This is a genomic window from Roseicyclus mahoneyensis (assembly GCF_003148775.1).
GTDB lineage: Bacteria > Pseudomonadota > Alphaproteobacteria > Rhodobacterales > Rhodobacteraceae > Roseicyclus > Roseicyclus mahoneyensis.
Map to the genome: position 1 here is coordinate 1 of NZ_QGGW01000008.1, position 56,431 is coordinate 56,431.

Below are 56,431 nucleotides of genomic sequence, written 5' to 3' on the forward strand. Positions count from 1 at the left end.
GAGGTGGAGGAGATCGTGCCGACCGGCAGCCTCGACCCCGACACCATCCACCTGCCCGGCATCTATGTGCATCGCGTGATCCAGGGCGAACACGAGAAACGGATCGAACAGCGCACGGTTCGCCAGAGGGAGGCCCTTTGATGGCTTGGGACCGCAACCAGATGGCCGCCCGTGCCGCGAAGGAACTGCGCGACGGGATGTATGTGGACCTTGGCATCGGCATTCCGACGCTGGTGTCGAACTACATCCCCGACGGTATGACCGTAACGCTGCAATCGGAAAACGGGATGCTGGGCATGGGCCCCTTTCCGATCGAGGGCGAGGAAGATCCCGACCTCATCAACGCCGGCAAGCAGACCATCACCGAATTGCCCCACACCGCCTATTTCGACAGCGCGACCAGCTTTGGCATGATCCGCGGCGGCAAGATCGCCATGGCGATCCTCGGCGCGATGGATCTGGTCGCGGGCGTGGGCCGCGTGGTGGTGGTGATGGATCACGCCAACAAGCATGGCGAGAGCAAGGTTCTGAAATCCTGCACCCTGCCGCTGACGGGCACGGGGGTGGTCGACCTGATCATCACCAACATGGGCGTGCTTGAAGTGGTCGAGGGCGGCCTGAAGCTGCTGGAACTGGCAGATGGCGTGACCGAGGAGCAGTTGCGCGCCGCCACAGAGGCCATTTTGGTTTGAATCTAATATGCCAGTGCGCCCATGGAATGATGGCGCATTGGTCTCATTTTGTGTCCACGAGTTGGGGCAGGTTCTATCTCAAACTGGATTGGGTGGAGGGGGCAACGTCACCCCCCGATCTCATGGCCTGTCGCACTCACTGCCATGGGTATCAGTGCGCGTGGCGACTGTCCGCTTGCGCAAGATTGTTCGGCTGCCGTGCTGCGCCGCCGCAAGGCCGATCTCCGCCCCTTGTGCTCGTGGACCCCGACGTGACGTACCCCGGCCCGGTGCGAAGGTGACAGTGTGGCCGTCGATCTTCGGGAAAAGCGTCAAGCTTGCCAAGAACATCCTTCCTGGTGACATCATCCGCCGCGGTGTTCTGGACCTTGCTCAGGCGGAATGCCGATTCACGAAATCGGACGTCCGGAGTTCGATGACCCCCTTCCATCCGGCAGATTGGCCAGAGGTGAGGCAGGAGTTGGAAGCCATGGGGTGGGCACCTAAATGACCGCCGCAAGCTGATCGAGATCACGCGCACCGGACCCGCGCCGATTGCCGAGGAAGGCGTGGCCCTCATCCGCGATCTCTACGCCATCGATGCCGGGATCCGCGGCAGCGACCCTGCCACCCGCCTGTCTGTCCGGCAGGACCGCTCCGCCCCGATCCTCGCCCGCATCGACGACTGGCTGGCCCACCACCGTGCCCGCGCCTCGGCCAAATCGCCCTTGGGCGAGGCGCTCGCCTACATCGCGCAATACCGCGAGGGCCTTGACCGCTTCCTCACCGATGGCTGCATCGAGATCGACAACAACACCGTCGAACGCACCATCCGCCCCATCGCACTGAACCGAAAGCACGCCCTCTTTGCAGGTCACGACGCCGGTGCCGACAACTGGGCCGTCATTGCCTCGCTCACTGCAATCGTTCAAGGCCACAAGCAGAGCCTGATCGACGACCTGCTCCCGTGGAATCACGCCGTCACGGTGTGATTGGAATACCGCTTACAGATCACCGAAAGACGGTTTCACAACCTGCAGAGCCTGTCTGCCGAAGTTGGGATAGAACGGCCGCGCCTGTCCCGCCTCCTGAAAAAGATGGGTGAAATCCCCTAGCCGGTATCTGAGCCGCGATTGCGCAACATGGTGTTCGAGGTCGAAAGGACGATGCGTCTGATCGACGCCTTCAAGACCGCGGTGTCCTTGTCGGATGGTCTGGCGTACATCGACGCCAGCAAGAGGCAGGTTGAGATCCTCTATCGCAACGGTATCCTCAAACCTCTTGTTCCCAGCACGAGCCGCGGATCCGTCCGTCATGAGGTCTTCGGCAGAGATCATCTGGATGACCTTCTGGAGCGGCTGGGTCGCCTGCCGAAACTTCCGCTTCCCAACCCTCCGGAGCATCACCCGATTGCCTACGCTTGTCAGCATGGGGCAGGGCCTTTCGGCGAGTTGTTCGCTGGTGGTCTTTCGGGAGAGAGCGGCATTTGGCGCCATCCTGAAAAGGTCGGCATCCGGTGCGTCTATGTTGAGGCCAAAACCGTCGTACGGAAGAACGCCCGCGTCTGACCCTCTCTCGCGCCGACAGATCCAAGCCCGCTTCGGCGGGTTTTTTGTTGTCTGGTGCATCGGTTTGCGAAATCCTTGCCCCGATTTCCGCTGGATCTGTGCACTGATTGCCATGTGGCGAAAAATAAGCCACGGTTATTGAATAATTATTCGGAATAGTTCGAGATAACTTTACCCGATCTTCAGGTTGTAGACGTCCAAGCGGTCGTGGGCCGACGTAAAGCCGACTGTCGGCTGTCTACGAGCGCCGCCCTGCTTTTTTTCCAAGATCGGCCCATCGCGACTTTCGCGGTTGTCCGAGCCGCATTCATAGCCCCGACCCGTCGAGGCCAAATCATGCGCTCGACGTCGGCGATACGAGGGCGTGACAAGGGAAAAAGTTCAGCGGGAGACGCCGGGTGCGATTGCTGCCCGCTCGACTGCCGACATCAGGTCTTCGACACGCAAGGGCTTGCTCACGTAATCGTCCATTCCGGCCGCCAGATAGCGTTCCCTGTCGCCTGCCATCGCGTTAGCCGTCAGGGCAACGATCCAGGGACGTCCCGACTGCAGGTCCGCCCGAATGCGTTGCGTGGCGGTGATGCCGTCAAGCTCCGGCATCTCGATATCCATCAAGACTAGGTCGTAGGGCTTGGCGGCACAGGCTGCCACAGCCTCCAGCCCGTTCTCCCTCAGATCGATGTCATAGCCGAGCCGCGCAAGAACCCTGCTTCCGACCTTGCGGTTCATGGCGTTGTCGTCGACCAGCAAGATGCGCAGCGGGAAACGCAGGGCGAAGCTGGCTTCCAAAGGAGTTTGAGCGGGCGCGCGGGGGAGAGCCTTTGCCGCCTCGCCCTCGACCAGCCGCACCAGCGCCGCCAGAAGTTGGCGCGGCTTGATCGGCTTGACGAGAAGTTCCGCCCGCTCCAGCCGCTCCAGCCGCATCCGTTCCTCGGGCGACAGGAGTGCTACAGAACTGTAGAGCAGGATCGGCATGTCGCGCCCGCCCGGCATGGCGCGAAGCGCGTCGGCCAGTTCCAGTCCCGTCATTCCCGGCATCCGCATGTCGAGAATGGCCGCCGTCGGCGCGGGGCCATCTGCGAGCAGGGCGATCGCCTCGGACGGGGTCGCGGCGTCCAGCGCCGTGGCGCCCCAGGACTGGGCATTGCGGTGCAAGATCAGGCGGTTGGTCGCGGAATCGTCGACGAGAAGAAGCCGCGCCCCTGCGGGGAGGCTGCCGGTCGGAGTCGGTGCTGCGGGGGCCGCGACCTCGGCCGCGCGCAGGGTGAAGGCAAAGACCGAGCCTTTGCCGGCTTCGCTTTCGACGCGGATCGCCCCGCCCATCAGTTCCACAAGGCGGCGGCTGATCGCCAGGCCAAGGCCGGTGCCGCCGTAGCGCCGGGTGGTTGAGGCGTCGACCTGGCTGAAGGATTTGAAGAGCCGGTCCATGCGGTCAGCGGGGATGCCCGGGCCGGTGTCGCGGACCGAGATCTGCAAGTCCCACAGGGGCGCGGCAACGTGGCTGCCCGCCACCTTCGCGCCCTCCACGGTCAGCACCACCTCGCCCGCGTCGGTGAACTTGACCGCATTGTTGAGCAGGTTCAGCAAGATCTGGCTCAGCCGCGTCGGATCGACAAGGATGGCAACGGGCAGGGCCGGATCAATCACATAGGCTAGGTCGAGCCCTTTCTCGGCGGCGCGCGACGCGATGAGGTCGAGTGACCCTTCGATGCACTGGCGCAGGTCCGTGGGCGTGGGATCGAGTTCCAGCTTGCCGGCCTCGACCTTGGAGAAGTCGAGGATGTCGTTGATGATCCGCAAAAGCGTCTCGGCGGCCTCGTCGATGGTGCCGCAAAAGTCGCGCTGTTCTGGCGTCAACTCGGTTTCCAGCATCAGCCGCGACATGCCGATGATCCCGTTCAGCGGCGTGCGGATCTCGTGGCTCATGGTGGCAAGAAAGGTGCTCTTTGCCTCGTTGGCGCTTTCGGCGGCATCCTTGGCGACGACCAGAGAGCTTTCCAACTCACGCATGCGGGCAAGGTCGGAGGCGGTGACGGCCAGAAGCCGCTCTGTCTCTTCGACCAGTCGGGTGCGCTCCAGCGCCACGCTCATCGCGGCGGCGATGGAGGACAGGAGCCGGACATCATCCTCGTCAAAGGCATTCTCGCGGTCGAGGTTCTGGATCGAGATCACCCCGCGCGTCTGCCCGTCGCGGGTCAGCGGCACGAAGACGAGCGATTTCGCAGGCTCGCCCTGCCGGACCGGCGGATTGCCGTAGGCGACGCCGGCTGCCTCGACGTCGCTGCCGATCAGCAGCGGCGACCCGGTCGCAAGCACATGGGCGCGGAACCCGACGCGGGGGTAGGGTTCGTCGGGATAACGAATGCCGCGCTCGATCGTATAGGGAAAGCGGAAGGCATCGCTGGCCTCGTCGTAAAGGCCGATGTCCAGCACATGGGCATCGAAGATCTCGTTGATCTTGTCGCCCACCACCTCCGAGATCTGCGCGAGGCTGAGACCCGAGGCCAGAGCGGACTGGATGTCGGCCATGTAGGCCAGTTCGGCGTTGCGGCTTTCGGTCAGGCGCAGCAGGCGCTGCGTCTCGTCGAACAGCCGCGCACTGCGGATCATCACGCCAAGACTGCCGCACAGCGCCTGCAACAGCCGCACATCCACATCCGAGATCGCATAGGGGCGATAGGACTGCACACTGACGACCCCAATGGCTTTCCCATCCACAAGGATCGGAACCCCAAGGTAGCTTTCGGTGACGTCCTCCTCGAACAGGAGGTAGGAGATACCGGCCTGTTCCTCCTTGGTGTTCAGAAGCACCGGCTGACCTGTCGTCAGAACCTGCGAGGTCATCCCGAGGCCGAGGGGGAACGGGTCGACCGTCATGTACCGTGTTTTGAAAAACGAGTAGTGGACGTGGATCATGCGGGTCTCGGGATCCAGCATCAGGATTTCGGTGGCATCGGCCCTCAGGGTATGGCGCACCCGGTCGCCCATCGCGCGGTACACGCCGTCAAGGTCGAGACCGGCGGTCAGAACCCCTTGGATCTCGGACAGGAACTCGATCTCGCTGCGTTGGGCGCTGACGGTCTCGGCCAATCGCGTACTGCGGATGCCCTCGGCGGCCAGCGCCGCGACCAGACGCGCCGCGTCGGTTTCAGCCGGGTCCATGGCTGCGGCGGCGTGGCGGGCGACCGTCAGCACGCCGAGGTGTTCATCCCCGGAGCCGATGGGAAGGCAGATGCCGCCAAGGCCAGGCGCGTCGGCGGTTCCGAAGGGCAGTTCGGCTCCGGCCTCGTTGGTCCGTTCGGCAATCGGCACGGTGGCGGCCCGCGTGACCTCGGCCCCCTCCGGGCCCCCAAGCGGCGGCAGCGGGCGCAGCCGCCCGCCCTCGACAAGATCAACGAACAACCAGCAATCGGGCAACAGACGCCGTGCCGCCTCGGTCACGGGCGCGAACCGTGCCGGGAGTTGCGCAGGCCGCTCGTCATTCTGCGGCGTCGGCGTGTTCATGGCATGCGCTCCTGTGCGGAAGACGGGTCTGCAGGCACCTCCGCGGGGGGCAGGCCTTGCCCCGTCCGTTTGCGGCGGGGAACAAAGCGCACCTCGACATCCTCGGCCTCGCGCTTTGGTCCGACCATCGCGAGGCCGATGAAGATCAGGGCCAGCGCGGTGAGCGTCACGAGGCTGAGCGCCTCGCCCAGCAGCAAGATGCTCCAGCCGATGCCGGCAGCGGTCGAGACATAGGCCGCCTGGCTGCCGAAGACGGCACCCGCCACCGCGATCAGATAGACGAAGCTCACATAGACCGCCGCCGTGCGTAGACCCTCGAACACGATCAGAAACGCGCCCGGTCCCATGGCGGGGGAAAGCACGAAAAATTGCCCACCCAGCACAGCCACCGGAAATGTCAGCGCCGCCGAGATCAGCAACATCAGACCAACGCCCGCTGTAGGGTCCAGCGCCGCAGGGTGCCGCTGGTCCAACAAAACATCCATCAATCCGTACATCACCGGAATGGTCAGTGCGACAAGGATCCAGAGCCAGTCGTTCACGCCCTCGATCCGGTCACGGGCAACCAGCAAGAACAGCACGCCCGCCATGCCCGCCAAAAGCCCCAGAAAGCGCCGGGTCGAGGTTTCTTCGATCCGCATCAGGGCCGCGATCAGGAAGACGGTAAAGGCCTCTAGCGCGAGGATGATGGACAACATGATACCGGTTACCCGCCCAGCCGCTTCCAGCATGATGACGGTGCTCAAGCCCTTCAGCACTGCCCAGGCGAAAAGGAAAGCCAGCAACGTGTGCGTCAGGGGTCCGACCTTGCCGCGCGCAAGTGCGACACAGAAACAGATGAGGCCAGCTACGAGGTTGACCCAAAAGGCAAGGCCGAGCGCCAGTTCGGTCTCGGCATAGAGCAAGATCGAGATCGGCGCCTCCAACCCTGCCATTACTCCCATGAACAGCAAAAGCGCCGTGCCCTTGGCGGTGCGGATGTTGCGCTGCAACTGCCGCTCCCGGTCGTAGACCTGTTCGGCCATGTCGCGGAACACCCGGCCCAGCCGCCCGACCGCGTCCGCGCGCGCCGCCACCTCGGTCAGTCCCAGCCGGTCGGGGTGGAAGGTCGAGGATTCCATCCGTTCCGCCGCCGTGATCAGCCTGTCGACCTGCCGCAGATGGTCAAGCTCGGCCCGGCGCAGGCGTGCTTTCTCGATGCACGACTGCACCCGCGCGCGGAACACCGCAGGCTCGAACTGCTTGGGCAAGAAATCCGATGCGCCAAGCTCGATCGCCTGCGCCACACTGTCCGCGTCGCCATCGAGCCCCGAGATGACCAGAACGGGGATCTCGGCCAGCGCCGGGTCGGCCTGCATGTGCCGCAGCACCGCGAAGCCGTCGATGCCCGGCATCAAGATGTCGAGCAGCACAAGGTCAAGTTCGGCCCCAGCCATCTGCGCCAGAGCCGCCTCGCCCGATGCGGCCTCGGTGGCATCGTGACCCAGATTGCGCAGCGCCAGCACCAGCTTTCTGCGGCTGGACGCGCTGTCATCGACGACAAGAACCCGCGCGCCCATGTCTCTGGCCTATCGGTCGAGTTCGGCTTCGAGCGCCGCGCAGACATCGGGCCAGAGCGCTAGCAGCGCCGCCACCCGCCCGGTCATGTCGCTGGCCGTCTGACCGGAGATAAGGTCGACCTCGATCGCGGCGCACAGATCGGCAAAGCCCAACGCGCCGAGCTCGCGCGCGTTCGACTTGAGGCTGTGCGCCGCGCGCTTGAGAACGACCTCGTCGCCCGTTGCCGCCGCGGCCCTGGCGTCGTCCAGCATCGTTTGACCTTCCTCGAAGAAGCCGCGCACGAGGTCTTCGAGGTCCTCGGGGCTGCCCCCGATAAGCTTCTGAAGAGTGTCGAGAGCCTCGCGACGGATCAGCATGTCAAAGGCTGCCGATGGAGGGTTGCGGCCCTCTGGGCGCTCTGGGCGCCGCCGACCGCGGGCCGGTCATGGCAACGGTCGGGCGACAGGTCGAATCCGACCAGCGCCACCAAATTGGCACGATCCCATCCCCGAAATCGCGGCATCTGCTGCGACCGGAGTTGTGCCTATGTAGGTCGAATGGATGCAGTCCGGGCCACCCATGCATGCAGTGCAATGGCCTCGTGAGAGGTGAAATTCCTTTACCCGCAAGACTCATTACTACCCGCCTGACTCACCACTTGCCTGTGAAGCAATCAAAATTTTTTGGATATCGAAACTTTGATTCCCGGCAGTCCTGAATGCATGCAGCGTTGATGCGCGCTGACCGGCTGTCAATTCTCCATTCGGTCGAACCTGAAGAAACTGGCCGTTCCGAGGTCATGGGGCAGTGGAAGTGCCACACTCGTGAACATGCGTGTCGCGCCCTGCGCCGCGCTTCAAGGCCGCAACCATGCTATCCCGAAGCCGTCGTGAAGACCGAAGAAGGGGGTCGTTGGACAGAAGGTTCTCCCATGCCCATCGGTCTTCTTCCCGCGCTCCGTCCTGCTCGGGTCGCCCGAAAACGGCTGTATCGTCGGTCAAGACCCTGCCTTGCCGCTCCGGTACGTCCGGATCCGTCTCGAAATGGCCTGCAATGGCGGTGCCCATACGCTGTTCAACATGGCCGCCGCGGCCCAAGTTGTATGGCTGCGACGTGGTCGCGGCTTGGGACATGCAAGAACGCGAGCCATTGCTCGCCCGCTCCTCGCAGCGAGATGAAAGGTCGATCGTAGGCCCGGCGCAAAAGCGCCGACTTGAAGCTGTCGGATCATTCGTCCTTGTCGGTGCAGACGATCCTCGTGCCCCAGCCGCGGCAGGCCTCCAACAGCGCGGGCGGCGGGGGGGCGTCGGTGTAGAAGGTGGCGATCTGGGCCAATGACCCGATGCGCGCAGGGGCGCGGCGCTGGAATTTGGACCGATCCGCGACCAGAAAGCTGCGGCGCGACTGGCTCAGGATGGTCTGGCTGACCCCGACCTCCTGAATGTCGTAGTCCAGCATGTCACCATCCCCATCGAGGGCCGAGCAGCTGATCACGGCAAGGTCGAACTTGAACTGTCGGATCGCATGCGTCGTGATCGTGCCCACAAGACCGCCATCGGATCGCCGCAGCAGCCCGCCCACCACGATGATCTCGCAGGCCGGGTTCTCGACGAGGATGTTGGCCACATTCATGTTGTTGGTCAGGACCATGATGTCACGATGTTTCATCAGGGCATGGGCGACCGCCTCGGTGGTGGTGCCGATGTTGAGAAACAGCGAGGACCCGTTCGGGATGTCGCGCACGCAGCGCGCGGCGATGGCGGCCTTTGCGGCGTCATGCAGGCCGCGCCGGTCCTCGTAGCCGATATTGGTGATCGTCGACTGAAGCACCGCACCCCCGTGCACGCGTTCCAGTTTGCCCTGTGCGGCCAGTTCGGAGAGGTCACGCCGCACCGTCTGCAGCGTCACGTTGAAATGATCCGCCAGCGCGTCGACAGAGACCCGCCCATCGCGCCGCGCGATGCTGAGGATTTCGGGCAGGCGCAGGCTTTGCGACATTGGAGGGCTCCGGGCGGCGGAATGATTCGCGCCGCTGGTCGCGTGTATTTTCGTATCGAGGGTATTTCCGCGGGCGTCGGTCAGGCAATACGGAACAAAAAAGAAACATTTAGACCGTTTTGGTTCGATTTATTGTATAGCGAAAATATAACTGTGAAAATTCATTCGTTCTTGTGCGATATGGTTCGGTTTCGCTATTCTGCGTGTAGGAACGGACGCGGATCATAGGGGGCGCGGATGGCACGGCATCACCACGCAAGTGACCCTTGCGACCTGCTGATCATCGGCGGCGGGATAAACGGGTGCGGGATTGCGCGCGATGCTGCCGGGCGGGGCTTGTCCGTGGTGCTGGCCGAGAAGGGCGATCTTGCCGGCGCGACCTCGTCGGCCTCGACCAAGCTGTTCCATGGCGGGCTGCGTTACCTTGAGTATTTCGAATTCCGGCTGGTGCGTGAGGCGCTGATGGAGCGCGAGATCTTGCTGCGCGCCATGCCCCATATCAGCTGGCCCATGCGCTTCGTGCTGCCCTATCACGCCGAGATGCGGTTCGAGAGCGCAACGCCCACCTCAAGGCTCCTGTCCTTGGTCCTGCCGTGGATGAAGGGGCGGCGCCCGGCATGGCTCATCCGGCTGGGCCTGTTTCTCTATGACGGGCTCGGCGGGCGCAAGATCTTGCCCGCGACGCAGACCCTGTCGCTCAAGGGCACGTCCGAGGGGGCGCCGCTGCACGACCGCTTTGCCAAGGCTTTCGAGTATTCCGATTGCTGGGTCGAGGACAGCCGCCTTGTGGTCCTGAACGCCCGCGATGCCGAGGCGCGTGGCGCCACCATCCTGACCCGGAGCGAGGTCATCTCGGCCGAGGCACTGGACGGGCTGTGGCATGTCACAATTGCGCAAGGCGAGGAGCGCAGAACGATCCGCGCGCGCATGCTGGTGAATGCCGCGGGACCGTGGGTCGGCGATGTGATACATGGCAAGCTGCGTCTCAACATCCGCGAAACCGTGCGGCTGGTGCGCGGCAGCCATATCGTGACGCGCAAGCTTTACGATCACGACAAATGCTATTTCTTTCAGGGCAAGGATGGCCGGATCATCTTTGCCATCCCCTATGAGCAGGATTTCACGCTGATCGGCACGACCGATGCCGAACATCATGATCCCGCGCAAGAACCGGTCTGCACCGATGCGGAACGCGATTACCTCTGTGCCTTTGCCAGTCAGTATTTCAAGCGACCTGTCACGCCCGCGGATGTGGTCTGGTCCTATTCCGGCGTCCGCCCGCTCTATGACGACGGCGCAAGCTCGGCCACCGCCGCGACCCGCGATTACACGCTCAAGGTCGACCGGTCGACGGGGGCGCCGGTCCTCAACATCTTTGGCGGCAAGATCACGACCTACCGCCGTCTTACCGAAGCCGCGCTGGACAAGATCGGGGCGCACCTGCCGCTCGCCGCGGGCGCATGGACAGCGGGCGTGCCCTTGCCGGGCGGGGATTTTCCCCATGACAAGGTCGACGCCCTCATCGGGGACCTGATGCACGACTATCCGTTCCTGACCGATGTCTGGGCGCGCCGCCTGATCCGGGCATACGGGACGCAAGCGCGCGAGGTGCTGGGCGATGCCAGCACGGCGGACGGGCTGGGGCGCGATTTCGGCGCGACCTTGACCGAGGCCGAGGTTGTCTGGCTCATGCGCCACGAATATGCCCGCTCGGCCGAGGATATCTTGTGGCGTCGCAGCAAGCTTGGCCTGCGTTTGGACGCGGCCGAGGCGCGCGCGCTGGGGGACTGGATGGCTGGCCATCCGACGCAGGACGCAGCGGATCAGCCCCGAACCGCACGGCGCGCCGGCGGCGGGCTGGTGTGATCTGGACAGGGGCGGCCGCGTAAGCTGAAACCGGGTCACGGACCAATTCGGGGGAGGAGGACGGACATGGGGCATATTCTGGCGCTCGATCAGGGCACGACGTCGAGCCGCGGCATCGTTTTCGACAGCGCAATGCGGATCGTCGGCCTTGCGCAGGAGGAATTTCCGCAACACTATCCTGCCTCCGGCTGGGTGGAGCATGACCCCTCCGACCTCTGGGCCACCGCGGCCGCGACGGCGCGTGCCGCGATTGAGAAGGCGGGCCTGCATGCGTCTGACATCGCGGCCATCGGCATTACCAACCAGCGCGAGACGACCCTGATCTGGGACCGCTCGACCGGCAAGCCGATCCACAACGCCATCGTCTGGCAAGACCGCCGCACCGCCGATTTCTGCGCCAAGCTGCGCGAGGGTGGCCATGAGCCGATGATAACCGCCCGCACAGGGCTTTTGGCCGATCCCTATTTCTCGGCCACCAAGGTGAAATGGCTGCTCGACCACGTGGATGGCGCGCGCGACCGGGCGCGTAAGGGGGAACTGGCTTTTGGCACGGTCGACAGCTGGCTGATCTGGAACCTGACGGGCGGGCGCGCGCATGTGACCGATGCCACCAATGCCGCGCGCACGATGCTTTACGACATCCACAAGGGCCGGTGGAGCCGCACGATCTGCGATCTTTTCGACATTCCCATGGCGTTGTTGCCCGAGGTGCGCGATTGCGCCGCCGAATTCGGGATGACGCGCGCGGATCTGTTCGGGCGCGAAATCCCCATTCTGGGCGTTGCGGGCGATCAGCAGGCGGCGACCATCGGACAGGCCTGTTTCACTCCCGGGATGATGAAATCGACCTATGGCACCGGCTGTTTCGCGGTTCTCAACACCGGGGATGCCGCCGTCGCCTCGACCAACAAGCTACTGACAACCATCGCCTACCAGCTTGACGGCAAGCCGACCTATGCGCTGGAAGGCTCGATCTTCATCGCGGGCGCGGTGGTGCAATGGTTGCGCGACGGGCTCAAGGTCATCCGTGCCGCCCCCGAGACGCAAGGGCTGGCCGATATCGCCGATCCCGCGCAGGACCTGATCCTTGTGCCTGCCTTCGTTGGACTTGGCGCGCCCTATTGGGCGCCCGAGGCGCGCGGGGCCATTTTCGGGATGACCCGCAATTCCGGCCCGGCGGAGTTTGCCCGCGCGGCGCTGCAATCGGTGGGCTACCAGACCCGCGACCTGCTCGAAGCGATGCAGGCCGATTGGGCGCGGGATGGCGCGCAGCCGTCCTTGCGCGTCGATGGAGGAATGGCCGCGAATGATTACGCGATGCAGTTCCTGTCCGACATCATCGGTGCCCCCGTGGACCGGCCCGCTGTGCTGGAGACGACGGCGCTGGGGGCGGCATGGCTGGCGGGCACACGCGCCGGCGTCTGGCCCGACATGGACGGATTTGCCGCCACATGGGCGATGGAACAGCAGTTCACCCCTGCTATGGCCTGCGACACCCGTAACGCACGCTACACGCGCTGGAAGCGGGCGGTGAACGCCGTGCTGAGCGTCTAGGGTCTGTTTCGGGCTCTTGCCACCGGATAGACCAGTCGCCTTCCGGTTCAGGTCGTCTTGTCGGCCTTGCGCCCGCGCTGCAGCAGTTTCACCAAGGGCAGGAAAATCAGGATCAGGGCGATCACGGTGATCGGTCCGGCCACAGGACGGGTGAAGAAGATCGACGGATCGCCTTGCGACAGCAAAAGCGACTGCCGCAGCGTCGGCTCCGCGATCGGACCAAGGACGATGGCCAGAACGGCGGGCGCCAAGGGGTAATCCAGACGGCGGAGCACAAAAGCGGCGATGCCGAAGATCAAGATCAGCCAGATGTCGAACATGTCCCGCGTCGCGGCATAGCCCCCGGCAACGGAGAGCACGAAGATCATCGGCGCAAGGATCGTGAAGGGCATGCGCAGCATCCAGATGAAGACCGGGATGAAGGCAAGGTTGATGATCAGCGCCGCGATGTTCGAGATGTAGAACGATCCGATCAGGCCCCAGACAAACTCCGATTCCTCGATGAACAGGCGCGGGCCGGGCGTGAGGCCCCAGATCACCATGCCGCCGAGCAAGATCGCCGTCGTGGGCGAACCGGGGATGCCCAGCGTCAGCATCGGCAGCATCGATCCGGTCGAGGCGGAGTTGTTCGCAGCCTCAGGCGCGGCCACTCCGTCGGGCGTGCCGCGGCCGTAGTCCTGGGGATTGCGCGACATCATCTTGGCCACGCCATAGGACATCAGCGAGGCGGGTGTCGCGCCTGCCGCCGGCAAGATGCCCACGAAAAACCCGATGCACGATCCGATGGCCGTGCCGCGCCAACCGCGCCGCGTGGCCTCGGCCGCGTCGGCGACCATGCCGCGCGCCGTCATCTTGGGGGGGGTGCTTTCGGCCTCGTCGCGGGATTGTTCGATCGTCCAGAGCATCTCGCCGATGCCATAGACACCGATCGCCAGCACCAGAAAGCCGATGCCCTGCAAGAAGCCGGTGATGTCGAACAGCACGAGACGCGGCGCCCCGGAAATCTGGTCGAATCCGACCGCCCCCAGCACCAGCCCCAGACAGATCGACAAGATCGTCTTGGGAATGTCGTCGCCGCCCAGACCGACGAAGGTGGCAAAGGCCAGCAGCATAAGGGCAAAGATTTCGGGCGGGCCGAAGGACAGGGCGACGCTGGCCAGAACCGGCGCGAAGGCGGTGAAGATCACGTTGGCGACCGTGCCGCCCACGAAGGAGGCCAGCGCCGCTGTGACCAGCGCAAGGCTGGCCCGGCCCTGTCGCGCCAGCGGTCTGCCGTCGAAGGTGGTTGCCACAGCGGTTGAGGCGCCCGGAATGCCCAGCGTGATTGACGAGATCGCCCCGCCATACATCGCGCCATAGTAGATCGCGGCCAGAAAGATGATCGCCCCGCTGGGAGGCACGAGAAAGGTGATCGGCAGCAAGATCGCCACACCATTGACCGACCCAAGGCCCGGCATGGCGCCGATGAACAGGCCGACCGTCACGCCGATCAGGATCAGAAGAAGGTTCAGCGGCTGCAGCGCGACCAGCATGCCGCTGCCCAGCAGGGAGAGGATTTCCACGGTCAAGCCCGCCTTAGTAGATGATTTCGTACAAGATGTCGAAGATCGGGTCGGTGAAGGGCATGCCCGACGGCATGGTGATCTGCATCGCGCCTTCGAAGAAGAAGAAGAACAGCAGCGGGACCGAAACCGCCAGCCCGAGGCTCAAGGCCCAGGAATGGCGGCCAAGAAACTTGAGGTAATAGAGCAAGAAGACCGCGATCGCGCCATACATAGAGATCACATCGATCAGCGCGACAAACACGACCAGCCCGCCGCCGACCAGCCCCACCATGCGCCAACCGTAGCCGTCCAGAAACGGCTCGTCCGACTGCGAGGGGGGGCTGGTCTTGCGCCACCAGTTGAAGGCGATGAAGCCGCAGCACACCAGCATGACCCCGGACAGCCAGAAGGGCCACAGACCGCCGCCGGGACCGCGCCCGCTGACAAATCCGATCGGCAGTTCCGTGCTCTTCACCATCAGGTAGATGGAAAACAGCGCAAGAACTCCGGCCGTCACGATTTCAGCGTAGCGCATTCAGCCGCCCTCCCCCCTGCCGTCCTTCAGATCGTCATCGACGGGTGATCAGCCGTCGAGCTGTGCCAAGAGCGCGCGGTGGGTTTCAACCTGCGTTTCCCAGTACCGGCGCTGCTCCTCGGCATCCATCCACAGGGGCGACATGCTTTCGGATTCGAGATAGGCCTGCCATTCCTCGGTCTCGTAGATCTGGGTGAAGAGCGTCTGATAATAGGCCGCCGCTTCATCGGACATGCCGGGCGCGCCGACGACCGCACGCTGGTTGTAGTACGAGAAATCATGGCCCAGTTCGCGCAGCGTGGGCACGTCGGGAAAGCCCGGCATCCGCTCGTCCGAGAAGGCGAGCAGGGGCACAACATCCCCGGATTCAAAGAAGCCTTTGGCCTCCGAGGGGTTGTTCACGGTCGCCATGACCTGCTGGCCGGCAAGGTCACGCGCCACGGCGCCACCGCCGTCATAGGGAATGTAGGTGACCTCGAGATCATAGGCGCTGGCCATGAAGGCGATCACGATCGAATCTTCCTGGCCCGTGCCCGTGCCGCCCATGACGTATTCGCCGTTCATCGACCGTGCCTGTTCGACGAACTGATCCATGGTGGTGATGCCCGAGTCGCGGTGCACCCACAAGATGAACGGATCGACGCCCATCATCGCGATCGGCGTGAAGGTCTGGATGTCTATGCCGAGGTTTGCTTGCCGCAGCGGCGTCGTGAAGAACGAATTGAGCGTCACGAGGATCGTGTGGTCGGGATCTGAGGTGTTGTTCAGATGCAAAAGCGCCTCGGCACCCGACCCGCCGCCCTGGTTGTTGGGCACAAGCGGGCGGTTCGTCAGGTCGTAGCGTTCCGCCACCGACTGGATGAACCGGGCGATCTGGTCGGCGCCGCCGCCCGGGCCCGCCATGATCACGAAATCGATCGGTCGCCGCGGTTGCCAATCTTGGGCAAGGGCCGCCATCGGTGTGGTTGCAAGAAGTCCCGCGCAGGACATGGTCAGGAAAACGCGTTTGGTGATCGACATGGCAACTCCTCCTCCATCGAAGACACGACCGCGCGACCCGAACTCCCCCCGGGCCGCTGCGGCTTCGTGAGGGTAATTATCTTTCAACAGAGTATGTTCAAGTATTATTTCCTTGCGTGACGAAATTTTATTTCAATGACCCATGACAACAGGGATGTTTGCTTTGTCCACAACGGATTGTGTGTTGCCTCCGAACAGCGTCTCGCGCTCGTGGCTTTGGCCATAGGCACCCATGATCAGCAGGCTCGCGCCAGCCTCGACGGTCTTGTCCAGTAGCGCCAGACCGGGATTGCGGGCCTCGAACCTGTGCACCTCTGCCGTGATGCCTCGAAGCCGGTAGTAATCCACGAGGTCCTCTGGGCTTGCCGTATGATGCTCGCCCCGCCCGGCAGTCAGGACCGTGACCTTTTCGGCGGCGCTGGCCAGATCGAGGGTCAGCGCCACCGTTCGCGCCGCCTCCAGCGATCCGTTCCAGGCGACAGCGACATGGGCCCCGAACTGCGGTCCGACCGCGGCATGGGGCTGGCACATGAGGATCGGACGACCCGTCTGGAAGAGCCCTGATTTCAAGGCATTGGTTCCAAGGTTTCGGTCTCGGTCGGGCTTGGCCACGACGATGAGATCGGCCAGCCGCCCGTTGTGCTTGATGACATCGGCCATGCGCCCGAATTCCTCGATGAACTGGACGCTGGCATGGCTGCCATCGGGCCGGTCGGTCTCGTTCAGGTCAAGAGCGCCCGCCATCTTGTGCAAGGCCTCTCGCAGCGCCGTTTCCTCCTGATTGGCCAACTCGGCCGCCTGCGCGACGATGTTGGCCCGTGCGAAGGACGGCAGCGACAGGCCCTGGGGCATCATGTCCTCGGGGCGCGCGCGGCAATGGGCGACGATGATGTGCGCCCGATGCCTGTGTGCAAGCGATGCCGCATGAGCCAGTACGGTTTCGCCCATGCCATCCCCGCGCACGGGAACGAGTATTCGTGCAAGCATCCCTGTTCCTCCCCTGTGGTGCCGCGCACCCTCCTCCGGGCGCCGGACAACCGTTTCACGTGCAAGGTATAGCGCGAATTTTCTGGGAGCGATGAGGAAAACTTGGCCAAGCTTCGCTGGGGCTCACGGCTTAGGCTGACCACCGCGCTCCGCCGGTCGGCGCGATGGTCCAGTTGACCTTGTTATGCGAAAGGATTTCTGGCTGGGGTGGTAGGATTCGAACCTACGGTACACGGTACCAAAAACCGCTGCCTTACCGCTTGGCTACACCCCAACCGTGCCGCGCTAGTTACGCTGCAAGCCGCGGGGGATCAAGACCCTGAAACGACAATTCTCACGCTTTCTAAACGCGGCTTTTCCAGCGCCCCGAGGTGGCTCAAATCCGGATGGGATCCGCCTTCGCCAGCCGGTCGAAGGCCATCAGGCTGGCGATCAGATCGGGCATGCGGGACAGGGGGATCATGTTCGGCCCGTCGGACGGTGCGTGATCGGGGTCTTCGTGGGTTTCGATGAACACGCCCGCAATGCCCAGCGAAACTGCTGCGCGCGCCATAACCGGGGCAAACTCACGCTGACCGCCGGTGCTGCCGCCCTGACCGCCCGGTTGCTGCACGGCATGTGTTGCGTCCATGATGACGGGATAGCCCGTCTTCATCATCTCGGGCAGCGAGCGCATGTCGGTGACAAGCGTGTTGTACCCGAAACTCGCGCCGCGTTCGGTCAGAAGGATGCGGGTATTGCCGGTGGATTCGATCTTGGCCACCACATTGGGCATGTCCCAAGGGGCAAGGAACTGCCCCTTCTTGACGTTAATCGCAGCCCCGGACTCGCCTGCGGCCAGCAAGAGGTCTGTCTGACGACAGAGAAAAGCGGGGATTTGCAAGATGTCGCAGACCTGCGCCACCGGTGCGCAGTGGTCGGGGGCATGCACATCGGTCAGGACCGGGCAGCCGATCTCGGCCTTGACGGCGGCCAGCACGGCCAACCCCTCGTCCATGCCAAGGCCGCGCTTGCCCGACAGGCTGGTGCGGTTGGCCTTGTCGTAGCTGCCCTTGAACACGTAGCCCGCGCCGACGGCCGCGCAGGCCTCGGCCATGGTGCGCGCGATCATCAGGGCGTGGTCGCGGCTTTCCAGTTGGCAGGGGCCCGCGATCACGGTCAGGGGCAGGTCGTTGCCAAAGCCCACCGGGCCTGCGTCAACGGTTTTCATCATGTGGCCTTCCGCGTCTGTCTGGTCAGGAACTGATCTGCTCGCGCAGGATCGAAACGGTCATCGAGATCATCAGATAGACGCCGGCAAAGACCAGAAACGCAAGCAAGGTGTTCTCGAAGGCGCGCGGATAGGCGGCGCGGTCTGGTTGCACCGGAAAGACGCCCATCGACAGGTACAAGGTCTGGCGGTTGGCCTCCATCCGGGCGGATTCCTGCGCTTGCAGGGCCTGGGCCAGCATCATCTGCCGCGTGTCCAGATCGGCCTGCGCGATCAGCAATTCCGACTGGATGCGTGCCAGCGACGCGTCGCCGGTCTGGGTTTCGGTCAGGCCGCCGCGCAATTGTGCCAAAAGGGTTTCCAGCCGCGCGATGTTGTTCTCGGCGACCTGCACACGGGTCGCATTGGGGCGTGAGGCGGCCATAATCTCGGCCAGCCGCAGGCGTTCTTGCTGGAGTTCAAGCTCGAAGGTCGAGATCTGCTGGAAGATGGTCGAAACCTCGGCCTCGGCCGACAGGACACCGCGCCGTTCCTGCAAGGCCAAAACGCGCGCCTGCGCCTCGGCCACGCGGGTCTCGGCCTCCTCGTAGCTTTCGCGCGCACCCGCCATCTGGTCCTCGCGCAGGCGCTGGCTCATCTGGTCGACGCGTTCTTCGGCGTAGCGGATCAGCGCCTCGGAAAACGCCTGGCTGGTGGCGGGATCGGTCGCCAGCATCTCCATCTTGATCACGCCCTCGGTCGGGTCGTAGCCGATGGTCAACTGGTTGCGGTACGTGCTGTAGACCGCTTCGACCGCGGCGTCCGGCGCCAGTCGCACCAGCGGGTCGATCGATGGGTCCGAGAAATGCGCGCGAAAGTTCAGGTCCTCGTCCAGCCGCAGCATCGCCTCGCGACTTTCAAGGTAGCTTTGCACCACGATGCTTTCTTGCACCGTGGCAAAGCTCGATCCCCCAAGCAGACCTCCAAGGCCTCCGGCCGACCCGGCGCTGCTTTCGGCTTTCTGGATCACGAATTCGGTGTTGGTGGCATAAAGCGGGGTCGCGACGAAATAGAAGTAATAGGCAACCAGCAGCGTCGGAAGCAGGACGAAGATCGACAGGCGCGAGGCGAGCAGCACCAGCCGCTTGCGACGGCGCCGCGCGATGTCGCGCTGGACTTTCATGATCTCGACGGCGCGCTGGTCCGCACTGGGCGGTCGGGGCGGGGCCGGCGGGGCCATCGTGGCGGGCGGCTGCACCGGCTGGGTTGGCACGGGCAGGTTCGCGCCCCGTGCCATCTCGGGGCTGGGGGTGCCGCGCGCATCATCCACGACCAGTTCCAGCATGTTGGATTGCGCGAAGGGATCGACGCCGCGCGCGCGCAACAGGCGGACCGCATCGAAGTCAGATGTCGGGTTCAGCCCGTGCTTTTGCGCCGTCCGCCGGGCCATGCGCAATTGCCGCCCGGTCAGGCCTTCGGCGCGGATGGCGGCCAGTTCCTGCGGTGTGGCGGCTGTGGTGCCGCTGGCTGTTCCTTGCGGCTGGAACTGTGGTTGAAGTTGAGGGCGTTCCTGCGGCTGAACGGTGGCGGCATCTGCGGTGTCCCTGCGGGCGGCCGCAGGTGATCCGGGCAAGGCAAGATCGCCAAACCCATCTTCGGGGGTGGCCGGTTCAGCCAGCAGGTTCTCGGCGGTATAGGTGGGCTGCGCGCGCGCAGGCTGCGCCTGGACCGGCGATCGGGCGGGTGCGGCTTCAGCCGCCGGTTCCGACATGGGCTGCGGTGCGTCGCTGCGCCGGATGCGGAATTTACGCGCCTTGGGTCTGGTAGTCATAAAGCTGCTTCGCCTCTTCGAGCGTGTCGAACTGGTACAATTGGCCGTCGCGCAGGACCGCGGCGCGGTGCGCGAATTTCTCCAGCGTCTGCGCCTGGTGGGACACGATCACCACCGTCGCATTCTTCAAACGTTCTGCAAGGATGCTGCCAGCCTTGCGGTTGAATTCGGCATCCGTGGTCTGCGGCATGCCTTCGTCGATCAGGTAGATGTCGAAATCCAGGGCCAGCAGCAGGGAAAAGTTGAACCTTGCGCGCATGCCTGCCGAGTAGGTGCCCACGGGCATGTCGAAATATTCCTCGATCCCGCAGACCCAGCGGCAGAAGGCTTCGACATAGTCGGGATCAAGGCCATAGAGCTGCGCGATATAGCGGCTGTTCTCGCAGGCGGTCAGCTTGGAGATGATGCCGCCCATGAAACCCAACGGAAACGATATGCGCGCGCCGCGGTAGATATGCCCTTCGTCGGGTTTCTCGAGGCCCGCCATCATCTTGATCAGCGTCGTCTTTCCAGCGCCATTGGGCGCAAGGATGCCCAGCGACTGCCCAAGCTCCACCTTGAAGGAGGCTCGGTCGAGGATCACCTTGCGGCGCTCGCCCGTCCAGAAGGATTTCGAAGCCTCGACGAATTCCAGCATCTTTTGGTCTGCTTTGCCCTTGCCCGAGTCTGCCTGTCGACCGGATGGTCTGTCGCCATCCCTTACTCTACCTTATCATCCCTGACAGGAATATGGGGCGGTATTATGTCCAATGCATCCCGATTGAGCGGGATTGATGACAATTTGCAAGGGCAATGGGCCATGGGACCTGTCCGTTGTCTCTGTCCGCAGGGCGGCTAGCGTTGGATCGATGAACGACCTGCCCGCCCGGATCGCTGCCTGCAGGCTTTGTGCCGACCGTTTTGCCGCCACGGCGACAGCCCATGCGCCGCGGCCGGTCGTCTGGCTGCGACCCGGGGCGCGTATCTTGATCGCCGGGCAGGCGCCAGGTCTGCGGGTGCACAAGGCCGGGCGGCCCTTTGCCGACCCGTCTGGCGACCGCTTGCGTGACTGGATGGGGATCGGGCCCGAGGTCTTTTACGACATCGACCGCATCGCCATCGTGCCGATGGCGTTTTGTTTTCCGGGCTATGACACAAAGGGTAGTGACCTGCCGCCGCCGCCTGTCTGTGGGGCGACATGGCGGGCGCAGGTCATGGACTGGCTGGGGCCCGTGGATCTGAAGCTGCTTGTGGGTGGCGCTGCGCAGGCGTGGCACATGGCGGGCAGCGCCAGCGTGACCGCGCGCGTGCGCGACTGGCGCGACCATGCGCCTGCGGTCTTTCCCTTGCCGCACCCATCGTGGCGCAATACGGGGTGGCTCAAGAAAAACCCGTGGTTCGCAGCCGAGCTTGTGCCGGCGCTCAGGGCCCGCGTGCAGGAGGTGCTGTCCCCATGACCCCGCTCGATCAGGCGCATCAGGCGATGGAGGCCGCGCCCGAAGATGGCGCCCTGCGGTTGCGGTTCTACGACCGGCTTGCCGCGTCGGAACTGGTCTTGCTGCTGGAATCCGAGGCCAAGGGCGATCGTATCCGCCCGGCCGTCTTTCCCGTCGATGGGCAGGAGTTCGTGCTTGTTTTCGACCGCGAGGAGCGTCTGACGGAGTTTTCCGGCGGTCCTGCGCCTTATGCCGCCCTGTCGGGTCGGCGTCTGGCCGAGATGCTGGCGGGGCAGGGGATCGGGCTGGGGGTCAACCTTGGCGTGGCGCCATCGTCGATCCTGATCGAGGCTGGGTCGGTCGACTGGTTGGCCGCGACCTTGGCCGAAGCGCCCGAGGAGGTGGAGGAACGGCCAGAGGAACTGACGGCGCCCATTGGCGTGCCCGAGGCCCTCTTGACGGCCCTCGATGCGCGGCTGGCGGCGGCCGAGGGTCTGGCGCGAATGGCCTATCTGGTAGGCGCTGTCCATGCCGGTGGCAGACGCGGGCACCTGATGGCCTTCATTGATGCGGTGCCCGGCTCCGAGCCTGCGCTGGCCCGCGCCGTGGGGGCGGCGCTGACCTTTTCGGGGATCGAGGCTGGCAGCCTTGATGTGGGGTTTTTCCGAGCTTCCGATCCGATGGCGGCGCGGCTGGCGCGGGTGGGCCTGCGCTTTGACCTGCCCGAGGCCCCGAAGGCCGATCAGGTGCCGGGAGCGGCGCCGGGGATGGACCCGGACCGCCCGCCCCGCCTGCGCTGAAGGTGGGGGGCGCCGCGCGTCAGGCGCCGCTGGCGCCCTCCTTGCGGCGCATTGCCATGTCGGGCGGGCAGGGCGGTCAGATCACCCGCGGTGGCACCCTTTGACGCGGTCGGATGCCTCCGGCGGCCATATTTGGGGGATGAAGATGGAGGGGTCGCGTCCTGCTCAGTAACCCAGTGTCCGGTCGACGAGATGGCGGAACGGCTCGCCCGCCTCGCCGCGGCGGATGTTCTCGACGATGGTGCGCGACGCGCTCTCGGTCCGGGTCGCGGAGGCGATGTGGGGCGTTACGGTGACCTTCTGGTGTGTCCAGTAGGGGTGGCCTTTCGGCAGCGGCTCGACGCGGAAGGTGTCGAGCGTGGCATGGCCGACCTGACCCGAGGCCAGCGCTGCCAGAAGCGCGTCATCGTCGATCAGTGCGCCCCGGCCGGGGTTCAAGATCACCGCGCCGCGCGGCAACAGGCCCAGTGTCTCGGTGTTGAGCGTGTTTTCCGTGGCGGGGGTGTTGGGCAGGAGTAGCACCACGATCTGCGCCTCGGACAGCGCGTCGCACAGGCCCTGCGCGCCATGGTGGCAAGCTACGCCGGGCACCGTCTTGGCGCTGCGCGACCAGCCCAGCGTGCGGAAGTTGAGCCGCGCGAGCATTTCGGCGCAGGCCGTGCCTAGTACACCCAGACCCAGCACCACCACGCTTCTGTCGCGGGCCAGCGGTGGCGGGGAGTCGCCGCGCCAGGTGCCATCTTGCCCCTGGATGTGGGTGTCCATGCCCAGATGGTGGCGCAGCACATGGCCGGTGACCCATTCGACCATGCCTTCGGTCAGACCATCGTCGACCATGCGCGCGAGCGGCACGGTGAGGGTCTGGTTGCCCACGACATCCTCGACCCCGGCCCAGAGGTTCAGCACCGCCTTTAGCCTTGTGTAGGGCGTGAAGTCGCTCAAGCTGCTGTTGGGCGCATAGACGATGTAGTCGACCTCGGCCGGATCGGCCTCGGTCGTCAGGCGCGCATGGCCAAGGCCCGCATCTGCGAGCGCCGCGCGCAGCGGGCCTTCATAAGCGGTCCAGCGCTCGGATTTTGCGGCGAAAAGGATCGTGGTCATTGCGGGTCCTGTCAGGTCTGGTGCGATGCCGCGCATCAGCGCGGGCGGTGGATATGGGCTGATTGCACCAGACCGAAGGCCACCATCAAGACCAGCATCGCAGATCCGCCGTAGCTGACCAATGGCAGGGGCACCCCGACGACGGGCGCAAGACCCATGACCATGGCCATGTTGATTGCGAAATAGAGGAAGAACGCCACCGCGATCCCCATCACCAAGAGCGACGCATAGCGGTCGCGGTGTTGCAGCGCGGTCACGATGCAGAACACGAGGATGAGGACATAGAGCGCCAACAGCGAGGCTGCGCCGACAAAGCCGAATTCTTCGGCGAGGGTGGTGAAGATGAAATCCGTGTGCTTCTCGGGCAGGAAGTTCAGGCGCGATTGCGTGCCTTCCATGAAGCCGCGGCCGGTCCAGCCGCCCGAGCCAAGCGCGATCTGGCTTTGCGTGATGTGATAGCCAGCGCCCAGAGGATCGTTAGTGGGATCCAGGAACGTGTCGATGCGGCGATACTGGTAATCTTGCAGCAATTGCCAAGCCGTCCCGCGCGACGCGAACACGGCGCTGACGGTGCCTACGCCCGCGGCGATCACGGCCACGAAATAGGCCCAGTGAACGCCTGCCACGAACATCACCGCCCCACCCCCCAGCGACAGCAAGATTGCCGTCCCCAGGTCGGGCTGCATCACCGTGAGAAAGGTCGGCACCAAGATCAATGCCAACGGGATTGCGACATAGAGCGGACGGGATTTCTTACCGAGATCCAGCCAATCGTAATAGGCCGCAAGCATCATCACCAGCGTGATCTTCATGAGTTCCGAGGGTTGCAGCCGCATGAACCCGAGGTCGATCCAGCGCTGCGCGCCCATACCGACAGTGCCGAAGAATTCAACATAAAGCAGCAGCAGAAGGGACACTCCATAGGCCAGTGCCGACATGTTGCGCCAGAACCAGATCGGCACCATCGCCACCACGAACATGGCGGCAAGCCCAAGCGCAAAGCGTTTCATCTGCGGTTCGGCCCAGCGAGACAGCTGGCCGCCCGCGATGGAATAGAGCATCAGGAACCCGACGCTCGCCACCGCGATCAGCAGCAAGATCAGCGCCCAGTTCAGATAGAGCACCTTGCGCCAACCCGAGGGCGTGGTCTTCACATTGTATTCGAGAAAACTCATGCTTGGCTCCGGACCGTGCGCCCCGAAGGGACCAGCGGCGAGGGCAGGATCGGAAGCTCGCGGTGCATGCGTTCAATGTCGCGGCGCTGGTTGGACGGATAAAGCTCAGGCGGGGGGATCTCGCCCAGCTGCGCGCGCAGCAATATGTCGCGTGCGATAGGGGCGGCGACCGCCGAGCCTCCACCGCCATGTTCCACGATCACGGCACAGGCATAGCGCGGAGTGTCATAGGGCGCGTAGCCGACATAAAGCGCGTGGTCGCGCCGTTCCCATGGCAGGTCGGCGTTAGAGATCACGCCCGATGCGCGTTCGGCCGCCGAGATGTTGCGCACCTGGCTGGTGCCGGTCTTGCCCGCGACGCCGTAGGCGGACACATCCACGCGGCTGCCATAGGCCGTGCCGCGCCGGTCGTTGTTCACCTGCCACATCCCACGGTGAATGTAGTCGAGATGGGTCGGGTCAAAGCCCATGTCGGGGGCCGGGGCCGGCAACTGGCTGATGCCGTCGATGGAGCGGATGATCGAGGGCTGGACCGCGCGGCCGGTTGCAAGGCGCGCGGTCATCACCGCAAGGTGCAGCGGCGAGGACAGCACGAAGCCCTGCCCGATGGAGGCGTTGATCGTATCGCCCACCACCCATGCCGCGCCCCGGTTCTGCGCTTTCCATTGCATCGTCGGGGCCAGCCCCTCGGCGATGCCCGAGAGCGGCAGGTCGTGGCGCACACCGCAGCCGCACCGCCGTGCCATGGCCGAGATCGCTTCGATACCCACGCGCTGGGCGACGTCGTAGAAATAGACGTCGCAGCTTTGGGAAATGGCTTGCACCAGATCCATGCGTCCGTGCCCGCCGCGCCGCCAGCAATGGAACCGGCGGTCGCCCAGATCCATGTGGCCGGGACAGTTGACGGTATCCCCGGGCGTCACGACGCCTGCCTCAAGCGCGGCCAGCGCCACGATCATCTTGTAGGTCGATCCCGGCGGATAGAGGCCCTGCGTCGCCTTGTTGGCAAGCGGCCGGTAGGGGTCGGCGTTCAGCCCGTTCCAGGCGGCGGTCGAGATGCCGCGCACGAAAAGGTTGGGGTCGAAGGTTGGCGCCGAGGCCAGCGCGAGGATCTCGCCGGTCTGGCAATCCATCACGACCGAGCCCGCGCTTTCGCCCGTTAGCCGCGCCTCGACGTAATTCTGCAGGCCGGCGTCAACGGTCAGCTGCACATCCGATCCGGGGTCGGGGGCGTCGACGTCAAGCTCGCGCATGACCCGGCCACCGGCATTCACCTCGACCCGCTTGGTCCCGGCGCTGCCGCGCAGCGTGTGTTCCAGCCGGGCCTCGACATTGTTCCGGCCAACCTGAAAATCGGGGATCTGCAGGACCGGGTCGGTGTCGCCGGTCTGTTCCAGATAGTAATCAGACACCGGGCCGACATAGCCCACCACATGGCTGAAATCCCCGCCCATCGGGTAGATTCGGCTGAGGCCCACCTCGGGCGTGATGCCGGGCAGGGCAGGGGCATTGACCGCGACCGCGCTCAGTTCCGCCCAGGTCAGCCGGTCGGCGACGGTGACGGGCACGAAAGGAGGGCGGCGGGCGATCTCGGCCCGGGCACGGTCCAGCGCCACCATGTCGAGGTTCACGATCCGGCCCAGTTCCGCCAGCACGGCATCGACATCGCCCGCATCCTCGCGCACCAGCGTGATGCGGTAATTCTGTTCGTTGCCGGCCACAATCACGCCGTTGCGATCGAAGATCAGCCCGCGGGCCGGCGGCAGCAGGCGTATGTTGATCCGGTTTTCCTCGGCCAGCAGGCGGAAATCATCGGCGCGCTCGACCTGAAGGTAGCGCATCCGGGCGGCCAGCACCGCGCTTGTGGCGACGAACAGACCGCCCACGACAAGGCTGCGCCGTCCGATCTGGCGGGCGCTGTCCTCGGTCTCTCGCTGGGTGCGCTTCATGGGTCTACAGCGCCTCGGCTTCGGCTGGCCCGATCTTACGCAGACCGAAGATGAATTTCGAGATACCCACGACCAAAGGGTAAATCGCTGCAGTGACAATACCGTGAGCGAGCGACAGGCCAAGAGGGGCCAGATCGACCATCAGGACCCACATCACGACACGCTCCAATACGATCATGGTCAAGATTGCGCCGGCAAAGGCCGACCATTCCACGAGAAAGGGAAACTCCGTCATGGTCAGCCGACGGTGCCGCAGGCTTTCGGATACCAGCAACACCAACAGCGTCCAAAGACCTGGGGGGCGCTGGAACAGGAAATCCGCCAACAAGAACACAACGAGGATCGACCCGATCGGTACCACCGCAGGCTGTCGCAGCAGCCACGCCAGTGTCAGCGCCAGCAACAGATCGGGGCCCGGCAGGTCCTGATCGTTCAGGCCAAGCGGCAGAAGCTTGTAGGCTATGATGACGGCGCAAAGCCCGAGAAACAGCGCCCGGTAGCCCCAGACATGGCGGGTGGAGGTCAGTGCCGTCATTCCAGCACCTCTTCACGTCTCAGGCCAGCGGCCTGGTCGGGGCGCTGAACCGGCTGCACACCGGGCGGCAACACAAACCCTTCTGGCGGTGGCCATGGCGGGCCGATCAGGCTGCCCGGATCATCGAGCGACGTGCCGGGATGGCTGCGCAGCACGCGCAGAAAGCTGAGCCGGGCCAGATCCGCCGAGAGCCGCGCGCGCAGGCGGCGGTCGGTCGTTTCCACCACCTGACCCACAAGCAGGCCGGGCGGAAAGAGCCCGTCATCGCCCGAGGTCACGATCCGGTCGCCCGCGCTGATATCCTCGGGCGCCTCGATGAATTCGAGGATCGGGGCCTGCGTGTTGTCGCCCATCAACAGCGCCTGTTGCCCCGAGGGTTGGATCGTCACCGGCACGCGGCTGTTCGAATCGGTCAGCATGAGCACACGGGACGTCCGCTCTCCCACGCCTGCAATGCGGCCAACCACGCCCAGCCCGTCCATCGTGGCCCAGCCATCGAGGATGCCATCGCGCGCACCCACGTTGATCAGAACCGAACGCCGAAACGGACTGCCCGCATCGGCCATGACGATGCCGGTCACAAAGGTCAGCTCCGGGTTCAGCTGCACCCGGTTCAGGTCGAGCAGTCGGGCGTTCTCCTGTTCCAGTTGCAGCGCCGCCTCGCGCCAGGCGCGCATTTGCTGCAACTCGCGCCGCAACTGCTGGTTCTGCTCATAAAGCCGCGCATAGCTCTGAAAATCGTCGAGCATCCGCGCAAGCCCCGTAACCGGCGCCAGCGCCCAGTCCATGTTGGGCACCACCGTGTCGACGACGGCCGCCCGCAGCCGCTCGATGCGCGGATTGTCGATCCGCCAGACCAACACCAACGCAAACAGACACAGCACCAGTACCGTGACCAGCAAGCGCCGGACGGGGCGGGAATAGGCGGCGTCTGCACTGTCGCGTGCCATGTCGCTCTTTCATCGAGGCGCGGTGCGAACCCGGGCGGGCGGTGTCAGCTGTCGTAATCTATCGCATGACGCAGGAGTTTTTCATACTCCAGCGCCTTGCCGGTGCCGATGGCGACGCAGTTCAGGCATTCATCCGCCACCGAAATCGCCAGCCCGGTCTGCTCGCGCAGCGCGAGATCCAGATCACCCAGCAGCGCACCGCCGCCGGTCAGCATCACGCCCCGGTCGACGATATCCGCCGCCAGATCGGGCGGTGTCGCCTCAAGCGCGCCCATCACCGCCTCGCAGATCGCCTGCACGGGTTCGGCCAAGGCCTCGGCCACCTGCGCTTGCGTGATCTCGGTTTCCTTGGGCACGCCGTTCAGCAGGTCGCGGCCCCGGATGCGCATGGACGCGCCGCGCCCGTCATCGGGCATGCGCGCTGTCCCGATCGAGGTCTTGATCCGTTCGGCCGTCGCTTCACCGATCAACAGGTTCTGGTGGCGGCGCAGATAGCTGATGATGGCCTCGTCCATCCGGTCGCCGCCGACGCGGACAGACCGCGCATAGACGATGTCGGCCAAGGACAGCACGGCAACCTCGGTCGTGCCGCCGCCGATGTCGACCACCATGGAGCCTGTGGGGTCGGTGATCGGCATCCCCGCCCCGATGGCCGCCGCGATGGGTTCCGCGATCAGCCCCGCCTTGCGCGCGCCCGCCCCCAGCACCGATTGCCGGATCGCGCGTTTTTCAACGGGCGTCGCGCCATAGGGGACGCAGACGATGATCTTGGGCTTGGTGAATGTGGTGCGCTTGTGGACCTTGCGGATGAAATGCTTGATCATCTCTTCAGCGACGTCGAAGTCGGCGATGACCCCGTCGCGCATCGGCCGGATCGCCTGGATGCTGCCGGGCGTGCGGCCCAACATGAGCTTTGCATCCTCGCCAAATGCCAGCGCCTTCTTCACCCCGTCTTTGACCTGATAGGCCACGACGGAGGGTTCATTCAAGATCACGCCGCGTCCCTTGACGTAGACCAGCGTGTTGGCCGTGCCGAGGTCGATCGCCATATCCGACGAAAACAGATTGCCCCACAAAGCCATAGACCGTTGCCCCTTCAAATAGTCCAAAGGGCATGACCCGTGTCCCCGACAGGAGACTCGGCCACGCCCCGACTGATCTCATATAGGCGCTGACGCTTGGGGGCGTAAAGGCCCCCCGCCGCCGATGTTCAGCGCTATTCCGCCGGAGGAGGAAGCGGAAATGTCGAGATTTCCGGTCGAGGAAACTCCAGTTTTCCCAAGGGAAAACTGCAGTTTTTCGGCCCTCCGCGTCAGCCTGCGTCCTTGTAGGACACTTCCTTGGCGTCCGATCCCAGCTTTTCGCGCCGCACAATCAGGCGGTTGAGCGCGTTCACATAGGCCTTAACGCTCGCCACCACCGTATCGGTATCCGCCGACTGACCCGTGGCGATGCGCCCGTCCTCCTCGACCCGCACCGTCACGGTCGCTTGCGCGTCCATGCCTTCGGTCACCGCGCTGACCTGAAACAGCTGCAACACCGCCTCGTTTGGATAAAGCGCCTTGACCGCGTTGAAGGCCGCATCGACGGGCCCGTCGCCCTGGGCCGTCGCCTGCCGGTCCTTCTCGCCGACGCGCAGAGTGATGTCGGCCGATTGCGGCGCCTCGGTCCCGCAGATCACGCGCAGGAACTTCAGTTCCAGATGGTCGGCCTGGCCTGCGGCGGCGGCATCGGTCACCAGCGCGATCACGTCATCGTCGAAAACTTCCTTCTTGCGGTCGGCCAGCGCCTTGAACCGCACGAACAGGTCGTTCAGCTGGTTGTCGACCATGTCGAAGCCCAGCTCCCTGAGCTTCGCCCGCAGCGCGGCCCGGCCTGAATGCTTGCCAAGCGGCAGTGAGGTGCCCGACAGGCCCACGTCCTCGGGGCGCATGATCTCGAACGTGTCCGCGCTTTTCAGCATCCCGTCCTGATGGATGCCGGACTCATGCGCAAAGGCGTTCTTGCCAACGATGGCCTTGTTGGGCTGCACCGCGAAGCCTGACACGGTCGAGACCCGGCGCGAGATGTGCATGATCTTGGTCGTGTCGATGCCGGTCGTGTAGGGCATGATGTCATGGCGGACCTTCATCGCCATCACGACCTCTTCCAGCGCGGTGTTGCCCGCGCGCTCGCCCAGCCCGTTGATCGTGCATTCGATCTGCCGCGCGCCGCCAGCGACAGCGGCCAAGGCATTGGCCGTCGCCATGCCCAGATCGTTGTGGCAATGCGTGGCAAAGATCACGTCCTCCGCCCCGGGCACGTCCGCGATCAGGCGACGGATAAGGTCGGCCGATTCCACCGGCGCGGTATAGCCCACGGTATCGGGCACGTTGATCGTCGTGGCGCCCGCCTTGATGGCGATTTCCACCACGCGCCTGAGGTAATCCCACTCCGTCCGGGTCGCGTCCATCGGCGACCATTGAACATTGTCGCACAGGTTGCGGGCATGGGTGACCGTCTCGTGAATGCGTTCGGCCATCTGGTCCATGGTCAGGTTCGGAATCGCGCGGTGCTGCGGGCTGGTGCCGATAAAAGTATGGATACGCGGGGATTTGGCGTGGCGGACGGCCTCCCAGCAGCGGTCGATGTCTTTGAGGTTCGCGCGGGCGAGGCCACAGATCGTGGCGCGCTTGGCCAGTTTGGCAATCTCGGACACGGCGGCGAAATCGCCTTCGGAGGCGATGGGAAACCCCGCCTCGATAATGTCGACGCCCATGTCGTCAAGCAGCGCCGCGATCTCCAGCTTTTCCTCGTGGCTCATGGTCGCGCCGGGCGATTGCTCGCCGTCGCGCAGCGTCGTGTCGAAAATCAGGACGCGGTTCTTTTCGGTGGTCATGTCGTGTTTCCTTAGCGGTGTTTTGGCTGTCTCATCCGGCGCTGTCCCTCCCCTGAGCGGTCGCGCCGAAAGGCACGCTCAGAGGCGGCTAAGGAGCAGAAGGCCAAGCAGGGCGGTGCTGCGCGCAAAGGGCGCGGCACGGGTATCGATATGGGCCTGCATGGTCATGGCATTGAAATTACCCATCCGGAGACATTTGAAAACCCCCAATCGGGTCAAGGGGATTGACCGATCGCCACCGCGCCATAGCTGATCGGTCATGGAACATGCACTCGTCATCGGCGCCTCGGGCGGCATTGGCCGCGCCGTAGCTCAAGAACTGCGCGCGCGCGGCGCGACCGTCACCACCTTGTCGCGCGCGGCGGACGGGCTTGATGTGACCGATGCCGCCAGTGTCGCGCAGGCAATGGGCAGGCTGGAGGGGCCGTTCCAGACCGTCTTCATCTCGGTCGGCATACTGGCCCCCGAGGGCGCCAGCCCCGAAAAGCAGCTCTCCGCCATCGACCCCGCGAGCATGGCGCGCGTCTTTGCCGTCAACACCATCGGCGTGGCGCAGGTTCTGTCAAACCTGCCACGTCTGTTGCCGAAAAAGGGGCGGTCCGTTACTGGTGTGCTGACCGCCAAGGTCGGATCCATCGGCGACAACAAGATCGGAGGCTGGCATTCCTACCGCGCCTCCAAGGCCGCGCTGAACCAGATCGTGCATGGTGCGGGCATCGAACTGGCCCGTTCCCACCGCGACGCGGTGATCGCGGCGCTCCACCCCGGCACGGTCGATACGTCCTTCACCGAAGGCTACAACCCCGGCTACGGCAAGACCGCGCCGGATGAGGCCGCGCGCAACCTTTGCGACGTGATGGCACGTCTGACGACCGCACAATCGGGCGGGTTCTACGACTATTCCGGCGCGGAGCTGCCGTGGTGAGCCGCCTCGTTCTGGTGCTGGGCGACCAGCTGACCGAAAGCCTGTCCGCTCTGCGCGAGGCCGACCGAGACCGTGACATCGTGGTGATGGCCGAGGTCATGGGCGAGGCCGCTTACGTCCCCCACCACCCCAAGAAGATCGCCTTCCTGTTTGCCGCCATGCGCAAGTTCGCCGCCCGGCTGGAAAGCCAAGGCTGGAGCGTCCGCTACACCCGCCTCGACGACCCGGACAACACTCAGACCATCCCCGGCGAGCTGATCCGCCGCGCCTCGGAAACCGGCGCGCATGAGGTGCTGGCCACTGAACCCGGCGAGTTCCGCCTGATCGCCGCGCTGGAGGAGTGCCCGCTTCCCGTCCACATCTTTCCCGATGACCGCTTTGTGTGCAGCCACGCCGAATTCGAGGCATGGGCCGTAGGGCGCAAGGAATTGCGCATGGAATGGTTCTACCGCGACATGCGCCGCAAGACCGGCCTGCTGATGGAGGGAGACAAGCCCGCGGGCGGCAAGTGGAACTATGACCACGACAACCGCAAGCCTGCCCCCGGCCAGATCACCTTTGACGGCCCGCTGCACTTCCAGCTCGACGCGGTCGTGATCGAGGTTCTGGACCTCGTGGAGGCGCGCTTTGCGGGCAACTTCGGCACGCTGCGCCCCTTCTGGTTCGCCACCGACCGCGACGGCGCGCGCGCCGCGCTCGACCATTTCATCATCCATGCCCTGCCGCGCTTTGGCGATTTTCAGGATGCGATGCTGGACGGCAACCGTTTCCTCTACCATGCCGTCATTTCGATGTATCTGAACGCGGGCCTTCTGGGCTGGCAGGAGGTTTGCGAGGCCGCCGAGCAGGCCTGGAAAGCCGACAAGGCCCCTCTCAACGCGGTCGAAGGCTTCATCCGCCAGATCATCGGCTGGCGCGAGTACATGCGCGGGGTCTATTTCCACGAAGGCCCCGATTACACACGCCGCAACGCCCTCGGGCATGATCGCGCCCTGCCGGAGTTCTACTGGACGGCCCAAACCGACATGCGCTGTGTCGGCCGCGCCGTCGAACAGACCCGCGACGAGGCCTATGCCCATCACATCCAGCGCCTCATGGTCACCGGCAATTTCGCGCTGCTCGCGGGCATCGACCCGCATCAGGTCCACGAATGGTATCTGGCCGTCTACGCCGACGCCTATGAATGGGTCGAGGCGCCCAATGTCATCGGGATGAGCCAGTTCGCCGATGGCGGTGTGGTAGGGTCGAAACCCTATGTCTCGGGCGGCAATTACATCCACAAGATGTCCGATTACTGCAAGCACTGCCGCTATAAGATTGGGGAAAAATCTGGGGATAAGGCCTGTCCGTTCAACTACCTCTACTGGGCCTTCCTGCATCGGCACCGCGACCGGTTCGGAAAGAACCCGCGCATGGCGCAGATGTACCGCACCTGGATGAACCTGCCCACCGAGCGGCGGCAGGCCACGCTCGACAGCGCCGAGGCCTTTCTTTCAAAGCTCGATCGCGGCGCCCGCGTCTGACACCCCCTTGACCGCGCGCAGGCGCATGATCAACTGGGCGCGCAGCCGGCGGGGTGGACGTCATCGACGCCACCCGCGCGCTGGACCTTCTGGAGAGCCTCATAATGATCGCCGTCCATTCCGTGCGCGACGCCTTTTCGGGTGCAGATTGCGCGCGCCTGCTCGACCTGATCGAGGATGCCCCCGCCCGCGATGCCGGGCTGGTGCGACAGGCCCGCGACCACAACCTGCGCCGCGCCGATCTCGTCTGGCTCGACGAGGTCGAGGGGACCGGGTGGGTGATGGACCGCATGATCGACCTCGTGCGCAGCGCCAACCGCGATGTGTTCGACTTCGACATCACCGATTTCGCCGAAAGCCCGCAGGTCGCCCGCTATGGCGCGGAACGCGAGGGGCATTTCGGCTGGCATTCCGACGTGGGCGAGGGCAGGCTGGCCGAACGGCGCAAGCTGACCATCGTGGTGCAGCTGTCCGACCCCGACACCTACAGCGGCGGCGATCTGGAGGTGATGCCGGGCGCGAACAGTCTGACTGCCGAGCGTGCGCGCGGCGCCGCCACCCTCTTTCCCGCCTTCGTGCTCCACCGCGTCACGCCCGTGACGGCGGGCCAGCGGCATTCGCTCACCGTCTGGTGCCACGGCGCGCCGTTTCGCTGAGCGCAATCGCATAGGCCTGTGCGCCGCCGAACAGCGCGCTTGCGCCCGCGCGGAGTTGAGACCGCTGCACCGCAGCGACATGTCTGTCCCACACCGCAACCCGCGAACAGGGAGACAGCATCATGTCCCAAGTCAAACTCGCCATCGTCTATTACTCGACCTACGGCACGAACCACCAGATGGCCGAAATCGCCGCCGCAGCCGCCCGCGCCGCAGGCGCCGAGGTGCGCGTTCTGCGTGTTGCCGAGACCGCGCCCGCCGATGTCGTCGCAGGTCAGGACGCCTGGGCCGCGCAGGCCGAGAAATCCGCCGACATTCCCGTTGCGACCCCTGCCGACATGGAATGGGCCAACGCCTATCTCTTCTCCGCCCCCACCCGCTTCGGCACCGTGGCCAGCCAACTGCGCGCCTTCATCGACACGCTGGGCGGCCAGTGGTTCTCGGGCGCGCTTGCCAACAAGGCCGTCAGCGCGATGACCTCGGCCCAGAATGTTCACGGCGGGATGGAAACGACGCTGATGGGGCTCTACACCACCTTCATGCACTGGGGCGCGATCATCGTGGCGCCGGGCTATACCGACCCGTCGATCTTTGCCGCTGGCGGCAACCCCTACGGCACCGTCGCCGTCGCGGGCAAGGTGACCGACGAGACCAAGGCCGCGATCGAGCATCAGGCCAAGCGTCTGGTCGAAGTGGCAGCCAAGCTCGCCTGAGCCATTCCCTGAAACGAAAAAGGGCCGCGCGATCCGCGCGGCCCTTTGTGTTTGCGGATCTCTCGCCCCTCAGCCCATGAGCTGGCCTGCCTCGGGCACCCAGCGGAATTCCGCGCCATCGCTGCCCGGCGCGACATAGCCCACGGCAGGGAAGGGCATGTGGTAGCCCACCGCCGGGATGCGGTCGGCCGCGATCATGCCCAGCACGTTGCGGCGGCTTTGCGCGGCCATGGCCTTGTCGGCGTCAAAGCGCACCTCCCAGTCGGGGCGCGCCAGCGACCAGACCGGGTGGTTGGCGAGGTCTGCAAAGATCACAAGGCCCGCACCATTGCTGTCCAGCCGATAGACCATATGCCCCGGCGAATGCCCGAAGGCTGCCATGCCGGTGATGCCGGACACCACATCGCCGCCATCGCCGATGAAGGTCATCTGGTCTGCCATCGGGCGCACATTGGCGTCGAAGCCTTCGTTGCCCTGAGCCGCCCAATGGTCGAATTCGACCTGCCCGGTGACGTAACGCGCATTGGCAAAGGTCGGTGCACCATCGGTCATCATGCCGCCGATATGGTCGCCATGCATGTGGGTCAGCACCACGATGTCGATCTGGTCGGGGCTGTAGCCCGCGCTTGCCAGCGCCTCGGTGGTTGCGGCGCCATTCAGGCCGGTGTCGAACAACACCAGCTCCGATCCCGTGTTCACCACCGTGGGCGTAAAAAAGAATTGCGACACGGTCGTCGACAGGAAATTCGTCTCGCTCACGGCGGCGAATTCCTCGGGCGAGACGTTCAGGCCGAAGATGCCCTGCGGCTCCTCGCGCGGTGTGGTCCCGGCGAGGATTGTCGTCACCTCGAAATCGCCGATCATGAAGCGGCGGTGGCGCGCGAAGCTTGCCCCCATCAGGGGCGCCTCGGCGCCGGCGGGCCCGGCAAACGCGCCGGCAAAGGGCAGGGCAGCACCCGAGGTCAGGATCATGCGGCGGCTGAGATTGGTCATTTTCTGTGCGCTCCCTTGGCTGGTGATGCACTAAGGATAGAGCCTCGGGCGGAAATTGTTCTCACGCCTGCGTGATCCGTCCGCGCCGCGGCGCAGGGCAGTTGTGCATCCGTGCCGAAGGCGCGCTCACTCCCACCACGGGTCGATGCGCGCGATGTCGTCATCCGACCAGCCGAAATGATGCGCCAGTTCATGCACCAGCACATGGGCCACCATCTCGCCGAGGCTCACGTTTCCCCGGTCGGCCCATTCATCGAGGATCGGGCGGCGGAACAGCCAGATCGTGTCGGGCCCCATCGGCTGATCCATCACCGATTTCTCGGTCAGCGGGATGCCGTCATAAAGGCCCGTCAACTCGAACGGATCCTCCATCTCGAGGTCAGAGAGCATGTCGGGGGCTGCGAAATCCTCTACCCGGATCAGCACCCGAAGTGCTGCGCCGCGGTATGGCTCCGGGATCGTCTCCAGCGCGGCCATGGCCAGCGCCTCGAAGGCGGCAAGATCGGGTGCGGTAAGGTCACTGAAGTCGGGTGTTTCGCTCATCCCCCCGATATGGACAATTCCGCCCCGATCTGAAAGACCACCCCGCACCTGACCAAAGGCCGTGCCATGACCGTCACCACCCGTTTCGCGCCCTCGCCCACCGGCTACATCCATGTGGGCAACCTGCGCACCGCGCTTTTCAATCATCTGATCGCGCGCAAGGCGGGGGGGCAGTTCGTGCTGCGCCTCGACGACACCGACGCCGAGCGGTCGAAGCAGGAATATGCCGACGCCATCCAGCGTGACCTCGAATGGCTGGGCCTGACGTGGGATCGGATCGAACGGCAGTCCGACCGTCTCGACCGTTATGCCGAGGCCGCCGATACCCTGCGCGAGAAAGGCCGCTTCTACGAGGCCTTCGAGACGCCCACCGAACTCGACCTCAAGCGCAAGAAGCAGCTGAACATGGGCCTGCCACCGGTTTATGACCGCGCGGCGCTGGCGCTGTCGGACGCCGACCGCACCCGCCTGCGGGCGGACCGGGGCGCGGGCGTCTGGCGCTTCTTGCTCGACCAGACCCGTATCGAGTGGACCGACGGCATCCTCGGGCCGCTCTCCATCGACGCGGCCTCCGTTTCCGACCCGGTGCTGATCCGCGCCGACGGTCAGGTGCTCTATACCCTCGCCTCGGTCGTAGACGACATCGACATGGGCATCACCCATGTCGTGCGCGGTTCGGACCATGTGACCAACACGGCGACGCAGATCCAGATCATGGCGGCGCTCGGCCACGGCCACCCGAGCTTTGCCCACCACTCGCTGCTGACCGGCGCGCAGGGCGAGGCGCTGTCCAAACGCCTCGGCGCGCTCTCCCTGCGCGACCTGCGCGCAGGTGGGGTGGAGCCGATGGCGCTCTTGTCGCTCATGGCGCGCCTCGGCTCCTCTCAACCGGTTGTGCTGGCGGGCTCTCTCGACGAGCTGGCCGAGGGGTTCGACCTGGCGCATTTCGGCTCTGCGCCCACCAAGTTCGACGAGGGCGACCTCTACCCGCTGACCGCCCGCATCCTGCACGAAACCCCCTTTGCCGAGATGGCCGCCGAGATCGCGGCGCTTGGCGTGCCCGAGGCCATCGCGCCTGATTTCTGGGAGGTGGCGCGCGCCAACATCACCACGCGGGCCGACCTGCCGGGCTGGTGGGCGGTGTTCCGCGATGGCGGTGTCCCGGTGGTCGAGGACGAGGATCGCGCCTTTGTCGCCGAGGCCTTCGGGATGTTGCCCGATCTGCCTTATGACGGCGAGACTTGGGGAAGCTGGACCAACGCGGTCAAGGAGGCGACGGGCCGCAAGGGCAAGGGTCTGTTCATGCCGCTGCGCAAGGCCGTGACGGGGCGCGCGTCTGGCCCGGAAATGGCCGATGTGATGCGGCTTTTGCAGAAAAAGCCGACGCTCTGACGGGAAAAGCCGACGCTCTGGCGGGACGGGCGGCAACGACCACCCAGCGGTGTGCAGGGCAGGGGATGGCGGCACCAAGGCGGCTGGCCGAGGGGCCATCCGCTGCCCGGGCGGCTTTGCGGCTGTGTTCCGGGTGGGACGCAGTCCGAGGTTGCGGGCCATGGTGGGCGGATTGCCCACCCTACATCCCCAGATCCCGCAGGCCCGCATCAACCATCGCGCGGTCCGGTGCGGTCGTGACCTGCGCGCGCGGGTATTGCGGCGCGGCACGGTCATCCAGCACCCCCACCTCCCAGCCGCGCGTCGTCTCGAAGAACCGCGCCACGCCGCCCGGTCCGAATTCGCGCAGGTAGCCCTGTACCACGACGTCGAGATAGCTGAGCAGGATCGGATGCGGCCCGGCGGTGGAGACGTGGTGCGCCTCCACCTTGTAGATCATGACCGAAAGACGCCCCGGCAGGTCATGCTCGACCATGGCGAGCGGATGGCGGGCATAGGCTGCCTCGCGCCGGTCGAGCGCGCGCCAGTCTCCGCCCGGCACGGCCGCGATCAGCCCCTCGATCTCCACCCCCGGTGCTTCGGTCGCGGACAGATAGGCCACTTGCCTGAGCGATGTCCCCCGCCAGACCCGCGCCCAGCCCCGAACCTTGGCCCGTGCTGCACGCGGATAGTCATGAGTCGCCCGGTTCACCAGGCTGCCGTAGCCGAAGAAAAAGGGGTCGCCTGCACGTTCCATGTCGGTTTTGATGACCAAAGCGCCGGGATTGCACAAGGCCCCTTGCGGCCTGCCCGAAGCCTGTTATTTTCCCGCCATCGACGCAGGGAGACGCTGGCCGGGAACGGTCAGGGCCGAAGGAGCAACCGCCCCGGTAAACTCTCAGGCAAAAGGACCTGCGCCGGTACGACAACTCTGGAGAGTGGTGCGCCAGACGCATCCGCCGACGGGATAACGATCTCAGGCGACAGGACAGAGGGGGCATCACCGTGGCGGCGCAAGCCGCGCAAACCGATGCCGGGCCATGCGCCCAAGACCGATACGGGGACCAATGGCCGATACTGCCACCGACAGCCTGACCGAGTTGCCCTTGGCCGGGCTGCACACCGAGTTGGGGGCGAAGTTCGTGCCCTTCGCGGGATGGAACATGCCCGTGCAATATTCCGCCGGCGTGATGACCGAGCATCTGTGGACCCGCGACAAGGCGGGTCTTTTCGATGTCAGCCACATGGCGCAGGTTCGCTTGCCCAAGGGAGCTCTGGAGGGGCTGGAGGGGCTGGTGCCCGCCGACCTTCTGGGTTTGCCCGAGGGGCGGCAGCGCTACGGGGTATTCACCAATGCGGCCGGCGGGGTGCTGGACGACCTGATGATCGCGCACCGCGCGGCCGACGTGTTCCTTGTTGTGAACGCGTCGCGCCGCGCCCATGGCCTCGCCCATCTGCGCGCGCATCTGCACGGCGTGGAGGAGGTGACGGACCGGGCGCTTCTGGCGCTACAGGGCCCGCTGGCCGAGGCGGCGCTGGCCGCTTTGGTGCCCGATGTGGCCGCGATGCGCTTCATGGATGTGGCGGTGGTGGATTGGCAGGGCGCGGATCTGTGGATCTCCCGCTCGGGTTATACCGGCGAAGACGGGTTCGAGATCTCCGTGCCGGCGGCGCAGGCCGAGGGTTTCGCCCGCGCGCTTCTGGCCGACGAACGCGTGGCACCTGTCGGGCTTGGCGCCCGCGACTCGCTCAGGCTCGAGGCCGGGTTGCCGCTCTACGGGCAGGAGATGGATGTGGGTATTTCCCCGGTCGAGGCAGGCCAGGCCTGGTCCATCGGCAAGGCGCGGCGTGCGGGCGGGGCGCGGGCGGGCGGCTTTCCCGGCGCCGATGTCATCCTCGACCAGATCGCCCATGGCGCGCCCAACCGCCGCGTGGGACTGAGCCCCGAGGGCCGCGCGCCGATGCGCGGCGAGGTCACGCTCTACGCCACGCCCGAGGGCGGAGACGCGGTGGGTCGCATCACGTCGGGCGGGTTCGGCCCGACGCTTGGCGCGCCCATCGCCATTGGCCTGATCACCGCTGACACGCCCGCCGATGCGACGCTATATGGCGACGTGCGCGGCAAGCGCCTGCCCGCCCGGCAGGTGCCGCTTCCTTTCGTTCCCCCTGGCTACAAACGCTGAGTGATGAGGCCCAGATGAAATATACCGAAGACCATGAATGGCTGAGCCTGGATGGCGATATCGTCACCGTAGGGATCACCGAATACGCCGCGACCCAACTGGGCGACGTGGTGTTCGTCGAGTTGCCCGAAATCGAGACGCAGGTCGCCAAAGGTGACGAGATCGTCGTGATCGAAAGCGTCAAGGCGGCCTCCGACATCGTCGCACCCATCGACGGCGAAATCGTCGAGGTGAACGATGCGCTGGTGGCGAACCCCGCACTGGTCAATGAGGACCCGACCGGTGACGCTTGGTTCTTTCGGATCAAGGTCGACGATCCGTCGCTTCTCGACGAGTTCATGGACGAGGACGAATACAAGGACCACATCGGGGAGTGACGGCAAGAGGGGGCTCTGCCCCCGCCACGGCCCTAAGGGGCCGCGTCTCCACCCGGAGTATTTTTGAAGCAAAGATGGAGCGGGTCAGGGTGTTGTGCCCGCCCGAATGCATAGGACGACCCCGATGCCCTGGACGCCCACCGCCTACGACCCGACCGATTTCGCCAACCGCCGCCACATCGGACCCTCGCCCGCCGAGATCGCGGCGATGCTGAAGGTGGTGGGGGCGGACAGCGTCGATGACCTGATCGACCAGACTTTGCCCTCCTCGATCCGGCAGAAGGAACCGCTCGACTGGGCACCGATGTCGGAGGCGGCGCTGTTGGACCACATGCGGGCGATCGCGGGCAAGAACAAGCCGATGGTCCAGATGATCGGGCAGGGCTACTGGGGCACCCACACGCCGCCCGCGATCCAGCGCAACGTGCTGGAGAACCCGGCCTGGTACACCGCCTATACCCCCTATCAGCCCGAGATCGCGCAAGGCCGGCTGGAGGCGCTCTTGAATTTCCAGACCATGGTGGCGGATCTGACCGGCCTTGATGTCGCCAATGCGTCGCTGCTCGATGAGGCGACTGCCTGCGCCGAGGCGATGGTGATGGCCGAGCGCGTGGCGAAGTCCAAGGCCAAGGGGTTCTTCATCGACGAGAATTGCCATCCGCAGAACATCGCGGTGATGCGCACGCGGGCTGAACCCTTGGGGATCGAGGTGATCGTGGGCGCGCCCGAGACGCTCGACCCCGCGGCGGTTTTCGGCGCCATTTTCCAGGTGCCGGGCACCTTCGGTGGGCTGGAAGACCCGACCGCCCAGATCGCGGCGCTGCATGCCGCGAAGGCAGTGGGGATCGTCGTGGGTGATCTGCTGGCGCTGACACTGATCAAGGACCCTGGCAGCATGGGCGCGGATATCGCCGTGGGCAGCGCGCAGCGTTTCGGCGTGCCGCTGGGCTATGGCGGGCCGCATGCTGCCTTCATGTCCTGCCGCGATGCGCACAAGCGGGCGATGCCCGGCCGTATCGTGGGCGTGTCGGTCGACGCCCATGGGCGCAAGGCCTACCGCCTGTCGCTCCAGACGCGCGAGCAGCATATCCGGCGCGAAAAGGCCACGTCGAACGTCTGCACCGCGCAGGCATTGCTGGCGGTGATGGCGAGTTTCTATGCGGTCTTCCACGGACCCGAGGGGTTACGCGCCATTGCGCAGGATGTGCATCTCAAGGCGGTGCGTCTGGCCGACAGCCTGCGCGCGGGTGGCTACGCGCCTGAGGCCAGCGCCTTCTTCGACACCGTGACCGTCCCTGTCGGTGACAGGCAAAGCCGCATCATGGCTGCCGCCGTTGCACGCGGCATCAACCTGCGCGACGTGGGCTCCGACCGCATCGGCATCTCGGTGGACGAGACCACGACCGAGGCGCATCTGGCGGCCGTCTGCGCTGCCTTCGACGTGGCGCTGGTCGCGCCCGCCACAGCGCCGGCCATCCCTGAGGCGTTGCTGCGCACGACCCCCTACCTGACCCATCCGATCTTTCACATGAACCGGGCCGAGTCGGAGATGATGCGCTACATGCGCCGCCTCAGCGACCGCGATCTGGCGCTTGACCGCGCCATGATCCCGCTTGGGTCGTGCACCATGAAGCTGAATGCCGCCGTCGAGATGATGCCGGTGACCTGGCCCGAGTTCAATTCCATCCACCCCTTCGCCCCCGCCGATCAGGCGCAGGGCTATGCCGAGATGCTCAAGGACCTGTCGGAGAAGCTGTGCGAGATCACCGGCTATGACGCCATGTCGATGCAGCCCAATTCCGGCGCGCAGGGCGAATATGCGGGCCTTCTGACCATCGCCGCCTATCACCGGGCGCGGGGTGAGGGGCACCGGCGTGTCTGCCTGATCCCGGTGTCAGCACATGGCACCAACCCCGCCTCCGCGCAGATGTGCGGGATGGAGGTCGTGGTGGTCAAGGCGGCCGAAAATGGCGATATCGATCTGGTCGATTTCCGCGCCAAGGCCGAGGCCGCGGGCGACAATCTTGCCGCCTGCATGATCACCTATCCCTCGACGCATGGTGTGTTCGAGCGCACGGTGCGCGAGGTGTCGGAGGTCACGCACCAATATGGCGGGCAGGTCTATCTTGATGGGGCAAACCTCAACGCCATGGTGGGCCTGTCGCGGCCCGGCGACATCGGGGCCGATGTCAGCCACCTGAACCTGCACAAGACGTTCTGCATTCCCCATGGCGGTGGCGGGCCCGGCATGGGCCCGATCGGGGTCAAGGCGCACCTGGCCCCCTTCCTGCCGGGCCATCCCGAGACCGGGGGCAGCACCGGGCCGGTTTCGGGCGCGCCCTATGGATCGGCCTCGATCTTGCCGATCTCCTACGCCTATGTCCGGCTGATGGGCGGCGAGGGGATCACGCGGGCGACCAAGGTGGCGATTCTCAACGCCAATTACATCGCCAAGCGGCTTGAGGGGGCGTTTCCGGTGCTTTTCACCGGCAAGTCGGGACGCGTCGCGCATGAATGCATTCTCGACACCCGCCCCTTTGCCGAGGCGGGCGTGACGGTGGATGACATCGCCAAGCGGCTGATGGATTGCGGGTTCCATGCGCCCACGATGAGCTGGCCCGTGGCGGGCACCTTGATGGTGGAGCCGACCGAGTCCGAGACCAAGGCCGAGATCGACCGGTTCTGCGACGCGATGCTCGCCATCCGCGCCGAGATCGCCGAGGTGGAGGCGGGCCACATGGCCATCGAGGCCAGCGCGCTGCGCCATGCGCCGCACACGATGGAGGATCTGATCCGCGACTGGGACCGCGCCTATAGCCGCGAACAAGGGTGTTTCCCGCCCGGCGCCTTTCGTGTCGACAAATACTGGCCGCCGGTCAACCGGGTGGACAATGTCGCGGGCGACCGCAACCTGATCTGCACCTGCCCGCCGCTGGAGAGTTATCAGGAGGCGGCGGAATAGGGGGCGGCCGGGACACGGCGAGGGCTTTGGTCTTTCCGTGGCGATGAACGCGCGAACGGTGCCACTTTAAGCAGGAAAGCTTGACCTGAAGCCCCTGATGGCCAAGCCTTCCCGTCAAAAATCCGGGTGTTGAGGACGTGTGCCTCGGTCCACAAGCGGGCATGCAGGGATTGGAACAAGTCCTCGAAGCGAAATCGACCTACCTGTTTGTCGCGGTCGCTGTGGTTGTGGCCGCGGCCGTCTACAGCCGGCATCGGGACAGGGTGCGGCGAAGATCGCTGAAAAGAGGCGAAGATGGTCTCTACACCTGGATCGATTGGCCTGGCGGCAGGCGGAGTTCTTTCACGGATCCGTCCAAGCCAGGCGGAAAATGGGACAGGGAGGGCGAGTGAGGCCATGGGTCTTGCTGACGTGACGTGTTGGCCGGGGTGAACCCAGCGGACGTCGGCCCATCGGCAACTCCCTCTGGCTTGTTCGAAAGGGGCGCAGTCAGACGCGTGTGCCTGACGCGCCCGACCCGAAAACCGCCAAGGCGTTCAAGCCAGATCCAACGGCTTGACCCGAGGTGTTCTTCCGCCCTTACCGTGTCCGTCCGAACCGCGCGTAGAGACTGTCGAGCGTGTAGGTTTCCCCCACCGGGCCGAAATCCTCGGCGCCGAACGCCTCGTCTACCGGCAGGCAGCCGCGTCCGCAGACCTGCCGCATGCTGCCTGTCTGGCCGTCCACGAACCACAATCGCCCGCCCGGCGTGCCAACCCAGCCGTTGACGCCCATGCGCATGTCTCCCTCTACGTCCTGGATCGAGGGCACTTCGCCATCATAGGCAGGGTCCCAGGCCGCGTGGGTGTGCCACGACGAGGCGACCTCCAAGCCGTCTTGTACGGGCAGCGACGCGCAAGATGCCTGCCCGCCCCAGCTGACTTTGGTCGAGGAATAGGCACCGTTCGAATGTCGCAGGACATAGCCGCAGACCTCGCGGTTGAACCGCACCGAGAGCGCGTTCATCGATTCCATCAAGCCCATGATGAAGGCGGTCTCCTGCGCGCTTTGCGCGGGGGCCTGAAGCGGCACGAGCGCCAGCAGTGCGGCGCAGAGCGTCGAGGTCATTTTGGCGGCTAGTCGCATCATCGGCACACTCCTGTCACGGCATACTCACGCGGGATTGTTCGAAAGATACAGAGAATTTCCGCTCATTCCAGCAAAACGGATGCACGGCACTGGACCGGGCCGCCAAGGCCATTATGTTGGCGTCAGGAAACGGTCGCGTCAGCCAAGGAGGCACCCGGATGTCCCGCATGGAATCCATTCTTATCGAAGCATCCACGCCCACGACGACAAACGCGGAGTTCGCAGCCGATCGTGATATCCAGCTGTGGCTCAAGATGGGCCGCGCGGCCTTTTTCTTCTGCCTCTGGTCGTCGATGGCGATCCCTGTCGCGCTGATCTACTACGCCCGGTTCTGACCGAAAGGATCGCGACGCATCATGTGTTCGGGCGCGTTCTTCGCTGCCTGTAATGCTGCCAGAGCTTGAGCGGCAGGCGTCGCGCCAAAAGCCCAAGGATCTGTCCGTATTCGCAGTCACCCGCCAGCATGGCGAGATAGGCGTGTCGCATCGTTCCTGATGCCCCGAACCCGCCGAGGAACATGGGTGCCAGACCCGACGAAAACACGATCGGACGCAGCATTCGCGCGGTCGCAAGGCTATGCCTGAGATCACGGGTCGCCATACGATAAACGGCCGCCGCATCGCCTTGACGCCCCTCGCGCAGAGCCAAGACCGCAGCCTCGGCCGCAAGCCGTCCGGATGTCAGGGCATGGCCGATCCCTTCTCCGGTGATCGGATCTACAAAGCCCGCGGCATCGCCCGCCAGCAGCACATTGCCCCGCCCCGGCCTGCGGCGATGATCGCCAAACGGCAGGAAATGCCCCTTCATGCCATCGGCATCGCCCTGTTGCAGTAAAGCGGCGTAGTCATGCAGCCGCGCCTTCATATCGGGGTTGAGCCGGTGGAGCCCGCCGACCCCCACGGTGGTCGAGGCCCGTTTCGGAAAGCTCCAGCCATACCCCCATTCGGCGGCCCCGAAATCGACCCGGACGGTACGCAGGACGTCCGCGTCGGTCTGGGGCGGCATCTCCTTTTCCAGCGCGAAGCCGATTTTTTTCGGATCGAAGGGGCGACCGAAGAGCGTGCGGGCAACGGCGGACGTGACGCCATCGGCCCCGATCAGCACGCGGTAGGCCAGCGTCGTGCCATCCTCCAGCACCACCCGCTCCGCCGCCAGATCAATGTCAGCGACACGGCAGCCCGTGCGCAACTCTGCCCCGGCCTGAGCGGCCAATGACAGCAGATGCGCGTCGAGGCTGCGGCGCATGGTCAGATACATGGGCGGAACATCCTCCATCCGGCTCAGGGTGCGGTCACCCAGATGGAAGGATATCGCGCGGCGTTCCTCGAATAGCCCGGGGTCCGGGGTGCACCCGAAAATCCTGACGTATTCGCCGCGCGCGCGGCCCGTGAACAGGCCCCCGCACAGCTTGTCGCGGGGAAAGCGTGCCTTGTCGATGACGACGACCCGCAGCCCCAGACGCGCGGCCGTGGTCGCAGCAGCAGATCCGGCGGGGCCGCCGCCAAGGATCACGACATCATGGGACGCGGGCACAGGCATGCACGCAGCATAGGCGGCTTTGGCGCCGGGAAAAGGGGCGGACTGCGTGGGTGGGGCGGGTCCCCGGCCCTCAACTGGCGCGGCGCTGGCCGTTCTGCCGCACGAAGGCTTCGATTTCCGCAGCCGGACGCGCCCCGGTCAGACGCCCGACCTCGTGCCCGCCCCTGAACAGGATCAGGAGCGGGATGCCCCGGATGCCGTAGCGTTGGGACGCGTCGCCATGGACCTGCGTGTTGACCTTGGCCAGCCGCGCCTGCGGGGCCAGCGCCTGTGCGGCCTTGGCGAATTCGGGGGCCATCGCGCGGCAGGGCCCGCACCATGGGGCCCAGAAATCCACCAACAAGGGCAGGGTGTCCTTCAACTCGGCCTTGCGCAGGGTGGCGGTGTCGATCTCATGGACCTTTGGCTCGACCAGTTTCGCGCCGCAGGTGCCGCATTTGGGATGGGCGGTCAGGCGCTCGGCGGGAACCCGGTTGACGGTGCCGCAGTCAAAGCAGGTGATATGTTGAGACATGGGGTGCTGGCCCTTTGTGTGACATTGCCAATGATCTGGGGCTGTGTATTGCGCTGCGCAAGCCCCCGGCCTGCGGCACTGGGGCGCTTGCGGTTGACCCTGTCAATATCCGATCCTCTCGTAGACGGCGGGCGCGGACGCCCGCCCGCGCAACAGGAGACCGCCCGATGAGCCTTGACCGTGCCGTGCTGGCCTTTGCCGGAGTGATGATCCTCTTGAGCGTGGTGCTGACCGCCTTTGTCAGCCCGCTCTTTGTCTGGTTCACCGTGTTCATCGGCCTGAACATGCTGCAATCGGCCTTCACCGGCTGGTGCCCCGCGGCGCTTGTGTTCAAAAGGCTGGGCGTGAAGGAAGGGTGCGCCTTCCGGTAAAGCCGCTCATGCACCCAAGGCCCAAGGGCCACGTCAGGCCGTGACCATCGGGGGCGCTGCCGTGATGCGAGACATCGACGGCAAAGGCTTGAACCGGGGATAGTGCCCCCGGTTGAAGTCCGTGATCCCTTGGCCAAGCCACGGCGGCTGCCATGCGGCCCCCAGCCGTTCGTCCAGTTCCGCAGACCGGATCGGGCGCGTGGCCCCGTTGGGCACCATCCCGATCTCGCCCAGATAGACGCGGTCGTCCTTGAGGAAGAAGTCGACTCGGATGAAATCGAAGCTCTGGCCGATGGCCTCTGCGACCTCGATCATCGTATCCAGCTGCGGCGGCATCTCGACCGGCGGGCCGCTGTCGAAGAACAGCTCCACCGGAAGGAAGGTGCCGTCGCGGTCGTAGAGCGTCTGGATATGGTTGGCGCTGCGGTCGATGTCGACCTGAAACACCTCGACCCGGCCGTTGCAGACAAAGAACTTCCAGTCGGGCGCATCGCGCATGGCACTGCCCAGATGCTCTTCGACAAAGACCTGCCGTTTGATCCTTTCATACCACCACAGCGACAGCCGGGGCTGGTGCGGATCAGCAAGCCAGCGCCCGGTCAGGCGCGTCAGGCGGCGCCCGGTCAGGCGCGTCAGGCGGCGCCGGGTCTGGGCGTCCATCGGCAAGGTGATCGGCCGATGCGTCGACCAGCCATGGTTCGACTTGAAATAGTAGCGCCCGGGCGGCAGCGCGTCATCGGCGGGCACCTCGGGCCGGTCGCTGATCCAGTAGCGGTCGGGCAGCGTGACCAGATGGCGATGGCTTTCGGGCACGAAACACGAGGCCAGCAGCTTGTCGCTGGGGACAGGGTCGATGGGGACGAGGCCGAAGAATTTGAAGAGCAGCTGTTTCTGGGTGAAGCCCTTGGGGTCGATCAGGTTTGGCTCGAACCCGTGATGGTGGGCGAAAACCTTGCAGGACTGGCGGAATTTTTCCTCCCAGCCGTCCAGCACGTCTATTCCGCGCGCGAAGCGTGCGGGGACAGCCACCTCGATCCCGTGAAGCCCACGATCGCGGATTTCCGCGATCGCGGCCTTGATGGTGCCTTTCGACATATCTGCCCCCTCACCCATCTGCTCGGGGACAATTTGCAGATCGTGTCAGTCCCTGTCGAGCGGGCCGCCCCAAGGCGGCACCGCAGCGATGCACGAAAGACTCAGCGGTGCGCCCTGAGGCGCACCATGCTCAGCGGCTGAACTTCTTGTGCTTCAACCGTTTGGGTTCGACCGCGTCGGGGCCGAGGCGGCGCTTCTTGTCTTCTTCGTAGTCCTCGAAGTTGCCCTCGAACCATTCCACATGCGCCTCGCCCTCGAAGGCGAGGATATGGGTGCAGAGCCGGTCGAGGAAAAAGCGGTCGTGGCTGATGATGACGGCGCAGCCTGCGAAATCCTCCAGCGCATCTTCCAGCGCGCGGAGCGTTTCGACGTCCAGATCGTTGGTCGGCTCGTCAAGCAGCAGCACGTTGCCGCCCTCCTTGAGCAGCCTGGCCATGTGGACCCGGTTGCGTTCGCCCCCCGACAGCAGGCCGACCTTTTTCTGCTGGTCGGTTCCCTTGAAGTTGAAGGCCCCGCAATAGGCGCGGGAATTGATTTCGGTGTCACCAAGCTTGATCAGTTCCGCACCGCCCGAGATCGCCTCCCAGACGTTGTCGTCCTTGTTGAGGTCGTCGCGCGACTGGTCGACATAGGACAGCTTCACCGTGTTGCCGAGCTCGACCGTGCCTTCGTCAGGTTGTTCCTGTCCGGTGATCATCTTGAACAGCGTGGATTTCCCCGCGCCGTTGGGGCCGATCACGCCCACGATGCCGCCGGGCGGGATCGAGAAGGACAGGTTTTCGATCAAGAGCTTGTCGCCCATGTGTTTCTTGAGGTTCGTGACCTCGATCACCTTGGACCCAAGGCGTTCGCCATGGGGGATGACGATCTGGGCCTTGCCGACGCGTTCCTTAAGACTCTGGTCGGCAAGCTTTTCGTAGGACGAGATACGCGCCTTGGATTTGGCCTGACGCGCCTTGGCGCCCTGACGGATCCATTCCAGTTCGCGTTCCAGCGTCTTTTGCTTGGCCTTGTCCTCGCGGGCTTCTTGCGCCAGGCGCTTGGCCTTTTGGTCGAGCCACGAGGAATAATTGCCCTCGTAGGGGATGCCGCGACCACGGTCGAGTTCAAGGATCCAGCCGGTGATCGAATCAAGGAAATAGCGGTCGTGGGTGACGATCAGGATCGTGCCCTTGTAGTCGATCAGGTGCTGTTGCAGCCAGGCGATGGTTTCGGCGTCGAGGTGGTTGGTCGGTTCATCCAGCAGCAGCATCTCGGGCGCATCCAGCAGCAGCTGGCACAGCGCCACGCGGCGGCGTTCGCCGCCCGACAGCGTGGTGACATCGGCATTGTCATCGGGGCAGCGCAGCGCCTCCATCGCGATGTCGATCTGGTTGTCGAGTTCCCACAGGTTTTCGGCGTCGATCTGGTCTTGCAGGGATGCCATTTCGTCGGCGGTCTCGTCCGAGTAGTTCATCGCCAGCTCGTTGTATTTGTCGAGGATGGCCTTTTTGGCGGCGACACCCAGCATGACGTTTTCGCGCACGGTCAGGTGCGGTTCGAGATGCGGTTCCTGCGGCAGGTAGCCGACGCGCGCGCCTTCTGCGACCCAGGCCTCGCCCTGAAAATCCTTGTCCATGCCGGCCATGATCCGCATCAGGGTCGACTTGCCCGAGCCGTTGACGCCGACAACACCGATCTTCACGCCGGGCAGGAAGTTCAGCTTGATGTTTTCAAAGCATTTCTTGCCACCCGGATAGGTCTTGGAAACGCCATCCATGTGGTAGACATATTGATAGGAGGCCATGTGCCGCTCCGTTCCGGTGATGCGTGGTTTGAACGCCATGTAAGCCTTTGGGCGGCGATGGGCAATCGGGGGCGGGCGGTGGCGTTGACTTGACCCGCGCGACACCCCATCAAGGCACGCCATGCCCTTGTAAAAGGCCCACGTGCCCTTGCGATCCGATCTGCCCCTAGCGCTGCCCGGCCAGACCATCGGTCTGTTCGGTGGTTCCTTCGACCCGCCGCATGCTGGTCATCTGCATGTCAGCCGCGAGGCGCTGAAACGGTTCGGGCTCGACCGGGTGTGGTGGCTGGTCAGCCCTGGAAATCCGCTGAAGACCAATGGGCCGGCGCCGCTCGATCGCCGGATGGCGGCCGCGCACGCGCTGGTCACGCATCCGCGCATCGAGGTGACCGACATCGAGGCGCGGATCGGCACGCGCTACACGGCCCAGACGCTCGATCGGCTGATCTCGCTTTACCCCGGTGTGCGCTTCGTCTGGCTCATGGGGGCCGACAATCTGGCGCAGTTCCATCGTTGGCAACGCTGGGACTGGATCATGCGGACCGTGCCGATCGGCGTTCTGGCCCGCCCCGGTCAACGGATTTCGGCCCGAACCGCCAAGGCTGCGCAGATTTTCGCGGCGCAGAAACTGCCTGCAAGCCACGCCCCGCTTTTGGCGCGCGCCCGCGCGCCCGTCTGGTGCTTTCTGAACCTTCCCATGGTCGACCTGTCGTCCAGCGCGATCCGCGCCCGGGGGGATTGGTAGAGCCCCCGCTATCCCCTTGCACCGCGTCAGAAAAACAGCCGCTCACACAGCTGTGAGATGGCGAATCCCTTGAGTGCGCCCACGCGCTGAGGTTTAGTCGGCGGTGATTTGAACCAGATGGCCTTTTTTGATGCAGTCACGACGCGCATTTCTGACATGTGCCGCAGGGCTTGTGGCTGCGCCTGCCTTGGGTGGAGCGCCCGAGACATCCTTGAGGCCGATCCTTCGCCCCGAAGGCTTCTTTCGCCGCGCGATCCCGACAGGGGTCGATCTGGTCGCACAGGCGCGGCTTGGCGGGCGTGTCGGCTATGCGGTCGCGGATGCCGCCACGGGCCAGATCCTCGAGGTGATGCATCCCTATTACGCCTTGCCGCCCGCCAGCGTCGCCAAGGCGGTGACCTGCGCCTACGCGCTGGACCGGCTGGGGCCGGGCTACCGGTTCCGCACCCGGATCGTGGCCGATGGCACCATGGCGGATGGTCGTCTGGACGGTGATCTGTGGCTGGTCGGCTCGGGGGACCCGCTGCTGGACACCGACACGCTGGCCGCAATGGCGGCCGAGCTGCGAAACCTTGGCTTGCGCGAGGTCACCGGGCGGCTGCTGCTGGCCGAAGGGGCCTTGCCGCAGATCTTTCAGATCGATTCCGAGCAGCCAGAGCATGTCGGCTACAACCCGGCGATCTCGGGGCTGAACCTGAATTTCAACCGCGTCCATTTCGAATGGGCACGGCAGTCAGGGGATTACGCCGTCACCATGGATGCCCGGTCCGAGGCCTTGCGACCGCAGGTGCAGATTGCCCGCATGCGGATCGAGGATCGCAGCGATCCGGTCTATACCTATGCGCAGGTGGAAGGGCGCGATCACTGGACCGTCGCGCGCGGTGCGCTGGGCGATCAGGGTGCGCGCTGGCTGCCGGTGCGCAGGCCCGGTGCTTATGTCGCCGAAGTGTTCGAGACCTTGGCCCGCGCCAACGGCCTGACCTTTCGGGGCGTCGAACTGGCCGATGCCCCGCCCGAGGCACCGACGGTTCTCGTGGAACATGTCAGCGAGCCGATGGAGGAGATCTTGCGCGGCATGATGCGCTGGTCGACCAACCTGACGGCCGAGGTGGTGGGGCTGTTGGCCACGCAGGCGGGCGGGACAAGGCCCGGGGACCTGAGGTCCTCGGCCGATGCGATGTCCGTCTGGATGCGCGACCAGCTGGGCGCGCGGCAGGCGCAGTTCGTCGATCACTCTGGCCTTGGCGATCAAAGCCGTCTCAGGCCGCATGACATGGTGGCGGCCCTTGTCAGCGCCGGGCCGAACGGCATGCTGCGCCGCTTGATGCGCGACATCCCGATGCGCGATGCGCAAGGAAACCTCCGCGAGAACCACTTCGTCGAAGTGGTGGCCAAGACCGGCACGCTGAATTTCGTCAGCACGCTGGCAGGCTATGCCCGGACCCGGACGGGCCGCGACATGGCCTTTGCGATCTTTTGCGGCGATGTCGATCGGCGCGCGGCGCTGAGTGTGGCCCAGCGCGAACGGCCCGATGGTGGGCGCGACTACAGTGCCCGCGCGCGGCGTCTGCAGCAGCAATTGGTCGACCGCTGGGCCATCATGTACGGATGATCGGCCGTCGTCATCGCAGTGACTCAGAATTGTCACGCCACTTTCACCGATCTGGGTCACGAGACAGGTGCCGCACCCCGTACGGAGCCTGGGAATGCTAATTCGCAAGCCGATTGTGACTTTTGGCATTGACGTGATCCCGGCCGGTGCCGGGCTGGAGCAGGATTTCGATCCGTTGCCGGGCTTTGCCATGGCGCTGAAAATGGCCCGTCATTCCGAACCGCAATGGGTTGACGGGACCTTGAACGGAGACATCCGCGAAGAGCGGTCCGTGAACATGGGCGTGGTGTCCGAGGGCGGGGATGCCGCCAACGTCTGCGGCGTGGCGGTGACGGCCCTGCAGGCCAAGCGCGACGCGGTCATCGGCCCTGACGAAATGACCGCGACCGGTGGGCATGTGCTGGACACGGTCGGCGGTCTGGCCATCGCGGCCGATGTCATGATCTGGCTCTCGACCGACGTCGACGAGGTCGTCTTCCGTTCGGGTCGGACGATGCCTTCCGCGAGCCCGCCGATGTGACGGCGACACGGCATTTCAGCCCCGCATTTCAAGGCGCGTATTTCAGCACGAAACAGACCCCTGCGGCCCGTCCGCAGGGGTTTTTCGATTTCGCCACGAACGTGCGAACAGTCTCCGACATGCTGCCGTTGCCCACCCAAAAAGCAAATGGCGCAGGGACAAGCATGCGACGCATCAGTCACGACACCCCTGGTAAGGAAGACCGCAAGCTTCAAGCCGCCGCGCAGGCATTGGGGATGTTGGCTGTCGCGCTTTTCTGGGTCTCTGACTTGCCGTGATCATCCTGAGGCGATCGTTCAAAGGCGGATCACGAAATCCTTGGTCGTGGTCTCGACCACGTCCCATGTTCCGGTGAAACCCGGACGGATGACCCAGGCATCGCCTGCCACCAGGCGGATCGGCGCGCCGCCGTCGCGTGTCAGGATCGACACGCCTTCAGTCAAGCGGAAGTACTCCCACTCATCATAGATAACGCGCCATGTGCCCGGCGTGGATTGCCATACGCCGCACCACAGTCCCGGTGCCTCGTCGGTCAGCCATGTGCGATGTTCGGGATCGCCCGCGATAAGCCGCGCGGGATCAGGTCGCGAGACCTCGGGTTGGCCATCGGGCCGGACGGGGCGGACGAACGACATGGGATCAGCCTTGAAGCGGGCGCAGGACGCCTGTTGAACTCTTGCGGTAGCGGCTGGCCCCAGCGTTGGTCAAGCGTGGTCAGCCGCGCGACTTGCAACCCACCAAGGACCGGCGTGACACAGACTTGATGCGCTGGTCCGGTCAGGCCTGGGTCGAGCCGGATGTTGCGGTCAATTTCGATCTCGGCAAGGTGCACGCCTCCCGCTGACAGGGCAGCTGTCGCAATCGCCCCGGTTGTGGTGTAAAGGCAGCCGTCGCCGCGATCGCAGGCCTCGTAATCCAGCGTCAACGGGCTGGACTAGACTGGGTCCATTCCGTCGCCCGTGATCCGCAGGGGCAGGTAGCGCGGCACGGCCAAGTCGAGCCAGGGCTATGCTGCCAGCACGAAATCGCCATGCGGCAGCGGGTCGGCAAAGCTTGTAAAGCCCGACAGGCCAGCAAAAGCGACAGCAAGACTGCGTGTCATGGCCGCGCTTCGGTTTCTCATCCGGGTCAAGACCTCGCCGAGGGACCCACCCCGGCGAGGGGAAGTCACTGGGTCCAGCGCACACCAGTCAGGTCATTGGCCTGTGTGGGCGAGTTTTCCCATAGGCCTTCGATGCTGGCATTGGCGACGCCCGTCTTGGCCAGCTGGAAGAGGTAGCCATTGACATAGTCAGCCGCGATCATCTGTTGCATTTCGGCCAAGAGGGCTGACCGTGCCTCGGGTGCGGTGGTGCGCGCCAGCTCGTCGTTCAACGCCACGAATTCGGGCCGCGCATACTGGAAGTAATAGTCTTCGCGGGCGTAGATGCCGATGTCCATCGGCTCGGTGTGGCTGATGATCGTCAGGTCGAAATCACGGCCCCGGAACACCCGTTCCAGCCAGTCGGCCCATTCCATGTTGGTGATCTCGGTCTCGATCCCCACCTCGCGCAATTGCGCCGCGATGATCTCGCCGCCACGGCGCGCGTAAGCGGGCGGCGGCAGGGCCAGCCGCAGGGTCAGCCCGCCCGGCGCGGCCTCGGCCAGCAGGGCGCGCGCGGTGTCCGGGTCGAAGGCCGATTGGCCGGTCAGGTCGACATAATCAGGGTGATGGGGCGCGAAATGTGTGCCGATGGGCGTGCCATAGCCGAACATCGCCCCGTCGATGATGTCTTGCCGGTTGATGGCATGCGTGATCGCCTGCCTTATACGGATGTCGTCCAGCGGGCCGGCGCCGTTGTTCATCGCCAGAATCGTTTCGCCCTCGGTCGAGCCGACGATGACGGAAAACCGCGGATCGGCCTCGAACTGCGCCAGCGTCTCGGTGGCGGGAAAGTTCGGAAAGGCATCGACATCGCCCGCCATCATGGCGGCAAAGGCGGCATTCGGATCTGTAATGAATCGGAAGGTCACGGCCTCGAGCGCCACGGGGTCACCCCAATAGGCGTCGTTGCGGACCAGATCCACCCGGTCGCCCTGCGCCCAGTTGGCAAAGCGGAACGGGCCGGTGCCGACGGGGTTGGTCGCGTTCGTCTCGGCGCTTTCGGGGGCCACGATCACGGCATCCCCCCAGGCCATGTCGAAGGGAAAGGCCCCGTCCGGCCCGTCTAGCGTGACCACCACGGTCAGATCATCGGGCGCGTCCACGCTGACGATATTGGCGAACAATCCGGGCTGGGCATTGGTCGATCCCTCGGCGCGCGCGCGATCGAGGGTAAAGACCACATCCTCGGCCGTCATCGCGCTGCCGTCATGGAAGGTGACGCCCGCGCGCAAGGTAAAGGTGTAGGTCGCACCATCCTCGGACACGGTCCAGCTTTCGGCCAAGGCAGGCAGGATCGCCCCGTCGGGGCCAAAGCGTGTCAGCCCCTCGAAGACATTGGCATAGACCACCTCGTCGATGGCGGCGGCCGCGCCCGAGGTCGGGTCAAGGTTCGGCGGTTCCAGCACCATGCCGATCGAGATGTCGGTCTGCTGCGCCAGCGCCGACCCGGCGCAGAGCGCCCAGATCGCCACGCCCCGGCGAAGGTGATGGATCATGATCTGTCTCTCCCTGGAGGTGTTCCTGCCCGCATCATGGCGGTGCCGGAAGAAAAAATCCCGCAAAAAATGCCATGCATCGGCTGGCGATTGCCCTCTCCGGCCCGCGTTGCGGCATGACCGTCAAAGCCGCCGCCGCGGGCGAAACGGTGTCGCAGTTTCATCAAACGTTAACACGCGATTGCCGAATCGCGCTATCGGCTTCATCCATAGATAGAAGCGGACGCTTGGGGGACACATGCGGTTGCCGAATTCCAACGACATCTTGTCGATCGCGCCCGATGCGGTGGGCGATTTTATCATGCAGCATGCGAGCGAAAAGACCTTGAGCCGTCTGGTCAAGGGCCTGAACGAGGACCTTCTCGAGGGTGACGAGACCGCCAGCGCCATGGCAGAACGCGCCTTGGGTCATCTGGGTCTGATGGTGCGCGGCTAAGAGACCCTGTCCGGCACCAGCAATTCGGCCAGCGTCAACGCCATGACCTTTGCACTGTCGACCATGTCGCGCACGCCCACCCATTCATCGGGCTGATGCGCCAGATCCAGAATGCCCGGTCCATAGGCGATGCAGTTCTTCAGCCGCCCGATCCGGTCGATATGTTTCTGGTCATAGGTGCCGGGGGAGACCACGAAGTCTGCCTGCCGGTGCAGCACCCGCTCGATCGCGGCGGCGACCGTCTTGACGATGGGCGCATCGCGTTCAGTCATCACAGGCTGCACTTCGAACAGGTCGCGCACCTCGTAGGCAAAACCGGGACGGCGGGCGCGCACGCGCTCCATCATCGCGGTGATCTCGGCCTTCACCTCGGTGATATCCTCTTCGATCAGGAAACGGCGGTCGATGGTGATGCGGCAACGGTCGGGCACGCAAGGGGCGGGCAGGCCGGTGTAATCCGCGTCCTGCACCGGCTCGCCGCCGTGAATCGCGTTGATGTTGAGCGTCGATTGCTTCGCGCCTTCGGGCACGACCGGCATGGTCGTGCGTTTGCCTGCCAGCAGCGGGAACAGCGTCGCCTCCATCTCGGCCAGAACGGCCCCCATGTGGCGCACGGCGCAATCGCCCAGAAACGGCATCGAGCCATGGGCGATGCGGCCTTGCGTCTCGATCTCGGCCCACCAGACGCCGCGATGGCCAAGGCAGATCCGGTCCTTGTTCAGCGGCTCCGGGATGATGACATGCTGCACGCGCGCCGGGTCGAAATACCCCCGTTCCGCCAGCCATGCGACGCCGCCATAGCCGCCCGATTCCTCATCGGCCGTCGCGCTGATCTCGATCGCGCCCGCGAACTCGGGGCAGACCTCCAAAAAGGCCTCGGCGGCGATGATGCTGGCCGCAAGCCCGCCCTTCATGTCGCAGGCCCCGCGCCCGTAGACGCGACCATCCCGCAACGCGCCGCCGAAAGGGTCGACGCTCCAGCCATGCCCGGCCTCGACCACGTCGTGATGGCTGTTGAAATGCACGCAATCGCCGGGCCGCCCCCCCTCGCGCCGCGCGACAAGGTTCCAGCGCGGATAGAGATCGCTGTCGGCGGGGGCGCCATGGGCGCGTATCATCTCGACCGCAAAGCCGGATCCCGCCAGCCGCGCGGCCAGCATCTCGCAGATCTCAAGGTAGTTGCGCCCCGG

50 protein-coding genes, 1 tRNA gene, 1 pseudogene and 1 riboswitch (1 of these 53 cut by a window edge) are annotated in these 56,431 nt (G+C 65.0%); of the genes and pseudogenes, 22 read left to right on the top strand and 30 right to left on the bottom strand.

Annotated features, from left to right (window positions below):
- From C7455_RS14905 to C7455_RS19955, 4 genes and pseudogenes are all read left to right on the top strand, one after another.
- Positions 1-141, top strand: a 141-nt coding sequence (locus C7455_RS14905) for a CoA-transferase (RefSeq protein ID WP_281269419.1), incomplete at its 5' end; no start/stop codon positions are given.
- Complete coding sequence (locus C7455_RS14910; protein WP_109669571.1) at positions 141-692, top strand: CoA-transferase; 552 nt, start codon at positions 141-143, stop codon at positions 690-692. The genes C7455_RS14905 and C7455_RS14910, both read left to right, overlap by 1 nt.
- A gap of 491 nt (positions 693-1,183) precedes the next feature.
- Positions 1,184-1,663, top strand: a pseudogene (locus tag C7455_RS14915) (IS66 family transposase); the annotation flags it as partial.
- A gap of 174 nt (positions 1,664-1,837) precedes the next feature.
- Positions 1,838-2,239 (top strand): hypothetical protein, encoded by a 402-nt coding sequence (locus tag C7455_RS19955; protein WP_146200016.1) that lies wholly within the window; start codon positions 1,838-1,840, stop codon positions 2,237-2,239.
- Positions 2,240-2,620: 381 nt separating this feature from the next.
- On the opposite strand, the gene C7455_RS14925 is transcribed toward C7455_RS19955, so the two are convergent.
- The 4 genes from C7455_RS14925 to C7455_RS14940 all read right to left on the bottom strand — a co-directional run bounded on the left by C7455_RS14925 (position 2,621) and on the right by C7455_RS14940 (position 9,280).
- The gene (locus tag C7455_RS14925) at positions 2,621-5,743 is read right to left on the bottom strand and encodes a response regulator (protein WP_109669575.1); all 3,123 of its coding nucleotides are present in this window, start codon (positions 5,741-5,743) and stop codon (positions 2,621-2,623) included.
- Complete coding sequence (locus C7455_RS14930) at positions 5,740-7,302, bottom strand: response regulator (RefSeq protein WP_109669576.1); 1,563 nt, start codon at positions 7,300-7,302, stop codon at positions 5,740-5,742. The genes C7455_RS14925 and C7455_RS14930 overlap by 4 nt, the downstream gene beginning before the upstream one ends.
- A 9-nt stretch (positions 7,303-7,311) precedes the next feature.
- Positions 7,312-7,659 (bottom strand): Hpt domain-containing protein, encoded by a 348-nt coding sequence (locus tag C7455_RS14935; RefSeq protein ID WP_109669578.1) that lies wholly within the window; start codon positions 7,657-7,659, stop codon positions 7,312-7,314.
- Between the two features lie 850 nt (positions 7,660-8,509).
- Positions 8,510-9,280 (bottom strand): DeoR/GlpR family DNA-binding transcription regulator, encoded by a 771-nt coding sequence (locus tag C7455_RS14940; protein ID WP_109669580.1) that lies wholly within the window; start codon positions 9,278-9,280, stop codon positions 8,510-8,512.
- Between the two features lie 237 nt (positions 9,281-9,517).
- Here C7455_RS14940 and glpD point away from each other — a divergent pair, with 237 nt between their 5' ends.
- Entirely contained in the window at positions 9,518-11,146 is a 1,629-nt protein-coding gene (gene glpD / locus C7455_RS14945; protein WP_109669581.1) for a glycerol-3-phosphate dehydrogenase, read from the top strand.
- 66 nt (positions 11,147-11,212) lie between these two features.
- On the top strand, positions 11,213-12,700 hold the full coding sequence (gene glpK, locus C7455_RS14950) for a glycerol kinase GlpK (RefSeq protein WP_109669583.1): 1,488 nt from the start codon (positions 11,213-11,215) through the stop codon (positions 12,698-12,700).
- Between the two features lie 47 nt (positions 12,701-12,747).
- On the opposite strand, the gene C7455_RS14955 is transcribed toward glpK, so the two are convergent.
- The 8 genes from C7455_RS14955 to C7455_RS14990 all read right to left on the bottom strand — a co-directional run bounded on the left by C7455_RS14955 (position 12,748) and on the right by C7455_RS14990 (position 20,443).
- Positions 12,748-14,262: a tripartite tricarboxylate transporter permease gene (locus C7455_RS14955; RefSeq protein ID WP_109669584.1), complete on the bottom strand. Its 1,515-nt coding sequence runs from the start codon at positions 14,260-14,262 to the stop codon at positions 12,748-12,750.
- Positions 14,263-14,275: 13 nt separating this feature from the next.
- Positions 14,276-14,779, bottom strand: coding sequence for a tripartite tricarboxylate transporter TctB family protein (locus C7455_RS14960; RefSeq protein WP_109669586.1), 504 nt, complete (start codon positions 14,777-14,779; stop codon positions 14,276-14,278).
- 48 nt (positions 14,780-14,827) lie between these two features.
- The gene (locus C7455_RS14965; protein WP_109669587.1) at positions 14,828-15,799 is read right to left on the bottom strand and encodes a Bug family tripartite tricarboxylate transporter substrate binding protein; all 972 of its coding nucleotides are present in this window, start codon (positions 15,797-15,799) and stop codon (positions 14,828-14,830) included.
- Between the two features lie 132 nt (positions 15,800-15,931).
- Positions 15,932-16,786: a universal stress protein gene (locus C7455_RS14970; RefSeq protein ID WP_109669589.1), complete on the bottom strand. Its 855-nt coding sequence runs from the start codon at positions 16,784-16,786 to the stop codon at positions 15,932-15,934.
- 199 nt (positions 16,787-16,985) lie between these two features.
- Positions 16,986-17,060, bottom strand: a tRNA-Gln gene (locus C7455_RS14975).
- Positions 17,061-17,162: 102 nt separating this feature from the next.
- The gene (gene kdsA / locus C7455_RS14980) at positions 17,163-17,996 is read right to left on the bottom strand and encodes a 3-deoxy-8-phosphooctulonate synthase (RefSeq protein WP_109669828.1); all 834 of its coding nucleotides are present in this window, start codon (positions 17,994-17,996) and stop codon (positions 17,163-17,165) included.
- 25 nt (positions 17,997-18,021) lie between these two features.
- Positions 18,022-19,806 carry a KpsE/RkpR family capsule polysaccharide export protein gene (locus tag C7455_RS14985; protein WP_109669590.1) on the bottom strand — a complete coding sequence of 595 codons (1,785 nt, stop codon included), beginning with the start codon at positions 19,804-19,806 and terminating at the stop codon, positions 18,022-18,024.
- The gene (locus C7455_RS14990) at positions 19,781-20,443 is read right to left on the bottom strand and encodes an ABC transporter ATP-binding protein (RefSeq protein ID WP_109669592.1); all 663 of its coding nucleotides are present in this window, start codon (positions 20,441-20,443) and stop codon (positions 19,781-19,783) included. The genes C7455_RS14985 and C7455_RS14990 overlap by 26 nt, the downstream gene beginning before the upstream one ends.
- Before the next feature lie 211 nt (positions 20,444-20,654).
- Here C7455_RS14990 and C7455_RS14995 point away from each other — a divergent pair, with 211 nt between their 5' ends.
- Both C7455_RS14995 and C7455_RS15000 read left to right on the top strand, forming a co-directional pair.
- Positions 20,655-21,242 (top strand): uracil-DNA glycosylase family protein, encoded by a 588-nt coding sequence (locus tag C7455_RS14995; protein WP_109669594.1) that lies wholly within the window; start codon positions 20,655-20,657, stop codon positions 21,240-21,242.
- Positions 21,239-22,021 (top strand): SseB family protein, encoded by a 783-nt coding sequence (locus C7455_RS15000; RefSeq protein WP_109669595.1) that lies wholly within the window; start codon positions 21,239-21,241, stop codon positions 22,019-22,021. Before C7455_RS14995 ends, C7455_RS15000 begins: the two co-directional genes overlap by 4 nt.
- 165 nt (positions 22,022-22,186) lie before the next feature.
- Here C7455_RS15000 and C7455_RS15005 read toward each other — a convergent pair whose 3' ends face one another.
- From C7455_RS15005 to C7455_RS15035, 7 genes are all read right to left on the bottom strand, one after another.
- Positions 22,187-23,122, bottom strand: a complete 936-nt coding sequence (locus C7455_RS15005) for a 2-hydroxyacid dehydrogenase (RefSeq protein ID WP_109669597.1) — start codon at positions 23,120-23,122, stop codon at positions 22,187-22,189.
- Between the two features lie 35 nt (positions 23,123-23,157).
- The gene (gene rodA / locus C7455_RS15010; RefSeq protein ID WP_109669599.1) at positions 23,158-24,297 is read right to left on the bottom strand and encodes a rod shape-determining protein RodA; all 1,140 of its coding nucleotides are present in this window, start codon (positions 24,295-24,297) and stop codon (positions 23,158-23,160) included.
- Positions 24,294-26,246, bottom strand: coding sequence for a penicillin-binding protein 2 (gene mrdA, locus C7455_RS15015; protein WP_109669600.1), 1,953 nt, complete (start codon positions 26,244-26,246; stop codon positions 24,294-24,296). The genes rodA and mrdA overlap by 4 nt, the downstream gene beginning before the upstream one ends.
- A gap of 4 nt (positions 26,247-26,250) precedes the next feature.
- Positions 26,251-26,781: a rod shape-determining protein MreD gene (locus C7455_RS15020; protein WP_109669602.1), complete on the bottom strand. Its 531-nt coding sequence runs from the start codon at positions 26,779-26,781 to the stop codon at positions 26,251-26,253.
- Entirely contained in the window at positions 26,778-27,731 is a 954-nt protein-coding gene (gene mreC / locus C7455_RS15025) for a rod shape-determining protein MreC (RefSeq protein WP_109669604.1), read from the bottom strand. The genes C7455_RS15020 and mreC overlap by 4 nt, the downstream gene beginning before the upstream one ends.
- Before the next feature lie 44 nt (positions 27,732-27,775).
- Positions 27,776-28,813 carry a rod shape-determining protein gene (locus tag C7455_RS15030; protein ID WP_109669606.1) on the bottom strand — a complete coding sequence of 346 codons (1,038 nt, stop codon included), beginning with the start codon at positions 28,811-28,813 and terminating at the stop codon, positions 27,776-27,778.
- Positions 28,814-29,043: 230 nt separating this feature from the next.
- The gene (locus C7455_RS15035) at positions 29,044-30,609 is read right to left on the bottom strand and encodes a 2-isopropylmalate synthase (protein WP_109669608.1); all 1,566 of its coding nucleotides are present in this window, start codon (positions 30,607-30,609) and stop codon (positions 29,044-29,046) included.
- Positions 30,610-30,868: 259 nt separating this feature from the next.
- On the opposite strand from C7455_RS15035, the gene C7455_RS15040 reads away from it, so the two are divergent.
- From C7455_RS15040 to wrbA, 4 genes are all read left to right on the top strand, one after another.
- Positions 30,869-31,534, top strand: coding sequence for an SDR family NAD(P)-dependent oxidoreductase (locus C7455_RS15040; protein WP_109669609.1), 666 nt, complete (start codon positions 30,869-30,871; stop codon positions 31,532-31,534).
- A complete protein-coding gene (locus C7455_RS15045; protein ID WP_109669611.1) occupies positions 31,528-33,057 on the top strand; it encodes a cryptochrome/photolyase family protein in 1,530 nt (509 codons plus the stop codon). The genes C7455_RS15040 and C7455_RS15045 overlap by 7 nt, the downstream gene beginning before the upstream one ends.
- Before the next feature lie 104 nt (positions 33,058-33,161).
- Positions 33,162-33,713 (top strand): 2OG-Fe(II) oxygenase, encoded by a 552-nt coding sequence (locus C7455_RS15050; protein ID WP_109669830.1) that lies wholly within the window; start codon positions 33,162-33,164, stop codon positions 33,711-33,713.
- 122 nt (positions 33,714-33,835) lie between these two features.
- Positions 33,836-34,426: an NAD(P)H:quinone oxidoreductase gene (wrbA, locus tag C7455_RS15055; RefSeq protein ID WP_109669612.1), complete on the top strand. Its 591-nt coding sequence runs from the start codon at positions 33,836-33,838 to the stop codon at positions 34,424-34,426.
- 69 nt (positions 34,427-34,495) lie between these two features.
- Here wrbA and C7455_RS15060 read toward each other — a convergent pair whose 3' ends face one another.
- Together C7455_RS15060 and C7455_RS15065 are read right to left on the bottom strand one after the other, a co-directional pair.
- Positions 34,496-35,419: an MBL fold metallo-hydrolase gene (locus tag C7455_RS15060; RefSeq protein ID WP_109669614.1), complete on the bottom strand. Its 924-nt coding sequence runs from the start codon at positions 35,417-35,419 to the stop codon at positions 34,496-34,498.
- Between the two features lie 126 nt (positions 35,420-35,545).
- Entirely contained in the window at positions 35,546-35,962 is a 417-nt protein-coding gene (locus C7455_RS15065; RefSeq protein ID WP_109669615.1) for a metallopeptidase family protein, read from the bottom strand.
- A 66-nt stretch (positions 35,963-36,028) separates the two neighbouring features.
- Here C7455_RS15065 and gltX point away from each other — a divergent pair, with 66 nt between their 5' ends.
- Complete coding sequence (gltX, locus tag C7455_RS15070) at positions 36,029-37,354, top strand: glutamate--tRNA ligase (protein WP_109669617.1); 1,326 nt, start codon at positions 36,029-36,031, stop codon at positions 37,352-37,354.
- A gap of 181 nt (positions 37,355-37,535) precedes the next feature.
- On the opposite strand, the gene C7455_RS15075 is transcribed toward gltX, so the two are convergent.
- Positions 37,536-38,090, bottom strand: coding sequence for a gamma-glutamylcyclotransferase family protein (locus tag C7455_RS15075; RefSeq protein ID WP_109669831.1), 555 nt, complete (start codon positions 38,088-38,090; stop codon positions 37,536-37,538).
- A gap of 74 nt (positions 38,091-38,164) precedes the next feature.
- A riboswitch (glycine riboswitch) is annotated at positions 38,165-38,257 on the top strand.
- A 143-nt stretch (positions 38,258-38,400) separates the two neighbouring features.
- Between C7455_RS15075 and gcvT the strand changes: the two genes are divergently transcribed.
- From gcvT to gcvP, 3 genes are all read left to right on the top strand, one after another.
- Complete coding sequence (gcvT, locus tag C7455_RS15080; RefSeq protein WP_109669619.1) at positions 38,401-39,516, top strand: glycine cleavage system aminomethyltransferase GcvT; 1,116 nt, start codon at positions 38,401-38,403, stop codon at positions 39,514-39,516.
- Between the two features lie 14 nt (positions 39,517-39,530).
- Positions 39,531-39,893, top strand: a complete 363-nt coding sequence (gene gcvH / locus C7455_RS15085; protein WP_109669621.1) for a glycine cleavage system protein GcvH — start codon at positions 39,531-39,533, stop codon at positions 39,891-39,893.
- A gap of 124 nt (positions 39,894-40,017) precedes the next feature.
- Positions 40,018-42,855: an aminomethyl-transferring glycine dehydrogenase gene (gene gcvP, locus C7455_RS15090; RefSeq protein WP_109669622.1), complete on the top strand. Its 2,838-nt coding sequence runs from the start codon at positions 40,018-40,020 to the stop codon at positions 42,853-42,855.
- Positions 42,856-43,434: 579 nt separating this feature from the next.
- On the opposite strand, the gene C7455_RS15095 is transcribed toward gcvP, so the two are convergent.
- A complete protein-coding gene (locus C7455_RS15095; RefSeq protein ID WP_109669624.1) occupies positions 43,435-43,983 on the bottom strand; it encodes a DUF4329 domain-containing protein in 549 nt (182 codons plus the stop codon).
- Positions 43,984-44,150: 167 nt separating this feature from the next.
- On the opposite strand from C7455_RS15095, the gene C7455_RS20180 reads away from it, so the two are divergent.
- Entirely contained in the window at positions 44,151-44,318 is a 168-nt protein-coding gene (locus tag C7455_RS20180; protein WP_170119100.1) for a hypothetical protein, read from the top strand.
- 19 nt (positions 44,319-44,337) lie between these two features.
- Here C7455_RS20180 and C7455_RS15100 read toward each other — a convergent pair whose 3' ends face one another.
- Positions 44,338-45,522 (bottom strand): geranylgeranyl reductase family protein, encoded by a 1,185-nt coding sequence (locus C7455_RS15100; RefSeq protein ID WP_109669626.1) that lies wholly within the window; start codon positions 45,520-45,522, stop codon positions 44,338-44,340.
- A gap of 70 nt (positions 45,523-45,592) precedes the next feature.
- Positions 45,593-46,036, bottom strand: coding sequence for a thioredoxin TrxC (trxC, locus tag C7455_RS15105; RefSeq protein ID WP_109669627.1), 444 nt, complete (start codon positions 46,034-46,036; stop codon positions 45,593-45,595).
- 167 nt (positions 46,037-46,203) lie between these two features.
- Here trxC and C7455_RS15110 point away from each other — a divergent pair, with 167 nt between their 5' ends.
- On the top strand, positions 46,204-46,407 hold the full coding sequence (locus C7455_RS15110) for a YgaP family membrane protein (RefSeq protein ID WP_109669629.1): 204 nt from the start codon (positions 46,204-46,206) through the stop codon (positions 46,405-46,407).
- Positions 46,408-46,440: 33 nt separating this feature from the next.
- Here the strand turns inward: C7455_RS15110 and C7455_RS15115 are convergent, their stop codons facing one another.
- The gene (locus C7455_RS15115) at positions 46,441-47,502 is read right to left on the bottom strand and encodes an ATP-grasp fold amidoligase family protein (RefSeq protein WP_170119101.1); all 1,062 of its coding nucleotides are present in this window, start codon (positions 47,500-47,502) and stop codon (positions 46,441-46,443) included.
- A gap of 130 nt (positions 47,503-47,632) precedes the next feature.
- On the bottom strand, positions 47,633-49,288 hold the full coding sequence (ettA, locus tag C7455_RS15120; protein ID WP_109669833.1) for an energy-dependent translational throttle protein EttA: 1,656 nt from the start codon (positions 49,286-49,288) through the stop codon (positions 47,633-47,635).
- A 148-nt stretch (positions 49,289-49,436) separates the two neighbouring features.
- Between ettA and C7455_RS15125 the strand changes: the two genes are divergently transcribed.
- The 3 genes from C7455_RS15125 to C7455_RS15135 all read left to right on the top strand — a co-directional run bounded on the left by C7455_RS15125 (position 49,437) and on the right by C7455_RS15135 (position 52,165).
- Positions 49,437-50,033 carry a nicotinate-nucleotide adenylyltransferase gene (locus tag C7455_RS15125; protein WP_109669835.1) on the top strand — a complete coding sequence of 199 codons (597 nt, stop codon included), beginning with the start codon at positions 49,437-49,439 and terminating at the stop codon, positions 50,031-50,033.
- Positions 50,034-50,244: 211 nt separating this feature from the next.
- Entirely contained in the window at positions 50,245-51,645 is a 1,401-nt protein-coding gene (dacB, locus tag C7455_RS15130; RefSeq protein ID WP_342767643.1) for a D-alanyl-D-alanine carboxypeptidase/D-alanyl-D-alanine endopeptidase, read from the top strand.
- A 94-nt stretch (positions 51,646-51,739) separates the two neighbouring features.
- Positions 51,740-52,165, top strand: coding sequence for a hypothetical protein (locus C7455_RS15135; RefSeq protein ID WP_146200018.1), 426 nt, complete (start codon positions 51,740-51,742; stop codon positions 52,163-52,165).
- 296 nt (positions 52,166-52,461) lie between these two features.
- On the opposite strand, the gene C7455_RS15145 is transcribed toward C7455_RS15135, so the two are convergent.
- Together C7455_RS15145 and C7455_RS15150 are read right to left on the bottom strand one after the other, a co-directional pair.
- Positions 52,462-52,800, bottom strand: coding sequence for a cupin domain-containing protein (locus C7455_RS15145; protein ID WP_109669638.1), 339 nt, complete (start codon positions 52,798-52,800; stop codon positions 52,462-52,464).
- A gap of 532 nt (positions 52,801-53,332) precedes the next feature.
- Positions 53,333-54,805: an ABC transporter substrate-binding protein gene (locus C7455_RS15150; RefSeq protein WP_109669640.1), complete on the bottom strand. Its 1,473-nt coding sequence runs from the start codon at positions 54,803-54,805 to the stop codon at positions 53,333-53,335.
- 238 nt (positions 54,806-55,043) lie between these two features.
- On the opposite strand from C7455_RS15150, the gene C7455_RS15155 reads away from it, so the two are divergent.
- The gene (locus C7455_RS15155) at positions 55,044-55,241 is read left to right on the top strand and encodes a hypothetical protein (RefSeq protein ID WP_109669641.1); all 198 of its coding nucleotides are present in this window, start codon (positions 55,044-55,046) and stop codon (positions 55,239-55,241) included.
- Here C7455_RS15155 and C7455_RS15160 read toward each other — a convergent pair.
- A protein-coding gene (locus C7455_RS15160) for an acetylornithine deacetylase/succinyl-diaminopimelate desuccinylase family protein (RefSeq protein WP_109669643.1) crosses the window boundary here: on the bottom strand, positions 55,238-56,431 show its 3' portion. It continues 99 nt past the right edge of the window; only the last 1,194 of its 1,293 coding nucleotides appear in the window; the start codon falls outside the window, past its right edge; its stop codon occupies positions 55,238-55,240. The genes C7455_RS15155 and C7455_RS15160 overlap by 4 nt on opposite strands.

Excerpts from the sequence above, each read along its gene's own strand:
- C7455_RS14910 (WP_109669571.1), top strand. The coding sequence starts at position 141 with ATGGCTTGGGACCGCAACCAGATGGCCGCCCGTGCCGCGAAGGAACTG.
- C7455_RS19955 (WP_146200016.1), top strand. The coding sequence starts at position 1,838 with ATGCGTCTGATCGACGCCTTCAAGACCGCGGTGTCCTTGTCGGATGGT.
- C7455_RS14925 (WP_109669575.1), bottom strand. The coding sequence starts at position 5,743 with ATGAACACGCCGACGCCGCAGAATGACGAGCGGCCTGCGCAACTCCCG.
- C7455_RS14930 (WP_109669576.1), bottom strand. The coding sequence starts at position 7,302 with ATGGGCGCGCGGGTTCTTGTCGTCGATGACAGCGCGTCCAGCCGCAGA.
- C7455_RS14935 (WP_109669578.1), bottom strand. The coding sequence starts at position 7,659 with ATGCTGATCCGTCGCGAGGCTCTCGACACTCTTCAGAAGCTTATCGGG.
- C7455_RS14940 (WP_109669580.1), bottom strand. The coding sequence starts at position 9,280 with ATGTCGCAAAGCCTGCGCCTGCCCGAAATCCTCAGCATCGCGCGGCGC.
- glpD (WP_109669581.1), top strand. The coding sequence starts at position 9,518 with ATGGCACGGCATCACCACGCAAGTGACCCTTGCGACCTGCTGATCATC.
- glpK (WP_109669583.1), top strand. The coding sequence starts at position 11,213 with ATGGGGCATATTCTGGCGCTCGATCAGGGCACGACGTCGAGCCGCGGC.
- C7455_RS14960 (WP_109669586.1), bottom strand. The coding sequence starts at position 14,779 with ATGCGCTACGCTGAAATCGTGACGGCCGGAGTTCTTGCGCTGTTTTCC.
- C7455_RS14965 (WP_109669587.1), bottom strand. The coding sequence starts at position 15,799 with ATGTCGATCACCAAACGCGTTTTCCTGACCATGTCCTGCGCGGGACTT.
- C7455_RS14970 (WP_109669589.1), bottom strand. The coding sequence starts at position 16,786 with ATGCTTGCACGAATACTCGTTCCCGTGCGCGGGGATGGCATGGGCGAA.
- kdsA (WP_109669828.1), bottom strand. The coding sequence starts at position 17,996 with ATGAAAACCGTTGACGCAGGCCCGGTGGGCTTTGGCAACGACCTGCCC.
- C7455_RS14985 (WP_109669590.1), bottom strand. The coding sequence starts at position 19,806 with ATGACTACCAGACCCAAGGCGCGTAAATTCCGCATCCGGCGCAGCGAC.
- C7455_RS14990 (WP_109669592.1), bottom strand. The coding sequence starts at position 20,443 with ATGCTGGAATTCGTCGAGGCTTCGAAATCCTTCTGGACGGGCGAGCGC.
- C7455_RS14995 (WP_109669594.1), top strand. The coding sequence starts at position 20,655 with ATGAACGACCTGCCCGCCCGGATCGCTGCCTGCAGGCTTTGTGCCGAC.
- C7455_RS15000 (WP_109669595.1), top strand. The coding sequence starts at position 21,239 with ATGACCCCGCTCGATCAGGCGCATCAGGCGATGGAGGCCGCGCCCGAA.
- C7455_RS15005 (WP_109669597.1), bottom strand. The coding sequence starts at position 23,122 with ATGACCACGATCCTTTTCGCCGCAAAATCCGAGCGCTGGACCGCTTAT.
- rodA (WP_109669599.1), bottom strand. The coding sequence starts at position 24,297 with ATGAGTTTTCTCGAATACAATGTGAAGACCACGCCCTCGGGTTGGCGC.
- mrdA (WP_109669600.1), bottom strand. The coding sequence starts at position 26,246 with ATGAAGCGCACCCAGCGAGAGACCGAGGACAGCGCCCGCCAGATCGGA.
- C7455_RS15020 (WP_109669602.1), bottom strand. The coding sequence starts at position 26,781 with ATGACGGCACTGACCTCCACCCGCCATGTCTGGGGCTACCGGGCGCTG.
- mreC (WP_109669604.1), bottom strand. The coding sequence starts at position 27,731 with ATGGCACGCGACAGTGCAGACGCCGCCTATTCCCGCCCCGTCCGGCGC.
- C7455_RS15030 (WP_109669606.1), bottom strand. The coding sequence starts at position 28,813 with ATGGCTTTGTGGGGCAATCTGTTTTCGTCGGATATGGCGATCGACCTC.
- C7455_RS15035 (WP_109669608.1), bottom strand. The coding sequence starts at position 30,609 with ATGACCACCGAAAAGAACCGCGTCCTGATTTTCGACACGACGCTGCGC.
- C7455_RS15040 (WP_109669609.1), top strand. The coding sequence starts at position 30,869 with ATGGAACATGCACTCGTCATCGGCGCCTCGGGCGGCATTGGCCGCGCC.
- C7455_RS15050 (WP_109669830.1), top strand. The coding sequence starts at position 33,162 with ATGATCGCCGTCCATTCCGTGCGCGACGCCTTTTCGGGTGCAGATTGC.
- wrbA (WP_109669612.1), top strand. The coding sequence starts at position 33,836 with ATGTCCCAAGTCAAACTCGCCATCGTCTATTACTCGACCTACGGCACG.
- C7455_RS15060 (WP_109669614.1), bottom strand. The coding sequence starts at position 35,419 with ATGACCAATCTCAGCCGCCGCATGATCCTGACCTCGGGTGCTGCCCTG.
- C7455_RS15065 (WP_109669615.1), bottom strand. The coding sequence starts at position 35,962 with ATGAGCGAAACACCCGACTTCAGTGACCTTACCGCACCCGATCTTGCC.
- gltX (WP_109669617.1), top strand. The coding sequence starts at position 36,029 with ATGACCGTCACCACCCGTTTCGCGCCCTCGCCCACCGGCTACATCCAT.
- C7455_RS15075 (WP_109669831.1), bottom strand. The coding sequence starts at position 38,090 with ATGGAACGTGCAGGCGACCCCTTTTTCTTCGGCTACGGCAGCCTGGTG.
- gcvT (WP_109669619.1), top strand. The coding sequence starts at position 38,401 with ATGGCCGATACTGCCACCGACAGCCTGACCGAGTTGCCCTTGGCCGGG.
- gcvH (WP_109669621.1), top strand. The coding sequence starts at position 39,531 with ATGAAATATACCGAAGACCATGAATGGCTGAGCCTGGATGGCGATATC.
- gcvP (WP_109669622.1), top strand. The coding sequence starts at position 40,018 with ATGCCCTGGACGCCCACCGCCTACGACCCGACCGATTTCGCCAACCGC.
- C7455_RS15095 (WP_109669624.1), bottom strand. The coding sequence starts at position 43,983 with ATGATGCGACTAGCCGCCAAAATGACCTCGACGCTCTGCGCCGCACTG.
- C7455_RS20180 (WP_170119100.1), top strand. The coding sequence starts at position 44,151 with ATGGAATCCATTCTTATCGAAGCATCCACGCCCACGACGACAAACGCG.
- C7455_RS15100 (WP_109669626.1), bottom strand. The coding sequence starts at position 45,522 with ATGCCTGTGCCCGCGTCCCATGATGTCGTGATCCTTGGCGGCGGCCCC.
- trxC (WP_109669627.1), bottom strand. The coding sequence starts at position 46,036 with ATGTCTCAACATATCACCTGCTTTGACTGCGGCACCGTCAACCGGGTT.
- C7455_RS15110 (WP_109669629.1), top strand. The coding sequence starts at position 46,204 with ATGAGCCTTGACCGTGCCGTGCTGGCCTTTGCCGGAGTGATGATCCTC.
- C7455_RS15115 (WP_170119101.1), bottom strand. The coding sequence starts at position 47,502 with ATGTCGAAAGGCACCATCAAGGCCGCGATCGCGGAAATCCGCGATCGT.
- ettA (WP_109669833.1), bottom strand. The coding sequence starts at position 49,288 with ATGGCCTCCTATCAATATGTCTACCACATGGATGGCGTTTCCAAGACC.
- C7455_RS15135 (WP_146200018.1), top strand. The coding sequence starts at position 51,740 with ATGCTAATTCGCAAGCCGATTGTGACTTTTGGCATTGACGTGATCCCG.
- C7455_RS15145 (WP_109669638.1), bottom strand. The coding sequence starts at position 52,800 with ATGTCGTTCGTCCGCCCCGTCCGGCCCGATGGCCAACCCGAGGTCTCG.
- C7455_RS15150 (WP_109669640.1), bottom strand. The coding sequence starts at position 54,805 with ATGATCCATCACCTTCGCCGGGGCGTGGCGATCTGGGCGCTCTGCGCC.
- C7455_RS15155 (WP_109669641.1), top strand. The coding sequence starts at position 55,044 with ATGCGGTTGCCGAATTCCAACGACATCTTGTCGATCGCGCCCGATGCG.